41 protein-coding genes and 1 tRNA gene (1 of these 42 cut by a window edge) are annotated in these 43,559 nt (G+C 64.7%); 13 read left to right on the top strand and 29 right to left on the bottom strand.

Translation table 11 applies throughout. The features are described 5' to 3' along the window. Nucleotides 1-609 precede the first annotated feature (609 nt). Complete coding sequence (locus E3T43_RS14875) at nt 610-1,440, bottom strand: 3-hydroxybutyrate dehydrogenase (RefSeq protein WP_134442691.1); 831 nt, start codon at nt 1,438-1,440, stop codon at nt 610-612. 97 nt (nt 1,441-1,537) lie between these two features. Next, nucleotides 1,538-2,944, bottom strand: a complete 1,407-nt coding sequence (locus tag E3T43_RS14870; protein ID WP_134472987.1) for an MFS transporter — start codon at nt 2,942-2,944, stop codon at nt 1,538-1,540. A gap of 159 nt (nt 2,945-3,103) precedes the next feature. On the opposite strand from E3T43_RS14870, the gene E3T43_RS14865 reads away from it, so the two are divergent. From E3T43_RS14865 to E3T43_RS14855, 3 genes are all read left to right on the top strand, one after another. Continuing rightward, nucleotides 3,104-4,057: a LysR family transcriptional regulator gene (locus E3T43_RS14865; RefSeq protein WP_198414377.1), complete on the top strand. Its 954-nt coding sequence runs from the start codon at nt 3,104-3,106 to the stop codon at nt 4,055-4,057. A gap of 15 nt (nt 4,058-4,072) precedes the next feature. Beyond that, nucleotides 4,073-4,154, top strand: a tRNA-Leu gene (locus E3T43_RS14860). A gap of 136 nt (nt 4,155-4,290) precedes the next feature. Next, nucleotides 4,291-5,028, top strand: a complete 738-nt coding sequence (locus tag E3T43_RS14855; protein WP_134442688.1) for a DedA family protein — start codon at nt 4,291-4,293, stop codon at nt 5,026-5,028. 47 nt (nt 5,029-5,075) lie between these two features. Here the strand turns inward: E3T43_RS14855 and E3T43_RS14850 are convergent, their stop codons facing one another. The 4 genes from E3T43_RS14850 to murI are packed head-to-tail and all read right to left on the bottom strand — an operon-like array spanning nt 5,076 to nt 8,239. Next, nucleotides 5,076-5,984 carry a cation diffusion facilitator family transporter gene (locus E3T43_RS14850; protein ID WP_134472985.1) on the bottom strand — a complete coding sequence of 303 codons (909 nt, stop codon included), beginning with the start codon at nt 5,982-5,984 and terminating at the stop codon, nt 5,076-5,078. A gap of 59 nt (nt 5,985-6,043) precedes the next feature. Next, complete coding sequence (rdgB, locus tag E3T43_RS14845; RefSeq protein WP_092449379.1) at nt 6,044-6,634, bottom strand: RdgB/HAM1 family non-canonical purine NTP pyrophosphatase; 591 nt, start codon at nt 6,632-6,634, stop codon at nt 6,044-6,046. A 3-nt stretch (nt 6,635-6,637) separates the two neighbouring features. Continuing rightward, a complete protein-coding gene (gene rph / locus E3T43_RS14840) occupies nt 6,638-7,372 on the bottom strand; it encodes a ribonuclease PH (RefSeq protein ID WP_104132668.1) in 735 nt (244 codons plus the stop codon). Between the two features lie 9 nt (nt 7,373-7,381). Continuing rightward, nucleotides 7,382-8,239 (bottom strand): glutamate racemase, encoded by an 858-nt coding sequence (gene murI / locus E3T43_RS14835; protein WP_104132669.1) that lies wholly within the window; start codon nt 8,237-8,239, stop codon nt 7,382-7,384. A 162-nt stretch (nt 8,240-8,401) separates the two neighbouring features. On the opposite strand from murI, the gene E3T43_RS14830 reads away from it, so the two are divergent. Then, nucleotides 8,402-9,673, top strand: coding sequence for a nicotinate phosphoribosyltransferase (locus tag E3T43_RS14830; RefSeq protein ID WP_241979020.1), 1,272 nt, complete (start codon nt 8,402-8,404; stop codon nt 9,671-9,673). An 18-nt stretch (nt 9,674-9,691) separates the two neighbouring features. On the opposite strand, the gene E3T43_RS14825 is transcribed toward E3T43_RS14830, so the two are convergent. From E3T43_RS14825 to E3T43_RS19790, 3 genes are all read right to left on the bottom strand, one after another. After that, nucleotides 9,692-9,976 carry a DUF3039 domain-containing protein gene (locus E3T43_RS14825; RefSeq protein WP_092449385.1) on the bottom strand — a complete coding sequence of 95 codons (285 nt, stop codon included), beginning with the start codon at nt 9,974-9,976 and terminating at the stop codon, nt 9,692-9,694. 62 nt (nt 9,977-10,038) lie between these two features. After that, entirely contained in the window at nt 10,039-11,613 is a 1,575-nt protein-coding gene (locus tag E3T43_RS14820; RefSeq protein WP_134472984.1) for a hypothetical protein, read from the bottom strand. Beyond that, nucleotides 11,589-13,061, bottom strand: coding sequence for an ATP-binding cassette domain-containing protein (locus E3T43_RS19790; RefSeq protein ID WP_370449981.1), 1,473 nt, complete (start codon nt 13,059-13,061; stop codon nt 11,589-11,591). The genes E3T43_RS14820 and E3T43_RS19790 overlap by 25 nt, the downstream gene beginning before the upstream one ends. Before the next feature lie 260 nt (nt 13,062-13,321). On the opposite strand from E3T43_RS19790, the gene E3T43_RS14810 reads away from it, so the two are divergent. Together E3T43_RS14810 and idi are read left to right on the top strand one after the other, a co-directional pair. Then, nucleotides 13,322-14,044, top strand: a complete 723-nt coding sequence (locus E3T43_RS14810) for an NTP transferase domain-containing protein (protein ID WP_255454004.1) — start codon at nt 13,322-13,324, stop codon at nt 14,042-14,044. 136 nt (nt 14,045-14,180) lie between these two features. Next, nucleotides 14,181-14,723, top strand: a complete 543-nt coding sequence (idi, locus tag E3T43_RS14805) for an isopentenyl-diphosphate Delta-isomerase (RefSeq protein ID WP_134442683.1) — start codon at nt 14,181-14,183, stop codon at nt 14,721-14,723. Between the two features lie 38 nt (nt 14,724-14,761). Here the strand turns inward: idi and E3T43_RS14800 are convergent, their stop codons facing one another. The 11 genes from E3T43_RS14800 to mvaD form a co-directional block, all read right to left on the bottom strand. Further along, nucleotides 14,762-16,111 carry an MFS transporter gene (locus E3T43_RS14800; protein ID WP_241979015.1) on the bottom strand — a complete coding sequence of 450 codons (1,350 nt, stop codon included), beginning with the start codon at nt 16,109-16,111 and terminating at the stop codon, nt 14,762-14,764. A 110-nt stretch (nt 16,112-16,221) separates the two neighbouring features. Further along, entirely contained in the window at nt 16,222-16,785 is a 564-nt protein-coding gene (locus E3T43_RS14795; RefSeq protein WP_198414376.1) for an iron-sulfur cluster assembly protein, read from the bottom strand. Beyond that, on the bottom strand, nt 16,785-17,291 hold the full coding sequence (gene sufU / locus E3T43_RS14790; protein WP_255454215.1) for a Fe-S cluster assembly sulfur transfer protein SufU: 507 nt from the start codon (nt 17,289-17,291) through the stop codon (nt 16,785-16,787). Before sufU ends, E3T43_RS14795 begins: the two co-directional genes overlap by 1 nt. Nucleotides 17,292-17,305: 14 nt before the next feature. Next, nucleotides 17,306-18,631 (bottom strand): Fe-S cluster assembly protein SufD, encoded by a 1,326-nt coding sequence (gene sufD, locus E3T43_RS14785; protein WP_198414375.1) that lies wholly within the window; start codon nt 18,629-18,631, stop codon nt 17,306-17,308. Continuing rightward, on the bottom strand, nt 18,628-19,404 hold the full coding sequence (gene sufC, locus E3T43_RS14780) for a Fe-S cluster assembly ATPase SufC (protein WP_134472982.1): 777 nt from the start codon (nt 19,402-19,404) through the stop codon (nt 18,628-18,630). The genes sufD and sufC overlap by 4 nt, the downstream gene beginning before the upstream one ends. After that, nucleotides 19,404-20,867, bottom strand: a complete 1,464-nt coding sequence (sufB, locus tag E3T43_RS14775) for a Fe-S cluster assembly protein SufB (RefSeq protein ID WP_134442680.1) — start codon at nt 20,865-20,867, stop codon at nt 19,404-19,406. Before sufB ends, sufC begins: the two co-directional genes overlap by 1 nt. A 150-nt stretch (nt 20,868-21,017) precedes the next feature. Then, nucleotides 21,018-21,338 carry a ferredoxin gene (fdxA, locus tag E3T43_RS14770; protein ID WP_134472981.1) on the bottom strand — a complete coding sequence of 107 codons (321 nt, stop codon included), beginning with the start codon at nt 21,336-21,338 and terminating at the stop codon, nt 21,018-21,020. Then, nucleotides 21,335-22,066 (bottom strand): metalloregulator ArsR/SmtB family transcription factor, encoded by a 732-nt coding sequence (locus tag E3T43_RS14765; RefSeq protein WP_134472980.1) that lies wholly within the window; start codon nt 22,064-22,066, stop codon nt 21,335-21,337. The genes fdxA and E3T43_RS14765 overlap by 4 nt, the downstream gene beginning before the upstream one ends. A gap of 53 nt (nt 22,067-22,119) precedes the next feature. After that, nucleotides 22,120-24,453: a hydroxymethylglutaryl-CoA reductase, degradative gene (locus tag E3T43_RS14760; protein ID WP_134472979.1), complete on the bottom strand. Its 2,334-nt coding sequence runs from the start codon at nt 24,451-24,453 to the stop codon at nt 22,120-22,122. Continuing rightward, nucleotides 24,450-25,445, bottom strand: coding sequence for a mevalonate kinase (locus E3T43_RS14755; protein WP_166791341.1), 996 nt, complete (start codon nt 25,443-25,445; stop codon nt 24,450-24,452). Before E3T43_RS14755 ends, E3T43_RS14760 begins: the two co-directional genes overlap by 4 nt. 1 nt (nt 25,446) lies before the next feature. Further along, the gene (gene mvaD / locus E3T43_RS14750) at nt 25,447-26,439 is read right to left on the bottom strand and encodes a diphosphomevalonate decarboxylase (RefSeq protein ID WP_134472977.1); all 993 of its coding nucleotides are present in this window, start codon (nt 26,437-26,439) and stop codon (nt 25,447-25,449) included. A 150-nt stretch (nt 26,440-26,589) separates the two neighbouring features. On the opposite strand from mvaD, the gene E3T43_RS14745 reads away from it, so the two are divergent. Next, a complete protein-coding gene (locus tag E3T43_RS14745; protein ID WP_134472976.1) occupies nt 26,590-28,062 on the top strand; it encodes a hydroxymethylglutaryl-CoA synthase family protein in 1,473 nt (490 codons plus the stop codon). Nucleotides 28,063-28,104: 42 nt separating this feature from the next. Here the strand turns inward: E3T43_RS14745 and E3T43_RS14740 are convergent, their stop codons facing one another. Beyond that, on the bottom strand, nt 28,105-30,093 hold the full coding sequence (locus E3T43_RS14740) for an aconitate hydratase (protein ID WP_134472975.1): 1,989 nt from the start codon (nt 30,091-30,093) through the stop codon (nt 28,105-28,107). Nucleotides 30,094-30,271: 178 nt separating this feature from the next. Here E3T43_RS14740 and E3T43_RS14735 point away from each other — a divergent pair, with 178 nt between their 5' ends. Together E3T43_RS14735 and E3T43_RS14730 are read left to right on the top strand one after the other, a co-directional pair. After that, entirely contained in the window at nt 30,272-31,072 is an 801-nt protein-coding gene (locus E3T43_RS14735) for an ABC transporter permease (protein ID WP_241979014.1), read from the top strand. Then, on the top strand, nt 31,072-31,839 hold the full coding sequence (locus E3T43_RS14730; RefSeq protein WP_370304229.1) for an ABC transporter ATP-binding protein: 768 nt from the start codon (nt 31,072-31,074) through the stop codon (nt 31,837-31,839). The genes E3T43_RS14735 and E3T43_RS14730 overlap by 1 nt, the downstream gene beginning before the upstream one ends. 12 nt (nt 31,840-31,851) lie before the next feature. On the opposite strand, the gene E3T43_RS14725 is transcribed toward E3T43_RS14730, so the two are convergent. Next, on the bottom strand, nt 31,852-32,130 hold the full coding sequence (locus E3T43_RS14725) for a helix-turn-helix domain-containing protein (RefSeq protein WP_092450179.1): 279 nt from the start codon (nt 32,128-32,130) through the stop codon (nt 31,852-31,854). 153 nt (nt 32,131-32,283) lie between these two features. Between E3T43_RS14725 and E3T43_RS14720 the strand changes: the two genes are divergently transcribed. Further along, entirely contained in the window at nt 32,284-33,159 is an 876-nt protein-coding gene (locus E3T43_RS14720) for a hypothetical protein (protein ID WP_370449980.1), read from the top strand. A gap of 147 nt (nt 33,160-33,306) precedes the next feature. Here the strand turns inward: E3T43_RS14720 and E3T43_RS14715 are convergent, their stop codons facing one another. The 5 genes from E3T43_RS14715 to E3T43_RS14695 all read right to left on the bottom strand — a co-directional run bounded on the left by E3T43_RS14715 (nt 33,307) and on the right by E3T43_RS14695 (nt 39,112). Next, nucleotides 33,307-34,584 (bottom strand): CDP-glycerol glycerophosphotransferase family protein, encoded by a 1,278-nt coding sequence (locus tag E3T43_RS14715; protein ID WP_134472974.1) that lies wholly within the window; start codon nt 34,582-34,584, stop codon nt 33,307-33,309. Nucleotides 34,585-34,603: 19 nt separating this feature from the next. After that, nucleotides 34,604-35,497, bottom strand: a complete 894-nt coding sequence (locus E3T43_RS14710) for a glycosyltransferase family 2 protein (protein WP_134472973.1) — start codon at nt 35,495-35,497, stop codon at nt 34,604-34,606. Next, entirely contained in the window at nt 35,484-36,308 is an 825-nt protein-coding gene (locus tag E3T43_RS14705; RefSeq protein WP_134472972.1) for a CDP-alcohol phosphatidyltransferase family protein, read from the bottom strand. Before E3T43_RS14705 ends, E3T43_RS14710 begins: the two co-directional genes overlap by 14 nt. 4 nt (nt 36,309-36,312) lie before the next feature. Then, complete coding sequence (locus tag E3T43_RS14700; protein ID WP_370449982.1) at nt 36,313-37,368, bottom strand: glycosyltransferase family 2 protein; 1,056 nt, start codon at nt 37,366-37,368, stop codon at nt 36,313-36,315. Nucleotides 37,369-37,507: 139 nt separating this feature from the next. After that, nucleotides 37,508-39,112 (bottom strand): S1C family serine protease, encoded by a 1,605-nt coding sequence (locus tag E3T43_RS14695; protein WP_134472971.1) that lies wholly within the window; start codon nt 39,110-39,112, stop codon nt 37,508-37,510. A 117-nt stretch (nt 39,113-39,229) separates the two neighbouring features. On the opposite strand from E3T43_RS14695, the gene E3T43_RS14690 reads away from it, so the two are divergent. Next, nucleotides 39,230-40,459 (top strand): aminotransferase class I/II-fold pyridoxal phosphate-dependent enzyme, encoded by a 1,230-nt coding sequence (locus E3T43_RS14690; RefSeq protein WP_134472970.1) that lies wholly within the window; start codon nt 39,230-39,232, stop codon nt 40,457-40,459. A 71-nt stretch (nt 40,460-40,530) separates the two neighbouring features. Here E3T43_RS14690 and E3T43_RS14685 read toward each other — a convergent pair whose 3' ends face one another. Continuing rightward, the gene (locus E3T43_RS14685) at nt 40,531-41,604 is read right to left on the bottom strand and encodes an alkene reductase (protein ID WP_134442667.1); all 1,074 of its coding nucleotides are present in this window, start codon (nt 41,602-41,604) and stop codon (nt 40,531-40,533) included. A 233-nt stretch (nt 41,605-41,837) separates the two neighbouring features. On the opposite strand from E3T43_RS14685, the gene E3T43_RS14680 reads away from it, so the two are divergent. Both E3T43_RS14680 and E3T43_RS14675 read left to right on the top strand, forming a co-directional pair. Next, the gene (locus tag E3T43_RS14680; protein WP_134472969.1) at nt 41,838-42,947 is read left to right on the top strand and encodes an alpha/beta fold hydrolase; all 1,110 of its coding nucleotides are present in this window, start codon (nt 41,838-41,840) and stop codon (nt 42,945-42,947) included. A 227-nt stretch (nt 42,948-43,174) separates the two neighbouring features. Next, a complete protein-coding gene (locus tag E3T43_RS14675; protein WP_370449979.1) occupies nt 43,175-43,516 on the top strand; it encodes an ATP-dependent DNA ligase in 342 nt (113 codons plus the stop codon). A 20-nt stretch (nt 43,517-43,536) separates the two neighbouring features. On the opposite strand, the gene E3T43_RS14670 is transcribed toward E3T43_RS14675, so the two are convergent. Continuing rightward, nucleotides 43,537-43,559, bottom strand: the end of a protein-coding gene (locus E3T43_RS14670; protein WP_134442665.1) for a carbon-nitrogen hydrolase family protein. It continues 808 nt past the right edge of the window; only the last 23 of its 831 coding nucleotides appear in the window; its start codon lies off the right edge, out of view; its stop codon occupies nt 43,537-43,539.

The following is a 43,559-nucleotide window of genomic DNA, read 5'->3' as shown; positions in this document are numbered from 1 at the left end:
GAAGCAAGCCCTCAGCCAGCTCGTGATGATTTACCCCGACCGAATCAACCCCCACCTCTAACCAATTCCCAACACTTACACAAAAGATTTGACAGGCTCTATCCGCAGCAGCTCAAACACAGCCCGCTGAGCACGCCGGTGTCTGAGCTGAACGGCGTCGCATTGAAACAACGGATTGCCACTATGACGTACCAACTTTTGGCCGAAGGCGAGACAGGTCCCGGCCACCGGGTGATCACTATCTCTGCGCACTCCCCAAATCCAACATGTTGCATGGGAATTGCCTGGCCTGATTCTTACCGCTCTTTCGGCAGGAAACCAGCCACCAACTTGGCAGGAATCCAGCGCCGAACCGGCCCACAAAGAGTTGGTCACACACAAAGACGGATGGACGACACTGTTCACCTGCGTCTGCAGCCCGCCCACCCATAACTACTCGGCCCCACCGGCACAAGCAGAAACTCCAGCGGGACACCCGAGGCAACGAGGCCAGTCCCTCACCGTGCCAAAAACCAGAAACCAGAAACCAGAATCAGAACGAAATCGAACATTGTCGAGAAGCCGACGGGTGAATTGAGAGTAAGTCACATGGCAGCGGCTGGCTCGAAGTCAGCGCGCTGACCAGCCGCCGTCCATCGTGTAGCTCGACCCGGTGACCATGGCAGCATCGTCGGAGGCGAGCCAGGCCACGAGCGACCCGACCTCGGCTGGTTCAACCAGTCGTTTGATCGCGCTCTCGGTGAGCATGATCTTGCTGAGCACCTCGGCCTCCGGAATGCCGTGCACCAGAGCCTGGTCGGTGATCTGCTTCTCGACCAGGGGGGTGCGCACGTAACCGGGGGCCACGCAGTTGCTCGTCACTCCGTGCGCCCCGCCCTCGAGGGCGGTCACCTTGGACAGGCCTTCAAGCCCGTGCTTGGCCGAGACATAGGCACTCTTGAACGGCGAGGCACGAATGCCGTGCACCGAGGACACGTTGATGATGCGCCCAAAGTTCGCCGCGTACATCTGCGGCAGTACGGCCCGAATCAGCAGGAACGGGGCCTCCAGCATAAGCGTGAGAATATTGTGAAAATCGGCCGGATTGAAGTCCTGGATCGGATTGATCCGCTGAATTCCGGCGTTATTGACCAGAATGTCGACGCCGTCGAGAGCCGTGGCAAGAGCGTTATCGGTGAGGGCCTCGGTGGCCATCAGGTTGACGGTCCAGATTGATCCACCGACCTCCTCGGCCAGGGAGGTCGCCTCCGCTGTGTCGATGTCGGCGACGACGACGTGCGCGCCCCGAGCGGCGAGCGTTCGAACGACGGCCGCGCCGATTCCGCTCGCCCCGCCGGTGACGAGGGCGCGACGACCGGCGAGGGGCTGGCTCGGGGTTCGAACGGAGACGCTGCTGGCAACGAAGGTGTTGGCGCTGACGGCGTCGGTGAGATCAGTCATTTGGTTCCTTTTGGTTGCGCGATCGCTGCAGGGTGGGTCGGTCAGAGGCGGGGCACCCCCGGCGCCCCGCCTCTGACGATCGAATGAGTTGAGCCGGTCAGTTGCCGGAGGAGGCGGGCTCGAGCCCATGCTTGCGGGCGTCGACCGCGTCGACCTCGCGCAGCGATGCCCCCTTGGTCTCCTTCAGGGTGACGACGGCGACCACGGTGATCGCGCAGGCGATCATGATGTAGATCGCGACGGGAATCCACGTGTTGTACTGCTGCAGCAGCGCAGCGGCGATGATCGGCGCCATCGAGCCGGCCAGAATCGACGTGACCTGGTAGCCGAGTGATACCCCGGAGTAGCGCATCCGAGTCGGGAACATTTCGCTCATGATCGCGGGCTGACCGGCATACATCAGGGCATGGAAGCAGAGCCCGACCGTGACGGCGAGAATGATGAGCACCGGGTTCAGCGTGTCGAACATGGGGAAGGCGAAGAATGCCCAGCTGGCACCGAGCACGGCACCGGCGAGGTAGACGGGCTTACGGCCGAGGCGGTCCGAAAGGCGCCCGACCTGGGGAATCACGATGAAGTGCACGACGTGGGCGATCAGCAGGGCGATCAACAGCTGGCCCGTGTCGTACTCGTGCACCGTCTTCAAATAGACGATCGAGAAACTCACGATGATGTAGTACAGGATGTTTTCGGCGAAGCGCAGACCCATGGCTCCGAGGATTCCCTTGGGGTACTTCTTCACGACCTCGAGCACGCCATAGTTGACGGCCTTCTCGGCCTCAACCTGGGCACGGGCCTCGAGAAAAATCGGGGCTTCGCTGACGTGGGTGCGAATGTAGTAGCCGATCACGACGATGATCGCGGAGAGCCAGAACGCCACACGCCAGCCCCAGCTGAGGAACTGCTCGGGCGGAAGGAGCCAGGTCATGGTCAGCAGCACGAGGGTGGCGAGCAGGTTGCCCACCGGAACGGCGGCCTGCGGCCAGCTTGACCAGAAGCCACGCGACGCGTTCGGGCTGTGCTCGGCGACGAGCAGAACGGCGCCGCCCCACTCGCCACCGACGGCGAAGCCCTGGATGAAACGGAGGGCCACGAGCAGCGCGGGGGCCCAGTAGCCGATGGTGTCGAAGCCGGGCAGGCAGCCCATGAGGAAGGTGGCGGCACCAACCATGATGATCGTCACCTGCAGGGTGTGCTTCCGACCGAGTTTGTCACCGATCTGGCCGAACACGATGCCGCCCAAAGGCCGCGCAATGAACCCGACGGCGTAGGTGAGGAAGGCGGCGATAATGCCGTCCAGCTCACTGCCGGCGTTCGGGAAGAAGACCGTGCCGAAGACCAGGCTCGCGGCCGTGGCGTAGAGGAAGAACTCATACCATTCCACGACCGTGCCCACCATCGAAGCGGCGACGATCTTCTTGAGGCCGGACTTTTCAGTTTCGCTGCCGGCGGTTGGCGTGGTCTGACCGGAACCGGCAGCCCCAACGCGTTGATTGACACTCATTGTCTGTCTCCTTTGTGTCGTCAATGACACGTACTGTGCGGTGAGAAGTGCGCGGAAGATTTCGGCCGCCTGGCTGAAGCACGACCTGACTGAGTATTCCCGCAGGACGGCCGGGCAACAAGAGTCAAAATGACAGAGCGCGTGTGCATAATTGCAGATATGACCTTTGAACCGGCTGGTACCGACCCGCACCCTGATGATCTGCTGATCTTTCTGGCCGTTGCCCGCACCGGGCGTTTCACGACCGCCGCCGAGGGCCTGGGCCTCAACCACACCACGGTGTCCCGGCGGATCGCCGCTCTGGAGAAGGCGCTCGACGGCCGTCTGTTGGCCCGCGCTGTCGGCGGCTGGGAGTTGACCGAGCTCGGACACCGAGCCCTGACTGCGGCCGAAGGCGTCGAATCGGCGCTCACCCTGCTGCGCAGCTCCGCGACAGATTCCCCGCAGCTGTCCGGAGTGGTGCGCATGTCGGCCACCGACGGGTTCAGCGCCTACATCGCCGCCCCGGCCGTGGCAGCGCTGCAGCGACGGCATCCGCTGCTGCGAGTTGAAATCGTCACCGTGACACGTCGCGCCCTGCAGCACCGCTCCGGCCTGGATATCGAGGTCGTGGTCGGTGAGCCGCAGGTGCACCGGGCCGAATCGATCCTGCTCGGCTATTACCACCTCGGTATGTACGCCTCCCGGCCGTACCTGGCCGAGCACGGCACTCCGACGACGGTGGAGGAGCTGACGCAGCATCCGCTCGTCTATTTTGTGGATTCGATGCTGCAGGTCGACGATCTCGACGCGCCCAGGCGGCTGGTGCCGCAGATGCGGGAGTCGCTCAGCTCGACGAACGTCTTCGTGCATGTGGAGGGCACCAGGGCCGGCGCTGGAATCGGCTTCCTGCCGTGTTTCATGGCCGATCAGCACGCTGATCTGGTGCGGGTGCTGCCGCAAAGTTTTCAGGAGCGACTGCCGTACTGGATGGTATTGCGCACCGAATCGCTGCGGCTGCCCGCCGTGGCGGCACTGGTGGGCGCCCTGCGTGCGCAGATGGAATCGTATGCCGCGGCGTTGCTTGGTCATCACGACGACCAACGAGATCCTGCCGCGCAACTGGCCATCTAGACTAGGAGCACACCGGCGGGAGTGGTGGAATTGGCAGACACGCAGGATTTAGGTTCCTGTGCTTTCGAGCGTGGGGGTTCAAGTCCCCTCTCCCGCACACGGTCATCGGGCGTCACCTCCCCCTAATGCCGGGGCGGAGCGGCCGGGCAATTTCCCACGATTGCGCGATACTCTGGGCTCGGTATCCGCTGCACTCACCCGATAAATGCCCGCCGCCAACTGGAGTTCCCTGCATGAATCCCACCGCACTGATTCCCTGGCTCGACCCGACCCAGATCATCGAATCGGCCGGTCCGTGGGCGCTGCTCGTCGTCTGTGCCATCGTCTTCGCCGAGACCGGATTGCTCGTCGGATTTCTCCTCCCCGGGGACACGCTGTTGATCATCACCGGCCTACTCGCGTTCCCCGCAGCCGGCGTGATTCAGATCGACATCTGGTGGGTCGCACTGGCCATCGGCTTTGCGGCATTTCTCGGCGGCGAGGTCGGCTACCTCATCGGTCATAAGTTCGGCCCGCGCGTCTTCGAACGCAAGGAATCCGGCTTGTTCAGCATTAAAAACGTCGACCGCACCAACGCATTCTTCGTGCGTTTCGGCGGCGTCGCCGTCATCGTGGCCCGGTTTGTGCCGATCGTGCGTACCTTTGCCCCGGTCGCCGCCGGTGTCGGCCACATGGACTACCGCAAGTACACCCTGTACAACCTGATCGGTGCCCTGCTCTGGGGAACCGGGCTGACCCTTGCAGGCTATTTTCTCGGCTACATTCCGCCGGTCGCTGACTTCGTGACGGCCTACATCGACCTGATCCTAATCGGTGCCGTCGTGATCACCTTGATCCCGACGGTGTACCACTACGTGCAGTCGGTCGTGAAGGCCCGTCGCCTGCGCGATCGGCCCAGCGAAGCCACCGGCAGCCACCTGCTCGACCCCGACACGTTCAACACGAACCACTCCGGCCGGCACGAGGTCTGATCAGCTGGTTCTGATCAGCTGGTTCTGATCAGCTGCTTCTGATCAGCTCAGCGGTGCTGCTGGTCTTCGTGCTCGGCGTGCTCGGCCGGTTCCAGCTGAAAGGTGGAGTGGGCGACGTCGAAATGCTTCGCCAGGCACCCCGACAGCTCGTCGAGCAGGGTGCCCGTGCCGGCAGCGAGCACCGTCGGTTCGACGACGACGTGGGCGGTGAACACGTGCGCGCCGCTTGTAATGGCCCAAACGTGCACGTCGTGCACGGCGACGACACCGGCGGTACCGAGCAGGTGGCGCCGAATCTCGGACACGTCCGTGTCGGCCGGTGTTGACTGGCTGAACACCCGCACGACGTCCCGCAGCAAGAAGTAGGCGCGCGGCACGATCATTCCGGCGATGACCAGCGAGGCGACAGCATCCGCCCCCGCAAAACCGGTCAAGAGGATGACGATGGCCGCGACGATCACAGCTACCGACCCGAGAGCGTCACCGAGCACCTCGAGGTAGGCGCCACGCATGTTGATCGACCCGGCGGCGGCTGGACGCAGCAGCACCATAGCCGCCACGTTCGCGGCGAGACCGATGATCGCAACGACGAGCATCGGAGTGCCGAGGACCTCCGTGTCGCTCGGGCGCACCAGCCGCAGCACCGCCGCGACGGAGACGACACCGGCCACCACGAGCAGGATCAGACCATTGATGAGCGCGCCGAATACCTCAGCGCGCTGAAAGCCGAAGGTGGCCCGGTCCGTGGCTGGCCTTGCCGCGACCAGGGTGGCGGTCAACGCGACGATGAGCCCGAACAGGTCGGAGAGCATGTGCCCGGCGTCGGCCAACAGGGCGAGCGAGCCGGTCAGCCAGGCTCCCAGCACCTCGAGCACCAGCACGGAACCCACGATGCCGATGGCGATCGACAAACGCCTCCGGTTCGATCCGGTGCCGTGCGCGTGATCGTGGCCCATGGCACAAGGTTAGGGCCGTGGTGGGCTGCTCGCCAGCCGCCCGGCGAGTTGGCGGCGAATCAGCTGCCGAGCACCTCGCGCAGTACCGGAACGAGACCCTCGAAGGCGATCGCCCGATGGCTAACCTGGTTTTTCACGTGCCCCGAGAGTTCGGCGGCCGAGATGGCATAGCCCTCCGGCAGAAAGATCGGGTCGTACCCGAATCCATTCTCGCCGGCCGGTTCGAACAGAAGCTGCCCCGGCCATTCGCCGGTCACGGCACGTTCGGTGCCGTCGGGCAGTGCGAGGGCTGCCACGCAGGTGAAGTGCGCGTCGCGGTGCTGCTCGGGAACGTCGCTGAGTTGCCAGAGCAACAGGCGCAGATTCTCGCCAGCGTCTTTGGCCGGGCCAGACCAGCGCGCAGAAAAGATGCCGGGCGCTCCGCCGAGAATGTCGACGCAGATACCGGAATCGTCGGCAATGGCCGGCAGCCCGGTGTGGGCCGCGGCAGCACGGGCCTTGATCAGGGCGTTCTCGGTGAAACTGACGCCGTCTTCGACCGGCTCGGGGCCGTCGTAGGCGAGCACCTCAACGCCCGGAAGCTGTGGGGCCAGGATGCGCCGCAGCTCTTCAACCTTGTGGGCGTTGTGCGTGGCGAGAACGATCTGCACGTGTCAGTTCCCCAGCGCGCTGGTCTGAAACTCGGTCAGGGTGACGGCGCCCTTCAGCGCCAGATCGAGCAGCGTGTCCAGTTCACTGCGGTCAAACGGTGCCGCCTCGGCGGTGCCCTGCACCTCGACGAATTTGCCCCGACCGGTCACGACCACGTTCATGTCGGTGTCGGCGCGCACGTCTTCGGTGTAGGCCAGATCGAGCATGGGGACACCGCCGATGATGCCAACTGACACGGCCGAGACGCTGTCGATGAGCGGCTGCGCCTTCTGCGAGATGAACTTCTTGCTGCGACCCCACTCGAGCGCGTCAGCGAGGGCAACGTAGGCGCCCGTGATGGCCGCGGTGCGGGTGCCGCCGTCGGCCTGCAGCACGTCACAGTCAAGCACCAGGGTGTTCTCGCCCAGCGCCTTCATATCGACGACAGCGCGCAGGCTGCGGCCGATCAAGCGGCTGATCTCGTGGGTGCGGCCGCCGATCTTGCCCTTGACCGATTCGCGGTCCATGCGGCTGTTGGTCGAGCGGGGCAGCATCGAGTATTCGGCAGTGACCCAGCCCTTGCCCTTGCCGCTCATCCAGCGCGGAACGCCGTTGGTGAACGATGCCGTGCAGAGCACCTTGGTGCGCCCGTAGGAGATCAGTGCCGACCCTTCGGCCTGGTCGCTCCAGCCGCGCTCGATCGTGATCGGGCGAAGTTCGTCGTTGGTGCGCCCGTCGGCGCGCAGGGTTTCGGTCACGGTGTACTCCTAGTGGTTCGGGTTCAAGACGGAAAAGGGTGGCGATGCGAGTGCGCTCAGATTGATCGCGCCGGTTTCGATCAGTTCGACCCGGTTGATTTCTGGGCCGATCAGGCGATGAGCGAGGGCCAGAAAATCCTCGGCGCTGTCACCGGTGGCCTCGTAGCGATAGGTCGGCGGACTCGTGCGGCCACGTTCGAGCCCCTGGCTGACCAGCACCCGGTAGACGTCGTTGGCGGTTTCGGTGTCGCTGGAGACCAGAGTCACGCCCTCCCCCATGACATATGAGATCGCGCCGCGCAGGAACGGATAGTGAGTACAGCCGAGCACCAGGGTGTCGACCTCGGCCGCGCGCAGCGGTGCGAGGTATTCCTCGGCGACGGCGAGCAGCTCGGCGCCGGTCGTGACACCGGCCTCGACGAACTCCACAAATCGGGGACAGGCCTGGCTGAACAGGGAGATTTGGGGCGCCGCAGCAAAGGCATCGTTGTAGGCGCGGGAGTTGACGGTGCCGACCGTTCCGATCACCCCGACCCGCTGGTTACGCGTGGTCACGACCGCACGCCGAACTGCGGGCTGGATGACTTCAATCACCGGCACGCTGTAGCGTTCGCGGGCATCGCGCAGCATGGCCGCCGACGCCGTGTTGCAGGCAATGACGAGCAGTTTCACGTCCTGGGCGACGAGGTCATCGAGCACGTCGAGTGCGAAACCGCGCACATCGGCGATCTTCTTCGAGCCGTAGGGCGAGTGCGCCGTATCGCCGATATAGAGGATGGATTCGTTCGGCAACTGGTCCTTGATCGCCCGGGCGACGGTCAGGCCGCCCACTCCGGAATCGAAAATACCAATCGGTGCATCCGTCACGAAGATCAAGCCTAGCCCGACCGAGCGGATAAGCTGTGCCGGGTGACCCCGACCCCCACCTTCCCCGTTCCTGCACATGGCGACCCGGCTGCCCGCACGCCGGCACTGCACTCGCCGGCACTGCACTCACCGGCACTGCGAACCGACCGCTACGAACTCACGATGGTCGACGCCGCAATCCAAAGCGGGACCGCCGATCGCGAGTGCATGTTCGAGGCCTTCGCCCGGCGCCTGCCGGCGGGCCGCCGCTATGGCATCGTCGCCGGTACCGGCCGACTGCTGGACCTGATTCGGCAGTTTCGCTTCGAAACCGAAGAACTGACCTGGCTGGAGCAGAACGGGGTCGTGCGCACGCCCACCCTCGACTATCTCGCCAATTACTCCTTCAGTGGCAACGTCTGGGGCTATCAGGAAGGGGAAGCCTACTTTCCCGGGTCGCCGCTTCTGCTAGTGGAAAGCACCTTCGCCGAGGGCGTCATTCTAGAGACACTCATTTTGAGCGTGCTCAACTACGACATCGCGGTCGCGAGCGCGGCCGCGCGCATGGTCTCGGTCAGCCTCGGCCGCCCGATCGCCGAAATGGGCTCACGCCGCACCAATGAGCATTCGGCGGTCGCCGCCGCCCGCGCCGCATTCATCGCCGGCTTCGCCTCGACCAGCAACCTCGAAGCCGGCCGCCAGTGGGGCCTGCCAACGATGGGCACCGCCGCGCACTCATTTATTTTGCTGCACGACAACGAAGAAGAAGCATTCCAGGCGCAAGTGGATGCCTTCGGTGCGGCCACGACGCTGCTCGTGGACACCTACGACGTGCCCGCCGGCATCGCCCGGGCGGTCAAGGTCGCTGGCCCCGACCTCGGTTCAATCCGCATCGACTCCGGAGATCTACCCACCGTCGTGGCCGCCGCGCGCGCGCAGCTTGACGCGCTCGGCGCGGTCAACACGAAGATCACGGTCACGAGCGATCTCGACGAGTTCGCCATCGCTGCCCTGTCCGCCAGCCCGGTCGACGCCTTTGGCGTCGGTACCTCGGTGGTCACCGGTTCTGGCGAGCCGGCCGCCGGCCTGGTCTACAAGCTCGTCGCGCACAAGGGTCACGGCGATGACTGGATTTCCGTTGCCAAGACCTCAACCGCGAAACTGTCCATCGGTGGACGCAAGAGCGCACTGCGCCGAGTGGATGGCGCCGGTATCGCGCAGGAAGAGATCGTCGTGCTCGACCATGGGCCCGCTGCCCAGTTCGATTCCCGCAGCGGACTGGAACGAACACTCCTCGTGCCCCTCATCGAAGGCGGCACCGTCGACGAACGCTACCTCGGATCGGCCGGGACCCTGCGCGCTCGCGCGCATAATGCATCCGTTATGCAGGAATTGCCGATTGAAGCGTTTCGGCTCGGGCGCGGCGAGGCTGTTATTCCGACCTCGTACCGCTAGCTGCGGCCGGACTACCTGCTACTTGGCCTTCATCTTTTCGTAGATGGCCTTGCAGGTCGGGCAGACCGGAAACTTCTCCGGGTCGCGCCCCGGCAACCACTTCTTGCCGCACAGCGCCTTGACCGGCTTGCCGGAAATGGCCGACTCCATGATTTTGTCTTTCGGGACGTAGTGCGAAAACCGTTCGTGGTCGCCCGGTTCAAGCTGCTCCTGCTTGATGAGTTCTTCGAGCTCACGGTCAAGGGTGGACGTTCCGCCGCCGGGCTGGCCGGGTTCTGCAATGCTCGCGCGAAATTCAGTCATGGCACCAGTCTAAGCAATCTCGGGCCGTCTGGGCTGGCACGGGGTGATCAGGTAGGTGGTGATCAGGCGCGCTGCGCGGAGGCGAGCATCTCGGGTCCACGTCGTTCGAAGGTGCGCGAGCCGAGCCAGATTCCCACGATCACGGCGAGCAGACCGAGCCCGATTCCAGCTCCCAGGCTACGCAGATGCCAGACCGGATCCTCGGTAATTCCCAGGTACGCGAACAGGAGCGCGGGCAGCGCGAGAACGATCGAGCCGGTGAAGGTCAACGATTGCACCAGAGCCGCTGCCGTGTCGGAGGCCTGCGGCTGCGCAAACGGGCTGTCGCCGGGTTTCGTGACCGGGTACGGAAACCTCGTCGAGGTGTAGCTCGAAAAACCCAGACCGGCCAGGAGGATGCAGGTGCTCACTCCCAGCATGGACGGCAGCACCGTCCAGTCTCCGTAGAACCAGATACTGATGGCCGACCCGATACCGATAACGGGGATGGCCATGACCAATGCGGGAACGAGCCGACCGATGCGGTCGGCTACCCCGCGCGTACCGGAGGCAACGTGCAGCCAGATGGCCGTGCTGTCGTAGGCGACGTCGTTGTGCATAGTCCAGCCGAGGAAGACGCACATGAGCGGCACCGGGACCAGGGCGAGGTAGTGCAAGGGCACACCGGCGATATTGAGTGGCAAGACCGCGATAATCGGAACGATCGGGATCATGATGAGCGATACCCAGTAGCGCGAGTCACGGGCCCAGTAAGTGAAGGTGCGCGCCGCGATGGCGCCGACGGCGTTGTGCGGCATGCGGTCGAACCAGCCCAGCCCGGAATACTGCTTCGCTGCCGCTTCGCGACCGGGCGACACGAGCATACGCGCCACGACCAGCTGCCAGATCAACCACAGGGTGTAGACCGACGCTGCAGCGATGACGAGCTTGAGAATGGCCGGGCCCCAGGCACCGGTGGAGGCGTCCCCGGGCACTGCCCAGGCTGCACCGAGCGGCGTCCAGCCCAGAATTGAGGCGAGCGTGCCGAGCAGGGTACGGCCGTTCCGGGCCCAGTCCGTACTGATCAGCACCACGACCACCGGGGAAATCATGACCAGCACGACGACTCCGATGAGGCCGGTGAATTCTCGCGAACGCCGGGTGGAGAGCAGAAATGCTGCAAGGGATGCGCTCACTCGCGACAACAGAACGCAGGTGGCCAGGATGAGCCCGGCTGAGACGAGCGCGAGCAGCGTCTGGCCCACGCCACGCGACCAGGTAAACACCGTGCCGAGCAGAACAATGCTCAGCGTGACGGCCGGAACACCGATCAGAGCCGACCCTGCCAGGCCCAGCGACAAGGAACGATTCGGAATGCCCAGGAAGGCGAACTTGCGTGGGTCCATGCTGTCGTCGATTCCGGCGACGATCGGGATGAGCAGAAAGCCCAGCACCACCACCGATCCGGCCACGATGAGCGAATCACGAATCAGAACCGGGTCACCGACGAATCGCATTGAGATCAGGGCGACGAGAAAGGTTATGGCAACGCCGAGCCCGTAGAGCAGGCCGACGACCAGGCCGACGACCTGCCAGGGACTCCGGCGAAATAGGTTAGCGAGCAGCCGGAGTTTCAGGCCGAAAAATTGTGCAACCATTCCATGCCCTCCGCCACCTTGCGCCCACCGGCGAGTTCAACGAACCGGTCTTCGAGCGTCTTCTGACCACGCACCTCGTCAACGGTGCCGGCCGCCAGGACCCGCCCCTGCACGATGATCGCGACGTGATCGCAGACCCGCTGAATCAGATCCATACCGTGGCTGGACAGCACGACGGTGCCGCCGGCAGCAACATACTTCTGCAGAATTTCGGTGACGTTGACCGCGGAAACCGGGTCGACCGACTCGAAGGGTTCATCGAGCACGAGTACGCGGGGGGAATGGATCATGGCACAGGCCAGGGCGATCTTCTTGGTCATGCCGGCGGAGTAGTCGGCGACCAGCCGGTTGAGTGCGTCCTCGAGGCCGAACGCCGCGGCCAAATCCGCCGACCGGGTACGCACAGTGTCGTTGTCGAGCCCGCGGAGCGTGCCAGCGTAATAAAGCAGCTGCGCCCCGGTCAGCCGATCGAACAGCCGAAGCCGATCGGGCAGCACCCCGATGACGCGCTTGGCGTCGTTGGGTCGCTTCCACACGTCGATTCCGTGCACGGTGACGGTTCCGGCTGCCGGCCGAAGCAGCCCGGTGATCATGGACAGGGTCGTGGTCTTCCCGGCACCGTTCGGTCCGACGATGCCATAGAACGACCCGGCACGAACAGTCAGGTTGAGGTCGGAAACCGCGATGGTCTGTCCGAAGCGTTTGATCAGGCCACGCGCCTCGATCACAATCGGGGCCGGCTTGGCCACGGATGCGGGCACGGACTTCGGTTGTGCCTTCAGGCTCGCCTTCGGTCCGGCCTTCGGGGCCGTCCTGGGTGCCGTTTTGGGCGCTGACTGGGGCGCCGTTTGAAGCTCGGCTGGAACCTCGGTCTGTGGCTCTAGCTCGGCGGGAACCTCGGTCTGGGGATCCGGCGCGGCCGGGTCTGTGGGCGCAGCGGTGCGGAGCCGGTCCTGGAGCGCATCGCGCGTCGCATAGGGACGAGTCGTTTCGTCGGTCGCGCTGTTGGCGAGCGACGACGTCGTGGCCGCGGATGGTGCCGGAGCGGTCGTTGACGCGGGGACGGATGCCTTTCGAACCGCCGGCTTGCGCACGGTCGGTTTACGTGCGATCGGCTGGGTCGTTGTGTCCGTTGTGTCAGAGGAGGTTGATGCGTTCGGTCCAGGCGCGGTCGATTTCTTAGCCGTGGCCGCAGCCGATGCCGATGCCGATGCCCCAGCGGCTGGCTTGCGTACAGCTGGTTTACGCGCGGCAGGCTTACGCGCAGCCGGCGTCGGAACGGGAGGTTCCAGCGTGGCCGGTTTGACGAGAGCAGACTCAATTGCCGCCGGACCCGAGGAGTTGAGTTCCACGATCTTTCGTTCCACGGCGTTCGGCGCTTTCGATTCAGCGGAAGTGACAGTTACAGATTCGTCGTCAGGTTCGGAGTCGAGCGGTACAAAAGTCACTCAGCTAACCTACCAAGGACCACCGACCTGCGGGCGCGGAAGGCCGCTTGACAGCCATTTCAACCTGTGAGTACGCTCCATGCCGGGTCACGAAATGGACACGTGCTGCGACGTTTCTGCCCGCGGAACGACCCGACGGGTTATGGTGAGATTGACATAACGGTGTGTCTTTACGTGAACATGTGGGTGAATCCTAAGCAAACTCTTCGCAAGCGAGTGGGTTTTCAGGCGTAACCCCAACCATTCTTGAGGAGATAATCGTGACGACACAGGCAGGTAAGACGCAGTCGGTCAAGACGCAGGTCGTTATTCTGGCCGCCGGCATGGGCAGCCGCCTCGGACGCTCGCTGCCGAAGCCGCTCACCGAACTTAACGATGGCCGCACCATCATGCAGCAGCAGTTCGACAACATCGCCCACGCCTTCGGCAAAGCCGCCAAGGTCACCATCGTCGTCGGCTACAAGCTCGAGCACATCATCGAAGCGTTCCCACAGGCATCCTTCGTTTACAACGAAGAATACGACCAGACCAACACGTCGAAAAGCCTGCTGCGTGCCCTGCAGGCGTCGAAGTCGGGCGGCGTGCTCTGGATGAACGGTGACGTCGTCTTCGACCCGGCCATTCTCGACCGCGCGGCCGCCATGATGGCCCGCGACCAGTCCTTCGTCACCGTGAACACCGACAAGGTGTCCGATGAAGAGGTCAAGTACACGACGAGCGCCGAGGGCTATATCAAGGAGCTGTCCAAGACTGTCAAGGGCGGACTCGGCGAAGCCGTCGGCATCAACTACGTGTCGAGTGCCGACAAGGCGACGCTGATCCGCCAGCTGAGCAAGGTAGCCGACCAGGACTACTTCGAGCGCGGCATTGAGCTTGCGATCGAGCAGAACCGCATGCTGGTGGAGCCGGTGAACATCTCCGACTTCTACGCCGTCGAGGTGGATTTCGCCGAAGACCTCGAGCGCGCGAACTTGTTCGTCTAACCGACATCACATGGCCCGACCGAACCCCCGCGCCTCGGCGTGGGGGTTTTCTGGTGCCTCAACATAGTTTGCGCGCCGCTGGCGTAGATTTGACGTAGGAAAATTCAGAGGATGGACAGACGTGGCGCACAATTCCATGACCGATGATCGGGATGTTCTGGCAGGAGAGACCGTGGTGCTCGTTGCCGAGGACGGAACGCCGATCGGCACGGCCGACAAGGCGCTCGTGCACGACCGTGATACCGCGCTGCACCTGGCATTCTCCTGCCACGTCTTCGATGAGAACGAGCGCATTTTGGTCACCCGCCGTGCGCTGACCAAGAAAGCCTGGCCCGGCGTGTGGACCAATTCTTTCTGCGGTCACCCGGCGCCCGGTGAGACTCTGGCGAATGCGGCGCTGCGCCGGGCCAGCCACGAACTCGGCATCGAACTGACCGAACTCACCCTCGCTTTACCTGATTTTCGCTACCGTGCGATCGATGCGTCCGGAATCGTGGAGAACGAAATCTGCCCGGTGTTCACGGCAGTGACCCAGACGCCCGTTTCGCCGCGAGCCGACGAGGTCATGGAATGGCGGTGGGTGCCTCTCGACGACCTCGTCCTGGCGGTGCGTACCACGCCGTGGGCGTTCAGCCCGTGGCTGACTCTGCAGCTCCCGCTGCTCTTTCCGCAGGTCTAAATCGTTTCGGCACTCGCCAACAGCCCGGCCGAGCAACATCAATCGTTCAGAGCCTGGCCTCGTTTCTCGGGGAGCCCGAAGGTACCGAGCGCGGCGACCACGAAAAATGCCGCGAAAACAGTGAACAGCAACCCGGTTCCGCCGGTCTCGCGCAGTATGGGAACGGTCAGTGGCGCCACGATAGCGGCGATTCGACCGCTGCCAGCAGCCCACCCAGCTCCAGTTGCCCGGATGCGAGTGGGATACACTTCCGGCGTCACCGCGTAGAGCGCACCCCACGCGCCCAGATTGAAGAACGAGAGCAGCATACCGGCCGCGATCACCTGGCTGGCGTCGGTTGCGGTGCCAAACAGGGCAGCCGAAATGGCTGAGCCGATCAGGAACACAGCAAGGGTGCTGCGCCGCCCCCACCGTTCGATCAGATAGGCCGATGCGGCATAGCCAGGAAGCTGCGCCACCGTGATGATCAGCGTATAGCCGAAGGAATGTACCAGAGAAAAGCCGGAGGCGACCAGCAGGGTCGGCAACCAGATGAAAGCACCGTAATAAGAAAAGTTCACGCAGAACCAGACCAACCACAGGGCGGCGGTGCGGCCACGCAGCCCCGGCGACCACAAAGCGGCCAAGCCCCCCGTGCGAGCTCGTCGATCTGGTCTGTCACGATCGGACGGGTTCAACTCTGGGTGTGCCACCGCTACTCCGGCCGAGCGTTCGAATCGGCGAACGGTTGACTCTGCCTGCACAAATCGCCCCCGCGATTCGAGAAAACGAACCGATTCCGGAAGGCCCAGGCGCACGAACATGGCGTACAGTGCCGGTGCAGCGCCGACGGCCAGGGCCCAGCGCCATCCGTTTTCCGACGACGGCACCACGAGATATCCGATCACGGCCGCGATGGTCCAGCCAACTGCCCAGAACGATTCCAGCAGCACGATGATGCGCCCGCGAATTCGTGGCGGCGCAAACTCGCTGACCAGCGTCGAAGCGACCGGAAGCTCGGCTCCGAGACCCAGCCCCACGAGGAATCTCCAGGCGATCAGCACGGCCACCGATCCGGACAGAGCGGATGCTCCCGTCGCCAGGCCGTAGACGAGGAGGGTCAGAGCAAAGACCTGGCGTCGTCCGATGCGATCGGCCAGGAGCCCACCGAGACCGGCGCCTACGGCCATGCCGACGAAACCTGCGGAAGCGATCCAGGACAATTCCACGTCGGTTGTGTTCCATTGCACCGCCAATTGGGCCAAAACGAACGAGATCAGTCCCACGTCCATGGCGTCCAACGCCCAGCCCAGGCCGGAGCCGACCAACAGGCGGCGATGCTCGCGCGTAAACGGCAGGGCGTCTAATCGCGCCGTACGCGTCAATCGTGCCGGGACGTTCGCGGGCACTGCTCGATTCACATTTGCCGGAACTTCGGCCACAGGGTTTCCACTTCGCTTGGACCAGCACAATCAACAAATACTTTACGCGCGTGACGACGGAACCTATTCAGCGTGCGTCAGTACATTCCGAGCTGGAGCTTTGCCGCCTGCGACATCCGGTCCTGGCCCCACGGTGGATCCCAGACCAGTTCAATATCGATTTCGCTGACGCCGGAGACCGATTTGATCGCGGTTCGGGCATCCTCTTTAAGCACATCGCCCATGCCGCAGCCCGGAGCGGTCATGGACATTTTCACCTCGACCCGGTGGGTGCCATCGGGCAACAACTCGTCTTGGCACAGGTAAATCAGGCCCAGGTCGACGACATTGATCGGTATTTCCGGGTCGAACACGTTCTTGAGCGCGTCCAGTACGTGATCCAGCTCGAACGGGCCTTCCTTCACCATCATGGATCCGACGCTGGAGGTGGCGGGCTGGCTCAGGCCCAGCGCTGCGGAATCCTCAGCGCCTATGCGCACGAGGTAACCCATCGCGGTCTGCACGGTCACGCTGTCGCCCAGGGTCTGCGTCACGACCACCTGCTCGCCGGCCTGCAATAACATGGGCGATCCGCCCGGAATCACGGTTGCCTGACAGTTCTGACTGAGTTCCACTATCTGGTAACCGCTGGAGCCCATCATCAGTCTTCCTTCGTTTCCAGCGCGTTGCGCAGCGCCTGCCAGGCCAGGGAGGCACACTTGACCCGCGCCGGATATTCCCAGACACCGGAGAGCACGGCAAGCTTGCCTACCTCGGCCAGGGAATCGTCGCCGGAGGGTTCGGTCGTGAGCATGGCGTGGACGCGATCGAACAGCTCCAAAGCCTCATCTTCGTGCAGCCCCTTGACGGCCATGGTCAGCAGTGAGGCGGATGCTTGCGAGATGGTACATCCGTCGCCCAGAAAGGCCACGTCGGCAAGGACACCATCGCTGATCTGAACGGAGAGCACCACCTGGTCGCCGCAAATCGGATTGACCGCCTCGACCGTGCGGGTCGCGCGCTCGATCGTGCGAAAGTTGCGTGGTCGCCGCCCGTGGTCGATGATCATGTCCTGGTAGAGACCCCTAATACCCGCACTGACCGAAGAGCCCGCTGGCTCGCCCGGGCGTTCCGCCCGTGCCCGCCTCTGACCGGGGCTCGTCGTCACGGCGCGAACGGGCGTCACGATGCAACCAGATGGGCGTCATTTCCGAACCGACCGGCGACCACGCGTTCCAGCTGTGCTCGCAAGGGCAACAGGTCGATCCGGTCGACCATCTCGTGCACAAACGCGTAGATGAGCAGGCCCCGGGCTTCCTCGAGCGGGATAGCCCGCGCCCGCAAGTACATCAAGGCCTCGTCGTCCATCTGACCGACGGCGGCACCGTGTGTGCATTTCACGTCGTCGGTGTAAATCTCCAGTCGGGGACGAGTGTCGACCTCGGCCCGGTCGGAGAGCAGCAAATTCTTGTTCTTCTGGTTCGCATCCGTTCCGTCCGCACCGTGCCGCACCATGATATGACCGTTGAATACCCCGTGGGAACGCCCATCCAACACCCCCTTGTAGAGCTGGTGACTGGTACAGTCGGTCGCTGCGTGGTCGACGAAGATCGTGTTGTCGTGGAGTTGATCGCCCCGCGGCAGGTAGATACCGTCGAGGCTGACCTCGGCCCCGACGCCGTCCAGCAAAACGCGCACCTCGTGCCGGGCGATGGCGCCGCCCAGCATGATCGAGCGGGAGGAGAATCGGCTACCGCGCCCTTGCCGCACGGAGAGCAGCGCCACGTGGAAGGCCGTCACCGGCTCGTTCTGAACCTTGTAGTGCTCGATCTGCGCGTCCTCGGCCAGGACGACTTCGGTGACAGCGTTGGTGCAATACACGTCGGCCTCGATCCCGGCGTAGGTCTCGACGATCGTTGCTCGCGAGCCGGGGTCGGCGATCAGCACCGATCTGGGGCTGGAGATCAATGGCACTCCGCCCGCGTCAGAAAAGAACACGAGTTGGATCGGTTCGTCCACGATGGCGCCGGCCGTGAGGTGGATGAATGCGCCGTCTTCGGCGAGCGCATCGTTGAATGCGGCGAAGGCGTGGCGCGCCCCAGGCGTGTGGGCGAAGAAGGGTTCGAGGCGGTCAGGCCCGGCTGCCAGCACGGCGGCCAGGGTAGTGACGACGGCACCGGCTGGCAGCCCGGTCAGTCGGGAGAATTGCGCCGAATAGTGGCCGTTGATGAAGACCAGGCGTAGTCCACCGAGATCGACCGCTGCAGCGTCGATCATTTCTGCCGTGACCCGACTGCCGGAGGCGACGGTAGCGGCAGCGAACGGCACGGCCAGGAGGGGGGCCAGCCCGGTGTACTTCCAATCCTCGTTCTTGTGGGTCGGGAAGCCGTGTTCGCCCACCCACTGCAGGGCGTCCACCCGAGCGTCATTGAGCCAGGCAGGGTCGCGCGTTCCGAGCCGAGGTTCGAAACCGGCGAGCACCCCGCCGGCCGCCCGCTGCAGGGTCACCGGGACACCCCGACCGGGGTTGAACGCCCAGAATCCACCGGCTGCGTGTCCGTGTAGCCATGCGCTTCGAGCTCCAGCGCCAGGTCTTTGCCGCCGGAACGCACGATGCGGCCGGCGGTCATGACGTGCACTTGATCGGGAATGATGTAGTCGAGCAGCCTCTGGTGATGCGTGATGACGAGCATACTCCGGCCTTCGCTCCGCAGAGCGTTCACCCCGCTGGCGACAACCCGCAGCGCATCGATGTCGAGACCGGAATCCGTCTCATCCAGGATGGCGAGCTTGGGTTCGAGGATCGCCATCTGCAAGATTTCGTTTCGTTTCTTCTCGCCGCCGGAGAAGCCCTCATTCACCGAGCGGTTCATGAACGTCTGGTCCATCTCAACCAGTTTCATTTTCTCCTGGGCCAGCTCAAGAAAATCCACCGGATCGAGTTCGTCCTGCCCGCGCTGACGACGGAGGGAGTTCAGTGCGGTGCGCATGAAGTACATGTTGCCGACGCCCGGGATCTCAACCGGATGCTGAAAGGCCAGGAATACGCCAGCGGCAGCGCGGTCCTCTGGTGACAGAGCCAGTAGGTCCTGCCCCTCATAGCGGACGCTGCCCGAGATCTGGTAACCGTCTCGACCGATCAGCACACTGGCCAGGGTGCTTTTCCCCGACCCGTTGGGACCCATGATCGCGTGAACCTCGCCCGGTTTGAGCTGCAGGTTCACTCCTCGCAGAATTTCTTTGTCCTCGATACTGGCGTGCAGTTCTTCGATTTTCAGCATTATCCAACGCTTCCTTCCAGGCTTACGGTTAACAGTTTTTGCGCCTCGACGGCGAACTCCATCGGCAGCATCTTGAACACTTCCCGGCAGAAACCGTTCACGATCATCGACACCGCTTCTTCTTCGGGGATGCCGCGCTGGCGGCAATACAGGAGTTGTTCCTCGCCGATTTTGGAGGTGGAGGCCTCGTGTTCGACCTGTCCGGTTTTGTTCTTCACCTCGATGTAGGGCAGGGTGTGTGCGCCGCTGTCCTTGCCGATCAACAATGAATCGCACTGCGTGAAGTTGCGCGCACCGACTGCCGAATGTCGCATATTCACCAGCCCCCGGTAGGTGTTCTGGCCGTGTCCGGCCGAAATCGCTTTGGAGATGATGGTGCTCTTGGTGTTCTTACCGATGTGCACCATCTTGCTGCCGGTGTCGGCTTGCTGATGCCGGGCCGTCAGCGCCACTGAGTAGAACTCTCCGACCGAGTTGTCACCCTTCAAGACGACGCCGGGGTACTTCCAGGTGATCGCCGAACCGGTCTCGACCTGAGTCCAGGAAATTCGGGAATTGCGCCCGGCTGCCATGCCTCGTTTGGTGACGAAGTTGTAGACACCGCCGTTTCCGTCAGCGTCCCCCGGGTACCAGTTCTGCACGGTCGAATACTTGATCTGAGCGTCATCGAGGGCCACCAGCTCGACCACGGCGGCGTGCAGTTGGTTCGTGTCCCGCACCGGCGCGGTGCACCCCTCGAGGTAGCTCACGTAGGCGCCCTCCTCGGCAATGATCAGGGTGCGTTCAAACTGACCGGTATCCGCAGCATTGATCCGGAAGTAGGTGGAGAGTTCCATCGGGCAATGCACGCCCTTGGGGATGTAGCAGAACGAGCCGTCGGTAAACACTGCAGCGTTCAGGGACGCGAAGAAGTTGTCGTTGTACGGGACCACCGTGCCGAGGTATTTCCGCACCAGGTCGGGATGATCTTGCACGGCCTCAGAGAAGGAGCAGAAAATGACACCGACCTCGGCCAGCTTGTCCTTGAACGTGGTCGCAACCGAGACCGAATCGACAATGGCATCGACCGCGACTCCGCTGAGTCGTTCTTGCTCCCCCAGCGAAATGCCGAGCTTGTCGAACATCTCCCGCAACTCCGGATCGACTTCGTCGAGACTCGCCAGGTTCTTTTTCGGCTTCGGGGCGGCGTAGTAAATAATGTCCTGATAGTCGACCGGTCCGTAGGAGACATGCTGCCAGGTGGGTGCCGTCAACGTGATCCAATGCCGGTAGGCACGCAGACGCGAATCCAACAACCATTCCGGCTCATTCTTCTTGCTCGATATCAGCCTGATGATGTCTTCGTTCAGGCCTCGGGGTGCCACATCGGTGTCCAGATCGGTGACGAACCCGTACTTGTAATCTTGATTCGCTAATTCACGGACCTCGTCCGAGATACCGGGCGTTATTGTCGGTGCACTCATCTTCGTCTCCAGTTGTTGTGTGGTGTTTTCGGGCACGTTCGATCGAGCCATGCCTGTCGATCAGTCAGTGGCTGTCGATCAGTCAGTGGCTGTCGATCAGTCAGTGGCTGTCGATCAGTCAGTGGCTGTCGATCAGTCAGTGGCTGTCGATCAATGCCCCTGTGGGGGTAGGGCCGCCACCAGCGGATGATCCTTGGCGTATGGACCGACCTTGGCCGCTCCGCCGGGGGAACCAATGTCGTCGAAAAACTCTACGTTTGCCTTGTAGTAGTCGGCCCACTCTTCCGGGACGTCGTCTTCGTAGAAGATCGCTTCCACCGGGCAGACTGGCTCGCAGGCACCGCAGTCGATGCACTCGTCGGGGTGGATGTAGAGCGCCCGGTCACCCTCATAAATGCAATCGACCGGGCATTCATCAATACACGCCCGGTCCTTGACGTCGACGCACGGCAAGGCAATGACGTAGGTCACAGTGCGGTCGGCTTGGTCTGAATGACTTCCAGCGGAATGAAGGTGGTGCACACGTGCTCACCGTCGACTAACCGAGATTGTCGTTCAACGGGCACTCCGAGCAGTCGCGAGAAGACATCGGCCTCGACGTCGCAGAACACCGGAAACTCCGCCGCGACGTGCAGTACCGGGCAATGCCCCTGGCACAGGTGCACGCCGGCGATTGGCGTCTTCGCTTCAATCGGCCGGATCGATGCGGAGAAGCCGTCAGAACTCAGTGCCGTGGCGAGCGCCTCGGCGCGGGAACGAACATCTCCGCCGGTCGAGGGCAGTTGGGTGGCATACCGTCGTTCCAACTGTGCGCCACGTTCGCGCGCGAATTCGGCCACGGCATCCGGCCCGGCCTGTTCTGCGAGAAAGCGCAACGCCGAGGTGGCCACATCGTCATAGGCGGTGCGCATTCCGGCATGACCGGCCGCGGAGAGCACGTACGCGCGGGCCGGCCGACCACGGCCGCCGGCCATCGCGGGCTCGCGCTCCTCGACAGCACCCTCTTCGGCAAGCTGGTCCAGGTGGCGCCGCACGGCCGCCGGCGTCAACTGCAACCGCGAGGCGAGTTCGGCAGCGGTCAGCGGGCCGTCTTCGGCGAGCAGCTCCCGCACTCGGTCCCAGGTGCGGGTTTCCAGAACGTTCGGCCCGGGGCTTGACCCGTCGGCGTCCACGGATCCACGGCGGTGATTTATTAACATTACATAAGCATGTCTTAATTCAGCTTCGACAGCAACGGTAATGCGTCAAACAGTTATCGAATCTCGGTGAGATAGGTGATGTAGCCGGCCTGGTGCAGAGCGGTACGGATCGGTTCGGCGCCAGCGGGCCCGGCCAGGGCGATAATCGCGCCACCGCCGCCCCCGCCGGTGAGCTTGGCCCCGAGCGCACCGGCCCGGCGCGCGATGGCGACCATCTGCTCGAGCTCAGGGCTCGACACCTGCAGGGCATTGAGCAGGCCCTGATTGATGTTCATGAGCTCGCCCAGTTCGGCCGTGTCGCCCCGGCGCAGGGCGTCGGCCCCCTCCCCCACCAGGGAGTCGATCTGATCGAAGATCGCATCGTAACGCGCGCGGTTGTGCAGCCACGCCGCGCGCACCGCGGCCACGGTGTGCGCGGTCAGGGCGTGCACACCGCTGAGACCGATAACGATCGGGATCGGATGCGGTGTGACAATGTCGCTTATTTCGTGACCGCTCGGGGCATCCGTTTTTTTAAACAGGATCGGCCGACCGAAGGTGGCAACGGTGTTGTCGATGCCCGAGGGTGTGCCGTGCACGATCTGTTCGCACTCAAAGGCCAGGCTCGACACCTGTTCGTCGCTGAGCTCGATCGAGAAGCACTCGGCGGTCGCTCGAATCAGTGCGACGGCGAACGCGGCCGACGCTCCCAGGCCGCTCGCGCGCGGAAGCTCGGAAAACACGTCGACCCGCACGCCGGATTCGGGCAGCCCGAGACGCGCCGCGATCAACGCGGCGACCTGATGTGAGACGTCGGGGCTGATCGTTTCCTGCGCCGAACCATCAACGTTCCAGTCGGTGATGACCGGCGCCTGCCCCGGTTCGCCACGAACGACCTCGGCTCGCACGGTGAGGCCGATCGGCGCGGCAATAGCCCGGCGGCCGTAGACCACGGAGTGCTCGCCGAGCAGGATGATTTTTCCGTAGCCGACCTGCGAGTGGGCACCGAGCGGCGCACGCGTCGGCACCGCTGCAGCCGGCATCGCTGCGGTCGGGGGCACTGCGGCCTGGGGCGCTGCAGCCCGCGGCACTGCGGTCGGGGGTGCGCGGACCGGCGACGGCCGGGCTTCGAGTTCGGCCAGAACCTGCCGCGCCTTCCACACCTTGATCTCGCCGTCGACGAGGAGTCGCTCGACGACCTCATCGAACCGCGCCGGGCCGGTACCGGCGGCCACCGCGACCGCTCGGGCGTGCAGGCGCATGTGGCCGTGTTGGATCCCCGTGGTCGAGAGCGCTTTGAGCGCAGCCAGGTTCTGGGCCAGCCCGACGGCCGCCATTACCTCGGCCAGTTCGCGCGCCGAGGCGACATCCAAAATTGTATGGGCGATGCGCACGGCCGGGTTCGATTCCACCTGACCGCCGACCGTGCCGACCTTCAGCGGCATGGTCAGTTCGCCGACCAGGTCGCCGGCGTCGTTGGCGCTCCAGGTCGACAACGGTGCATAACGTGGCCCGCGGGCGGCGTACGCGTGGGCGGCGGCCTCGATGGCGCGCCAGTCGTTGCCGGTGGCGATCGCGACGGCGTCGATGCCGTTCATGATGCCCTTGTTATGGGTGGTGGCCCGATAGGGGTCCATGGCGGCGAATTCGCTGGCCAGAATGATCCCGTCGCGCACCCGGTCGCCGGGATAGTCCCCGGTTGCCAGCAGGGCTTCCGGGATGACCGCCTGGGCACGCACGAGGGCGCGATCGGTCAGGTTTGAAAGGATGCGCAGGAACACCCGACCAGCGCTGATCTGCTCGATCAGGGGTGCGATGCTTTCGCACATGGAGTTGACCAGGTTCGCGCCCATCGCATCGCGGGTGTCAACGAGCAGATGTACCACCAGCAGCTCGCCGTTTTGCGCCGTCGCTCCGCGCAGGTGCACCTCGATACCGCGCGCGCCGCCGCCGCGGGCGACCATGTTCGCGTGGCCGCTGTTGGCCAGCTGCAGAATGTGCTCGAATTGCGCAAGCAGAGCCTGGCGAGCACGCGCCGGGTCGGCAACGTCGACGATCTGCACCTGGCCGATCAGCAGCGGCTCGTCGGAGCTGCTGGCGAACCCACCCGCCTGGCGCACCAGAAGCGCGGTGGAACTGACCGCAGCCACGACGGACGGCTCCTCCACAACCATGGGAACCAGATAGTCCAGGCCGTTGATCTGAAAATTCAGTCCGAGACCGAGTGGCATCGAAAATACGCCGATCACGTTTTCAGTGAGACGATCGGCGGTTTCGGCGTTCAGCAGGCTGACACCGGGCTGCAGCATGGCGTAGTCAGCATCGTTCAACGTTCCGCGTTCGTGTAGCAACTCCAGTCGTTTCTGAACCGACTTCCGATAGAACTTCGCGATGCGTGAGCCGCTCATGACCTTGTCCCCTCTGCGCCAAGGACCAGCGGTACAACGGATGCGCCGGCGTCGGTCAGTGCTGCCGCGAGCCGTTCGGCGGCCAAGCCGCTCGCGCTGAAGGCGAGTCCGACATCGCCGCCGCCAGCTCCGGAAGTCTTGAACACGCCACCAGCCCGCTGGGCCACGACGCGCAGCTCCCGGTGACGCGCGGTAACGATGCCGGCCTCGGCGTGGCTGTCGAGCCGGGCCAGCGCGGTGAAGTAGTCGTCGATCAGGCGCAGAAATTCGGCACGGTCGGCGAGCGCTGATTGTGCCGTGTGCGCGAGCCGGGTCAGCCTCGCCACGTCCTGGGCGTGTTGCAGCGGATGCTCGGCACCAAAGTCGTTCACCCGACCGACCAGGTCGGTTGTCACCGACCCTTCACCGGTGACCACGGCCAGCATGGTGAGATCGTTGGGCCACTGCAACGGCACCGGCGTCGCGCCGACGGCATAGGAGAGCAGACCGCCGTAGACGCTTGCGGCGACATCTCCGCCGCTACCCGTGCCGTTTTGGGCGGCCCGATGGGCCGACTGGGCCAGCGTGAACAGCGCCGCGCGATCGAGGTACAGCCTCGAGGCCCTGGCCAGGGCAGCCGTGAGCGCGCTGGCCACCGCAGCGCTCGACCCGAGCCCCAACTTGTGGCCGTCGCGGGAAAGTTCCGCGCTGTCGATGCTGATCTCGAACGGACCGCCGCCAGCTTGGGCTCGCACTGCCGCTCGCACCGTATCGAACAGGCGCAGGGTCGACCGGGTCTGGGCGTTGAGAGCGGCCGGTAGTTGCCCCTCATCGTCGAGGTCGAGGTGCTGGATACCAATGCTTTGGGCATGCAGCCGCCAGGACCCGGCCGGTACGACCGTGACGGTGACTCGGCGATCGACGGCCACCAGCAGCGCCGGTGCGCCGTGCAAAACCGCGTATTCACCAAGCAGAAAAAGTTTTCCAGGGGCCGATGACGTTATCGCTGTCACGTCAGTCCAGCCGGTAGGCGTCGGGGCCGAGCGCGCTCTGGCGCACCTCGAGCACGCCGCCCACGGTCGACAGTGCGGCGTGCACCCGGGACGCATCGGTCGGCAGGCAGAGCACCTTCACCTGCGGTCCGGCATCAATGGTGAAGTAGGCCGCAATGCCGGACGCGCGCAGGTCGCGAACGGCGTGCATCACGGCGACCGTCGCGGCGTTCCAATAGATCAACGCTGGCCGGGTGGTGAGCATCAGGGCGTGCAGCTTGAGGCAGTTGTACTCGGCGAGTTCGCCGACACGCACGAAGTCGAAAGCGGCGATCGCGGCCCGCATATCGGCGAGATCAGTCGGGGCCGTCGCCAGCCAGGCCGGGTAGAACGGCGAACTGACCGCGGTCGCGCCCATGCCGACGGTCGAATTGATCGACTTCGCCCCGTGCTCGGTGATAGCGACCAAAATGGCGAGCGGCCAGTCCGCGCCGGGCAGCAGCTGCTCAGCGTAGGAATCCAAACCGTCGGCGGCAATGCCGGCGTGCATCTCGGCGAAACCGCCGAAAATGGAACGGGCGGCCGAACCGGAGCCGTGCCTGGCCAGGATGGACAGCTCCCGCGCGGTCGGCGTGAGCCCGGCTGCGCCGGTCGCGGCGACGGCGAGAGCGGCGAAACCGGACGCCGACGAGGCCAGCCCAGCTCCGGTCGGGAAATTATTCGCGGACTCCACGATCGCGCATAGGGTAGCACCTCGGGAATAACGCACCAGGTCGAGAACGCGGCTGGCCTTGGTGGCGTCGTGCCGGCATCCGTTGAGCCATAATTCATCGGTCGCAAGCCCGGCGCGAAAGGTCACTCGGGTGTCGGTGTAGAGGGCGTCGAGGGTGATCGAGATCGACCCGACCGCCGGGGTATTGAGAACGGCATCGTTCTTGCCCCAGTACTTGACCAGTGCAATGTTGCTGTGTGCGCGGGCGCGGGCCGTAGCGCCGGCCTCAAGGGTCTGTGACACAGGACTGCTCCGATCGGTTCTGCCTCCATTTTAGCCGGGCCCCCCGACGTTATCCGTTCGAACCGGCCCGCGCCCCGACTCGCAGCTTGGCCGACTAAAATAGCGTGACCGTCGCGGCCCCGCAATCACCTGAAAGTTAAGTGGACACAGTTGGCTCCTGGAATTAGTGGTTTCTCCCTGTACCTCCCGCCGTATCGCGTTCAGCTCGAATCGTGGTGCGAGTGGAATGACCAACCGTGGGAGAAATTCCGTTCGGTGGTCGGACGCAGTTTTCGCATGCGCGCACCCCGGCAGAGTGTCTATACCTTCGCGGCTACCGCGGTCTGGCGGCTGATTAGGGACTACGACATCGACCCGACCCAGGTCGGACTGCTCGCCCTCGGAACCGAATCAAGCACCGACAATTCGGCCGGTGCTGTCATCGTGAAGGGCATGGTCAATGAGGCCCTCGCCGCCGCCGGCCTGCCATTGTTGGCCAGAGACTGCGAAGTGCCTGAATTCAAGCAGGCCTGCCTCGGCGGCGTGTACGGCATGAAAGCTGCGCTGCGCTATCTGGCAACGGATGGCCGCGGTCGCCAGGCCATCGTCGTCTGCGCCGACATCGCCGAGTACGCGCGCGGTGGCAGCGGCGAGCCCACCCAGGGAGCAGGGGCCGTCGCCATGTTGCTGGAGAGCGACGCCCGGCTACTGGAGGTGGACCTCGCCGGAGCTGGCAGCGACTCCGACTATCGGGTGGCCGACTTTCGCAAGCCGTTTACACGTTTTCGCAATCAGCCCGACCGCGACGACGGCCAGCTGCAGGACCTGCCCATGTTCAACGGGCATTACTCCACCAGCTGCTACATCGATGCCACCCACCACGCGATGACGGCGATGCTCGACAAACGCCCCGGCCGAAATCTCGACTATTTTCACGACATCGACGCGGTGTTCATGCACCGCCCGTACCACCAGATGCCCACCACCGGGTGGGTCATGGCCTACCTGTTCGCTCTCGCGCACGATACTGACGGTCACGACGAGCTGCGCGCACTCGCCGCCGGAGCCGGCGTCGACGCCGATCGGCTGAGCGCTGAGCTGCTGGCCTCAAAACCATTCGGCATCATCGGTGCGCAGCTCGCCGAAAACACCGGCGATGCCTTTCCGCTGGCGCGCCGGGCGCGCAACCAGCTGCGCAAAACCCCGCTCTGGGACACCCTCGTTCGGGAAAAGCTCGGACTCGGCTCGGAAGCCATGCGCGACCTCGGTAATCTCTACACAGCTGCCCTGCCGGCCTGGCTCGCCGCTGGCCTGCACCAGGCCCTGACCGATGGCCTTGATCTGGCCGATCAGGACTGGCTGGCCCTCGGCTATGGCAGTGGCGACGCGGCGGAGGCCCTGCCGCTGCGCGTTGTGGCCGGGTGGCAAGACGCGGCGGCGCGAATCAATTTCGACAGCGCGCTGCTCGGAGCTGTCGATCTGAACGAAACGCAATATATCGACGTGCACGCGGGACGCCTGATCGACGTCACCCCGCCGGCCCACGACGAGTTCGTGGTCGATCATGTCGGAACATCGAACGGACCCGACTTCTTCGATGAGGGCGTCGAGTATTACCGATACGTGGTCGACAGCACCGAATAACCAGAACGGGGCCGGCGGGAGCCGGTCCCGTTCTTTGTACCGCTACTCGGCTGCGCCGATCTCGGGCTCGCCCTGCGCGTGCCGGGCACGCAGCCACGGAATGAGACCGCCGACCAGGAGCATCTCGATCTGGCGGGTGGAGAGTTCGTGCCGTACCGCATAGGTCTCGTTGCGGGTGGTGTTGCGAACGAGAATCTCGGTGCCGTTGGCGAGCGCCTCCCGAATGCCATCGAGCACCAGGACGTCGTCACGCTGGATGCGATCGTGATCGGCGGCATCCGTGAATTGCAGCGCGAGCGCGCCGAAGTTCGCCAGGTTCTGCCAGTGGATGCGCGCGAATGACACCGCCAGCACCACCCGCAGGCCGAGGAATCGGGGCGTGATCGCGGCGTGCTCGCGGGAGGAACCCTGCCCGTAGTTGGCGCCGGCGACAATCATATGACCGGTCGTGTCCCGGCTGAGCGCGGCGCGGGTCGGGTAGGTCGGGTCGACCTGATCAAAGGTGAATTCGGCAAGTTTGGGCACGTTGCTGCGAAACGGCAAGACACGCGCACCGGCCGGAAGAATCTCATCCGTTGAAATATCGTCGCCAACGATCAGCGCAACGGGCGCCTCAATACGCTCGGCGAGCGGGCCGAAGACCGGCAGGGATGAAATATTCTCGCCCTTGACCAGCGCGATGGTGAGCGATTCCGCCGCCGGCAGCGGCGCCTCAAGCATGGTCAGGTTCACACTGGAGAACTCGGGCAGGACGATCTCGGGATAGTCCATGCCGAACAAGTCGGCGAGGTCGCGCGGATCGGTGATTTTTCCGGTCAACGCGGCCGCAGCCCCGGTTTCCGGCGAGCAGAGGTAGACCGAGTCCTCCTGGGTGCCCGAGCGACCCGGAAAGTTGCGCGGCATGGTGCGCAGGCTGATGCTGCCGTTGGCGGGTGCCTGCCCCATGCCGATGCAGCCCATGCAGCCGGACTGGTGCAGCCGCGCGCCGGCCCCGATCAGATCCAGCGTGGCGCCCATTTTGGTCAGGTCCTGCAGAATCTGGCGTGAACTCGGATTGACGTCGAGGCTCAGCCCGGGAAAGGACTGACGTCCCTTGGTGATCGCCGCGACGATCGCGAAGTCACGCAGACCCGGGTTAGCGGATGACCCGATCACCACCTGCTCGACCGGCCGGCCGGCGACCTCGCTCACCGGAACGACATTGCCCGGAGAACTCGGCAGCGCGATCAACGGCACGATCGTCGCGAGATCGATCTCCTCGTTCACGTCATAGGTCGCATCAGCGTCGGCGAGCAGTTCGACGAAGTCGTCCTCACGCGCCTCGGCGCGCAAGAATGTGCGAACCTGATCATCGGCGGGGAACACCGTCGTCGTTGCTCCGAGCTCTGCGCCCATATTGGCAATCACGTGCCGGTCCATCGCGGTCAGCGATGCCAGCCCCGGACCGTAGTACTCGACGATCCGGTTGACTCCGCCCTTCACACCGTGGCGACGGAGCATTTCAAGGATGACGTCCTTGGCGCTCGTCCACGGCGGCAGCTGTCCGGTGAGACGAATCCCCCAGATTTCGGGCATGCGAATGTAGAGCGGTTCGCCGGCGATCGCCAGCGCGACCTCGGTGCCGCCGACGCCGATGGCGAGCATGCCGAGGGAGCCAGCCGCCGGGGTGTGGCTGTCCGAGCCGACCATGGTCTTGCCCGGGATGCCGAAGCGCTGCATATGCGTCGGGTGCGATACCCCGTTGCCAGCCTTGGAAAACCAGATGCCAAAGCGTTGGCAGGCAGAACGCAGAAAGTCATGGTCTTCGGCGTTCTTGCTGTCGGCCTGCAGCAGGTTGTGGTCGACATACTGCACGGAAACCTCTGTGCGTGCGTAATCCAGGCCGAGAGCTTCCAGCTCGAGCATGACCAGGGTGCCCGTTGCATCCTGGGTGAGGGTCTGGTCGATGCGGATGCCAATTTCGGTGCCGGGGATCATCTCTCCGACTATCAGGTGCGAGGAGATTAATTTCTGGGCGACGTTGTAGGCCATGCGGGCTCCCTTGCTTGTGTGCGGGTGGCTGCGTCGACAAGCACCCATCCACGCAACCCGCTGATCCTTAACCTATGCGACTGCGGGGCTGACGACCACTGTTTGGGGGTGTTTGGGCCAGAGCCCAGTAAGTGTGGGCTGGCACGAGACCAAGTCCGGCTCCCATACGATAGACGGCGTGAGTAGTTACGCCCTGGTGCGCCCCGAACAGCGCACGCCGATCGCGCGGTACCGGCATTCCCTTTGGCTGCTGACGCAGCGCGATCTTCGCGTGCGCTACTCCACCTCGGTACTCGGCTACTTCTGGTCCATCCTCGATCCGCTCGTGATGGCCGGAATCTACTGGTTCGTCTTCACCCAGGTATTTGACAAAAACGTCGGCAACGAGCCCTATATCGTGTTCCTGTTGGCCGCCCTGCTGCCCTGGATGTGGTTCAACGGGGCTGTCTCCGATTGCACAAGGGCATTTCTGCGCGAGGCCAAGCTCATCCGCTCCACCCGCATTCCCCGCACCATCTGGGTGAACCGCCTCGTGCTCTCCAAGGGCATCGAGTTTCTCGCTTCGATACCGGTACTGGTTCTCTTCGCCATTGTGTACGGCGCGCAACTGCACATCGACGCGCTGTTCTTTCCCCTCGCCATCGTGATTCAGGCAGCGCTGACCGCGGGCGTCGGCCTGCTCGTCGCACCGCTCGTCGTGTTCTTTCGGGACCTGGAACGGGCCGTCAAGCTCATCCTTCGATTTCTCTTCTACGCCTCCCCCATCATCTACAGCACCACCGATCTTCCGCCTGAACTGCAGTTCTGGGCTACTTTCAACCCACTGACCGGCATCTTCAGCCTCTACCGGGCAGCGTTTTTTCCGGAGCAACTCGACTGGTTCGCCGTTGCGATCAGCGTTGTCATGTCCCTGGTCTTTCTCGGGCTGGGGCTGCTGGTCTTCCGCCGCACCGAGCGCGCCGTTCTGAAGGAGATCTAGTGGTGAACCAGACAGCCGCGGTGCTGCCGGTGATTTCGCTAGTGGATGTCGGCATCCGCTTTCGCAGGAATCGTCGCGGTCGCCGCAATTTCAAGGACCTCTTCGGTGCCAGAAACCGGCGCAGCCGCCCGGGCGAATTCTGGGCCCTGCAGCACGTGAGCTTCACCGTGCAGCCGGGGGAAGCCATCGGTGTCGTCGGCCGCAACGGCCAGGGCAAGTCCACCCTGCTCAAACTCGTCACCGGAGTCGTACTTCCCGATACGGGAACGGTGCACGTGACCGAGGGCGTCGCACCGCTGATCGAGATCACCGGCGGATTCGTCGACGACCTGAGCGTACGCGACAACGTCTATCTCACTGCGGGATTGCACGGCATGACCCGCAAGCAAATTGCCGAACGCTTTGACGAGATCATCGACTTCGCCGAGATCGCCGATTTCATCGATACGCCGTACAAGCATCTGTCCAGCGGCATGAAGGTGCGCATCGCTTTCGCCGTGATCTCCCGGTTGGAAGAACCGATTCTGCTGGTCGACGAGGTACTGGCCGTGGGAGATAAGGCCTTTCGGGAGAAGTGCTATCAGCGCATCGAAGAGCTTCTCGCCGGCGGCCGAACGCTGTTCATCGTGTCGCACAATGAGCGAGACCTGCGTCGGTTCTGCACCCGCGGCCTCTACCTCGACCGGGGCGATCTTGTGCTCGATGCCCCGATCACCGACGTGCTTGAGCGCTACAACGCGGACTACGCCGTCAAGCCCAAGGCCTGACCAGAAGCATCGTCAGCGAAAGTTGATGGCCAGGTAGGCGTCCCGGGTGGGCGGAAGCTGTTCGACCTCCAGGCCGATCACCAGCTCACTGAGTTCGAGTTGCAGTACGGCGGCGAGTCGAATGAGGGTGTACATCGTCGGGTTTCCATACCCCCGATCGATTCGGGCATAATTCGACACGTTGAGTCCGGCGAGCAGGGCCACCGACTCCTGATTGAAGCCAAGAGTCAGGCGCCGTTCGCGCAGACGGCGGCCAAGCAGTCTGGATGCTTCTGATTTCGGCTCGGGCATTCCTCAGTTGTAGCCGCCCGCCCCGGTCTTGACTAGCGGCTGGACAATTGCCCAGACGTGGTATTTGATGTCTTGCCGGAGTCGCCGCGCGGCACAGCGTGTGCCCCGGCGCACCACGTACACTCGACGAGACGGGCGAGGGGAAGGCGATCAATGGCCAGGAAAAGCACACCGATGCTGTCGTCGACCGGCGGGAATCCGCAGGGCGGCGCCCTACCGACCGGGTTTGTGAAGGGAATCGACCGGGTTCTGGCCATTCACCGGCCAGTCGTCCTGGCCCATATCCGCAGCATCCGTCGCCGCAATCCCTACGCCTCCCCGGAGCAGATCGTGCGCATCCTGGAGAAGCGCTATCTCGCGGCGGTCACCGCCGGGGGCGCAGCAGTGGGCGCGACCGCCGTCATTCCCGGGGTCGGCACGGGCGTGACCATCGCCCTGTCTGGCCTGGAGACCGCCGGCTTTCTCGAGGCGACGGCGCTGTTCACGCAGTCAGTCAGCGAGGTACACGGTATCGCCGTGGAGGATCCGGAGCGAGCCCGCGCCCTGGTCATGACCATGATGCTGGGCCGGGAGGGCAGCGATCTGGTGCGCCAGCTCGCTGGCCAGGTCACCGGTTCGGGCACGGCCCGCACCACCTACTGGGGCGAACTCGTCACGAACAGCCTCCCCCGGGCGGTTTTGGGCCCCCTGACCGACCGGCTCAAGAGCGCTTTTCTGCGTCAGTTCGCCACCCGTGGCAGCGCCAGCCTGCTCGGCAAAGTCCTCCCGTTTGGCATCGGAGCGGTCATCGGCGGTGTCGGCAATCACATTCTGGGCAATAAGGTCATGCACGCGTCACGACTCGCGTTCGGCCCGCCGCCCACCGGGTTTCAGCCGGATTTGGACCCACGAGTGCGGGAGATCCGAGTGCGGGAAACGCACCGGGGCAAGCCGGTGGCGGCCGGACCGGCGGAGCCTTTGGCATTCGCTTCGTGGCCGACTGCGCAGCCGCAGCAGCTCGAATCGCCGCCCGACCCCGCACGGGAGTAGCACGTCGGTCGTGCTGGTGCTGCTCGCGCAACCCCAAGCCGCTCGCGCGCGCGGCCTACCCGGCGCGCGAGCCATAATCGGGCGCCCGTGCAGCACAGCAGCGCGCAATGCTCGCGGGGAGGACCAACACCCGGTCAGAACCCGACGCTAGAGCTCGTCGTCGGGGATCGTGGCGGGATCGGGCACGATGGGTGCATCGTGCCCGTGCACGGCCGCGAACCGATCCCATTCGTCCATGAGATGCTGCACGGCCGTGTGCAGGCGCTCCGTTGCGACGCCGGGGGTGGTGTCGCCGAAATAGCGCTGCACCCAGCCCTGCAGTCGTTCGACCGCCGCGCCATCGTGGGTGAGCCGGTCGACGGCGGCCACGATGTCCATGGCCTTCTCTGCGGGCAGCCACTCACAGTCAGAGAGATACCCGCTCGTATCGATCACGGCCGTCGGGTTTACCGGACGGGTGATAATGAGCGGCTTGCCGGTGGCAAGACGGTCGTACACCATCGCCGAAATGTCGACGATGGCGACGTCAGCGGCGGCCAACTGCCAGCCGAGGTCTGGGCCGGAATCGTAGACGTGCTGCGCGCGCGGATCGCGAGCGTTCGCCGCGGCGATGGCGCTGATGATGGTCTTATTGGCGGCACCGTAGAGGTGGTCGACAACGCCGCTGCGCGGGTGCGGACGATAGATGACCCGATGCGTTCCGGTGGCCAGCAAGGCGCCGACCAGCGCGACCCCGTGGGTGGCGACGGAGCCATAGGCGGCGGCGGCCCGATCGCCCTCCCAGGTGGGGGCGTAGAGCACGACCTGGCGTTCGTCGCGCGTGTACGGCAGTTCGCCGCTGAAATAGTCGGCCTGCGGGCGCCCGATTTTGATGGCGCGCTTGTCGAAGTCGTAGTCCCAGAGCACCCGGTCCAGTCGGGCCAGCGCGGCGTCCCCGGCGACGAAGGAGTAGTCGTAGGCCTTGAACTGGTTGGTGATCATATACATCTTGTCGCTCTCACCGTGGTTGATGAAAACGTGCCAGCAGCGCCCGTAGCGCATCATCTGAAAGTTGCGCGGGTTCTGGTTGACATAGAACACGATGCGGATGTCCTGCTCGGCGACGATCCGCTCGAGCTGCGGCACCGTGCGCGCGTAGGCGACCGGGACCGGCGACTCGTCCATGAGCTTGAGGGTGCCGCCGCCGGTGCGGCTGAGCACAAGCACCGGCCAGGTCTTGGCGAGGGTGGCGAGCGGCCGGTACCACTGCCGCATCTGGTACATGTTGACCGGCCCGTCAGCAAAGTAGACGGCGATCTTGAAGTGGTTGTCCTCGCGTATTTCCCGCGATTTCAGCGGGCCGCGCAGCGCGTGTTGCGCCTTGCGGGATGCCACAACATCCTTGACCAGCTTGACGGCACGCCTGACATCTTTCCGAATTACCACCGCATCAGCCTACCGTCCCTCAGATAATCGGCGGTCGCCCGGCGACGGTCATGCGCCAGATCGTGCGTGCTCGAAGCGGATGCCGCGGCCCCGGATCGCTGCGCCAGCCCTCGCGCCAGCCGCCGAACCAGGCGCGCAGGGCCGGCCGGTTGTTCGGGGCCCAGCGCAGCACCTGAATTGCCGTCCAGGCGCCGACATAGAGCGGCACCAACAGGGCTGGCAGGTTGCGACGGGCGAGCCAAACCCGATTGCGGGCATTCAGGCGATAGTAGTCGGCGTGCCGGGTCTGCAGGATCACCGGATGGTTGGCCACGAGGTCGCCGGCATACCAGGCGACCCGGCCCTGGTCCCAGACCCGCCAGGCCAGTTCGATGCCCTCGTGGGCGTAGAAGAACGGCTCGGCCCAGCCGCCGGTCGCGTCGAAGACGGCCCGCGGCAGCACCACGGCGCCCTCCCAGACCGAGAACACCGGTCCGGGCGTGGTGGCCTCGCCCTTGCGGATGCGCGGAATCCACCGCCGGGGCGATTTGACGCCGGTCGGGTCCTCGACCCGCGGCTGCAGCAGGCCGATCGTGGGGTCGGCGCGCAGCTTGCCGATCGCGTTGATCAGAAAGTTCGGGTCGGGAATGCTCGCATCGTCGTCGAGAAAGAACAGGTAGTCCCCGGTGACGAGCGACACCCCGCGATTGCGTCCGGCCGGAATGCCGAGGTTCGTCGGCAGCCCGAGCGATTGCACGCCGGCGGGCAGACCGGTCGGCTGCCAGCCGTTGCCGACACAGATTACGTCGAGGGTAACCCCCTGCTGGGCCAGCACCGAGCGGATTCCGCGGTCGAGGTCCGCCGGCCGGGTGCCCTGGGTGAGCACCACGACACCGACCGTCGGGGTGCCGGAGCCAAAGCTAGGAACGGACACGCTTGGACGCCATAATGGCCACGAAATGGCCGATGAGCGACAGAAATGCGAGCGGAACCAGGATGCTCAGCACAGCCCGGTCGACGATCGGCTGCCCGATCACCAGCCCAACGACGGCCGCGGCGAAGATGACCATGGTCAGTTCGACCGAGTGGTACAGCCGGTGGAAGGGCACGAAGCGCGCGAGACGGCGAACGCGGGCGATCAGGCGGGGCGTCGGGGTCTTCTCGCCGTGGGTGTCGGCGAGCTTGGTCAGGCCGGCGTTGGCGCGGGCGACGTGCACCATGTCGTTGAGCGCTTTGTTCAGCACGATGATCAGGGCGAGCAGCAGCGCGAGGCTGGTCCAGAGAAAATCCTCGGGCGACTCGAACGGGTACGCGGCTGCCCTGAAGCCGAGGGCAATGGGAATGAGCGACTCGGTGGAATAGTGCCCGACCTTGTCGAGAAACACCCCCGCGGGTGAGGACGTGCCGCGCCAGCGTGCGACTTCACCGTCGCAGCAATCGATCAGCATCTGCACCTGGCTGAGGGCGAGGGCCAGCAGCGCGCCCCAGATTCCGGGAATCAGCAGCGCTGCGGCGGTCGACCAGCCAGCCAGGATCATCAGAGCGGTCACGCCGTTGGCGGAGATGCGGGTTTTCAGCAGCATCCAGGTCAGGTACGGCGACAGGTCGCGCAGGTACAGGCTTGCCGTCCAGTGCTCAGCGTTGGCACGCAGGCGCACCTCCGGCGGCTGGGCGACGGCTCGGAGCTGGGCGATCGACTCCGGTCGGGCCGGCCGGTTGGGCGAGATGTGGGGCGAACTGGTCATCTGCTCACCTTCCCGTGTGTGCCGTGATGTTGCTGGTGAGCTTGAGATATCCGAGGACGAAGCCGATTCCCCAGCAGAAGTGAATGCACGGTAAGACTACGAGAAAGTGCAGTCCTGCACGAAATCCGTCTGGTCGGGCCGCCGCGAGAGTCGCGGCGACGACGATGAGCAGGTACCCGGCCGGAATAATCAGGCCGAGGATCAGCCACGGCGTTGCGCCGAGAGCCAGCTGCAGGAGCCCCCCGAGGCCGAGGAGCACTCCGAGAGTCACACCGAGCACCATGGCCGGCGGCACGAAATAACGGATGCCGTTGGCCGCCGGGTAGCGCCGCGCGAGTTCTCCGCGCCACAGCCCGGTCGACAGCATCTGCCGCGCCAATTGGGCCAGGGTCGGCCGGGGCCGGTAGAGCACCCGCAGCTTCGGCGTGAACCAGACCAGGCCACCGGCCTCGCGCAGCCGACGGTTGAGGTCCCAGTCCTGGCCGCGTTTCACACCCTCGTCGAAGAGACCGACGTCGAGGATGCTCTGGGTGCGAAAACAGCCCAGGTAGACCGTTTCGGCGGCCCCTTCCGCTCCGCCCACGTGGTGCGGTGTGCCGCCGAGGCCGATGCGGGTGCCGTAGGCACGGGCTACGGCCCGTTCAAAGGCGCTGATTCCGCGAGCATCCATGATGCCGCCGACGTTGTCGGCGCCGGTGCGTTCGAGCGTTTCAACCGCGACGCGGGCGTACTCGGGGGGCAACACCGAGTGAGCGTCCACGCGAATGACGACCGCATATTGGGACGCGCGAATGGCCGTGTTCAGGCCGGCCGGAGTCGACCCCACTTCGTTGGCCACGACACGAATGCGAGCATCTACGGCGGCCATTTCCTCGACCAGTTCGGTCGTTCCGTCGATGCTCGGTCCGAGTGCCAGGGTGACCTCGAACGGTCCCTGGTAGTCCTGCCCCAGCAGGCTCTCGACTGCAGCTCGCACGTGTGTCGCCTCGTTCAGCACGGGCATCACGTACGAGACCCCGGGCAGAAATCCTGTACTACCTTGGTGCACCTGGCTGGCCAGCTTTCCGATAAGGGGGTAGGACGATCGAGCCTACCAGCCCGGCAATTCGCCACGCACCGACGTTCCGTCACCCGCCTGCCGACGAACACATCGCGTCGCCGGCGAGCCGGCGACGCGATGTGCAGGGAAGGAGCGGGGCTTAGCTGGTGAGCTCGCCGACCGTGACCGTGACGGTGAACGACTTGCCGTCTCGCACATAGGTGAGGTCAGCGGTTCCACCGGCCGGGAGTACCCGCACCTGGGCGGTGAGGTCGATCGCGTCGGTGATCGGCACACCGTTGAAGTTGGTGATCACGTCGTCGGCTTGCAGGCCGGCCTGTTCGGCCGCACCACCGGAGCTGGCTTCGACGATGAGGGCGCCCACCGTGCTGCTGGTCGAGCTCGACGCGTCTCTGACGCTCGCACCGAGCAGGCCGTGCGTGGCCGTTCCATTGGCGATGATCTCATCGGAGATGCGCTGGGCGAAGTTCGACGGGATCGAGAATCCCACGCCGATGCTTCCGGCCGCCGACGACGCGGTCGTGCTGCCGGCACTCGCGATGGCCACGTTGATGCCGATCAGTTCACCGGCGTCATTCAGCAGGGCGCCACCGGAGTTACCGGGGTTGATGGCGGCATCCGTTTGAATCACGGGGAGGGAGATGCTCGCGGTGGCACCCTGGGAGCCCTGCGACTGTTCGCCGTTCTGGTTGGGGAAGTCGAAGAAGAACGGGTTCTGGCTGTCGCCCTCGTCGGGTACCGTCTGGTCGGGCGAGCTCGGTGCGGCCGAGCTTGCGACGGTGATGCTGCGGTTGAGGGCGCTGACGATGCCGTCAGTGACCGTGCCGGACAGGCCGAGGGGGGCGCCGATGGCGATGGCGCTGTCGCCGACGTTGAGCTCGGAGGAGTCACCCCAGGTGATCGGGGTCAGGCCGCTGGCGTCGGTCAGTTTGATGACGGCGAGGTCGGAGATGGGGTCGGTGCCGACGAGCGTAGCGGTGTACAGCTTGCCGTCGTTGCTCTTGACCTCGATCGTGACGTCCGAGGCGGCCCCGTCGAGCGTGACGACATGGGTGTTGGTGAGCACGTAGCCGTCTTCGGTGAGGATGACCCCTGAACCGGTACCGCCCGAGGAGCCATTGGCGACATCGATGGTCACGACGCTCGGCGAGGCCTTCGCGGCGACGGCGGTGATCTGATTGACGCTCGTGGAGTCATTGACCACGACGTTGCTCGGGCCGGAGGCTTCGCTGACCCGGACTCCGTTGCTCTGATTGCTCATCATCAGAGCGGTGATGCCGGCACCGGATGATCCGCCGACCAGGGCGCCGATAGCGAGGGCGGCGATGAGCGCGACGCTGCCCTTGCGGCGACCGGATTCCTTGGTCTTGCCGGCCGTGAACGGCTGCCCGGGGTAGGAATTAGCGGTGGCGTAGTCCTGCGGGGCGACGCTGGGGGCGTAGGCAGAGGCCGTGGCGGTCTCGACGGGGCGACCGAAGGCATCCGTCGGGTAAGTGGAGGTCGGGTTCGCTGCAGGGTAGCCGGTCTCAGTCGCGGCAGGCTGGGTCGGTGCGTTGACGACCGGCACGGCGGGCTCGGAATTCGTCGGCGGGGCGGTCGGGGCCGAGGGTGCGGCCGGCGCTTCGGTGGGTGGCACCGGCGGTACCGTGGGCGGAGTAGCCTCGCCGGACTCATTCACGGCAAAGGCTGCTGCGTCATCAGCCGGATCGGGGGTGGTGCCAGAATCTTTATTGTTGTCGGTCATCGGGTGCTCCTTCCAAGCGTTGCCAGCTTTGCGCCCGGACCTGAACGTTCGGTATGTACGGCCTGAGAGCATTCAATGATCAAGCCGAGACCTTGCCGAGGCGATAGTTTGGAGCCCATGCAGGACTCTTTCCACACAGAACATACCCCGATCGTCTCGGGTGCCTGGCGACGCACAGCCCGCGGGGCCGGGCTCCTCGCGGAAGACGGCAGCGTTGCAGCGAGTATATTCGCCGAGATGAGCGCGCTCGCCACGCGCACCGGTGCCATCAATCTCGGACAGGGCTTTCCGGATGAAGACGGACCGGCCGAGGTTCTCGAGGCCGCCCGCCAGGCGATCAGCGACGGGGTGAACCAATATCCGCCTGGGCGCGGCCATCCGGTCCTCCTCGAGGCGATTGCCCGGCACCAGCAGCGGTTCTACGGGCTGACGCTCGACCCCGGCAGTGAGATTCTGGTCACGGCCGGGGCAACCGAGGCGCTTGCGGCGACCATTCTGGCGCTGATCGAACCGGGTGACGAGGTCGTGACCTTCGAGCCGTTCTACGATGCCTACGGCGGACTGATCGGCCTGGGTGGCGGCATCCATCGAACGGTTCCGCTGCGTGCTCCCGACTTCCAGCCCGACCTCGACGCCCTTCGCGCCGCCGTGACTGATCGCACCCGACTGATCATCGTGAACGATCCGCACAACCCGACCGGCGCGATATTTCCCCGGGAGACTTTGGAGCTGATTGTCGAGCTCGCGCACCAGCACGACGCGTTGATCGTCACGGATGAGGTTTACGAACACCTCACGTTCGGGGCGCCGCATATTCCGATCGCGACGCTGCCGGGGGCGTGGGAGCGCACGGTCACCATTTCATCCGGGGGCAAGACGTTCAGCCTGACCGGCTGGAAGGTGGGGTGGCTGAGTGCGCCCGCCAAAATCGTGACCGCCATTCTCGCGGTCAAGCAGTTTCTCACCTATGTCAACGCGGCGCCGTTTCAGCCGGCCATCGCGGTGGGGCTCGACCTGCCGGACGCGTATTTTGCGCACATCGCCGCCGAGATGAAAGGCAAGCGCGATGTCCTGGCCACGGGGCTTCGCACGGCCGGATTCGCCATCAGCGTGCCGCAGGGCTCGTATTTCATCGTGGCGGACGCCACACCGCTCGGTTTCACCGACGGTGCCGACCTCTGCCGCCGGCTCCCCGAACTCGCCGGGGTGGTAGCGGTGCCGGTTGCGGCGTTCTGCTCCCCCGCGCACCGGGCCGAATATGCGCCGCTCGTGCGGTTCGCCTACTGCAAGAAGGTCGGCCTGCTCGAGCAAGCCTCGGCGCAGTTGGCCGCATTTAACCCACGCTAAGTTTCGCGAGAGCGCAAAAAGTGCCCGATTGAGAGTGTCAATCGGGCACTTTTTGCGCTCTCGCGGGGTAGTTAGGAAGCCAGGGCGGGGTAGTCGGTGTAGCCGCGGGCGCCGTCGGCGTAGTAGGTGAGCGGGTTGGGCTCGTTGACCGGCAGGTCCTCCTGCCAGCGACGCAGCAGGTCAGGGTTCGCGATGGCCGCGCGACCGACCACGACGGCGTCCGCGACGTCGTCACGAACCAGGGCGAGGGCTTCGTCGCGCGAGGTGATCACGCCGAATCCGCTGTTCACCAGGAAGTTGCCACCGAAGCGCGCCCGCAGGTGTTGCACGAACTCTCCGGCCGGGTCGGCGTGCAGCACGCTCAGGTAAGCCAGGCCCAGCGGGGCGATCCCGCCGAGGAGGGCGCCATAGGTGGCCGCGAGGTCGTCGGCATCCGTTTCGAGGGCATCCTGAATGTTGTGCTCGGGCGAGATGCGCAGGCCCACCTTGCCGGCACCGATCGCCGCGGCGACCGCCGTGACAACGTCGATCACGAAACGGGCACGATTCTCGGGCGACCCGCCGAAGGAGTCGCCCCGCACGTTGGAGGCCGGCGAGAGGAATTCGTGCAGCAGGTAGCCGTTGGCGCCGTGCAGCTCCACGCCGTCGAATCCGGCCGCGATGGCGTTCTTCGACGCGCGCACGAAGTCCTCGATAATGCCGGGCAACTCCTCGGCGGTCAGTGCGTGGGGCACGGGAAAGTCCTGCTTGCCGTCGTAGGTGCGGGTACTTCCGGTGATGGCGATCGCGCTGGGCCCAACGACGCGGTAGCCGCCGGTGGTGGCTTCGTGCGTGACCCGACCGGCGTGCATGACCTGGGCGACGATGCGTCCGCCGGCGGCGTGCACGGAGTCGGTCACGGCCTGCCAACCGGCGAGCTGCTCCGGTTCAACCAGACCGGGCTGGCCGGGAAAGCCCTGGCCAGCGTGGCTTGGGTAAGTGCCCTCGCTCACGATCAGGCCGAGTGTGGCTCGCTGCGTGTAGTGCAGGGCCACCAGCTCGCCGGGGACCCCAGACTGGCCAGAACGGATGCGGGTCAGCGGCGCCATCACGAGGCGGTTGGGCAGCTGCAGGTCGCCGAGGGTCAGCGGGGAAAAGAGGTTCACGGGTACTTCTTTCTGAAAATAACGAGTCAGCCGGTCAGTCAGATCGACAGGTTCAGGGAGGACGGGCGAGCGGTCGTCGCTCTTCGCCCGTAGGCGGCAACGGCCGCGGCGCACTCGATATTCCTGCCTGTTAATTGGCTCAACGCGTGCGCTTCCTGCGCGTTGAGATTTCGTGCCCCATCTTTGTCAGGGCTGGGAGCAATCCGGCGCGGTCTGCGCACCGAACTATGCACATGAGCATCTTGATGACCCGACCAACGAGCAGAAGCCTCTCCGTCGCGACCGCCCTTGATACTCCGGGGCCGCGGCCGAAGCCCGGCCCGCGCCCAGCGCAACCCGTGCCGGCACCGATCCCCGAGCCGGCCGCCCAGCCCCGACCGGCACCCCCGGCGACCGTGCTGGGCTACAGCCCCTTCGCGCTCGACCCGGATGCGCGTCATTTTGGGCTGACGACCAGTTCGATGCGGCTGCGCGGCGGCACCGTCGTCGTGCGGCATGGGCGCCGCACAACCAGCCAGACCGCGACCATTCTGCTGCACGGTGCTGCCGGATCCTGGACGACCTGGACGCCCCTGCTGCAGGCGGCCCACGCCACCGAACGTGATCTGCCCGATCTGATCATTCCCGACCTGCCAGGATGGGGCGACTCGCCGCTTCCCGCGGATGAAGCAAGCCTGACCGTCGAGTCGATGGCCGAGACAGTCGCCGAGGTGGCGCGCGCCCTCGGCTATGAGCGCTGGAACGTCGTGGGTCATTCCATGGGAGGGTTCATCGCGTTGCAGCTGGCGGCGAGCGAGACGCGGGCGACAGCATCCGTCGGTCTGGTCTCGGCCACGTCGTTTTCAATCCAGGACAGCGTGCGCCACCCGATTCGCCACTTCTTCGTGTTGCCGGCGTTCACCACGCTGCTGCTGACGATGCGGATACTGCGGCTGGGCGGCAGCGCCAGCCGTAGCCTGATCACGGCCCTCGCCCGACTGAATCTACTGCGCGGCCTCGTTGCGCCGCTGTTTCGCCGCCCCGGAATCATCGACGGGGCCGTGGTCGCCGCGATCGGAACCGAACTGCGTCCAGCCGGGTTCGTGCTGGCCGCTGTCCGCGCCGGCGCCTACGACGCAACCCGGCGGTGGGCTCAGATCGTGTGCCCGGTGCGCGCCGTGCACGGTGACGACGACGTGTTCGTCACTGCGGCCGACGACGCGAAGCTGCGCGAGGTTGTGCCCCAGTGTGTGATCAGCACGATTGCGGGAGCCGGGCATTTCGGTCAGATCGAACGCCCGCTCGAAGTGCTGCTCCGGCTCGAATTCGCCGCTCCGCTGCCGGTCGACCCAGCAACAACGTGACAATGCGCTGGGCACTTGCTGAACTGCTTGTATTTGTCCCCCCAACGGAGGACAGTGAGGAGCATTACCCGGTTCCACGTAAAAGTGCAGGCCTCGCTTTCAATCGTTCCGGCTCCAGTGTTTCAACACCCTTCGCTTCTCGCTGAGGGCAGCACGACCGACCGAAAGTAGCACTCATGGGCTCGCTTACATATGATCGAGTCGTCGTAGAATTCGAAGACCGAATATTGGCACATCTGCAACTCGTGATCGTTCAGAAGCTGCGCCACGGGGAGAGTTTTCTGCTCTCCTGGCGCGATACCCCCGTGATCGGCGACGGGCGGAGTTCGGCCTGGCTGAACCCGGCAATTCCGCTCTATTTCAAGTTCGCCGGTGACCACGCCCCGACCATCAATCCGAACTGGGTCGCTCAACTCACGCGTTCGGCGAACAGTTCCCAGGGGCTCGTCGTGACCGCCGAAGAGAGTGCGGCCGTCGACGCCACCCACACACCCAGGATTGAACCGGCCATCGGCATTCGGGCGGCCGCCCAGACCCGCGCGACCAAGGCGAGCGTCAGCGAACGCTAGCCGGGTCAGCGCCGTCAGAATCAGCGCGGCACGACGGCGAACC

Source organism: Cryobacterium sp. Hh7 (assembly GCF_004403155.1).
Classification (GTDB): Bacteria; Actinomycetota; Actinomycetes; order Actinomycetales; family Microbacteriaceae; genus Cryobacterium; species Cryobacterium levicorallinum.
Note: the sequence above shows the minus strand (reverse complement) of the source record. Positions and strands in the feature narration are given on the sequence as shown.

Excerpts from the sequence above, each read along its gene's own strand:
- E3T43_RS14765 (WP_134472980.1), bottom strand. The coding sequence starts at position 22,066 with ATGTTAATAAATCACCGCCGTGGATCCGTGGACGCCGACGGGTCAAGC.
- E3T43_RS14855 (WP_134442688.1), top strand. The coding sequence starts at position 4,291 with ATGAATCCCACCGCACTGATTCCCTGGCTCGACCCGACCCAGATCATC.
- E3T43_RS14875 (WP_134442691.1), bottom strand. The coding sequence starts at position 1,440 with ATGACTGATCTCACCGACGCCGTCAGCGCCAACACCTTCGTTGCCAGC.
- E3T43_RS14705 (WP_134472972.1), bottom strand. The coding sequence starts at position 36,308 with ATGACCAGTTCGCCCCACATCTCGCCCAACCGGCCGGCCCGACCGGAG.
- E3T43_RS14690 (WP_134472970.1), top strand. The coding sequence starts at position 39,230 with ATGCAGGACTCTTTCCACACAGAACATACCCCGATCGTCTCGGGTGCC.
- E3T43_RS14850 (WP_134472985.1), bottom strand. The coding sequence starts at position 5,984 with ATGGGCCACGATCACGCGCACGGCACCGGATCGAACCGGAGGCGTTTG.
- E3T43_RS14680 (WP_134472969.1), top strand. The coding sequence starts at position 41,838 with ATGAGCATCTTGATGACCCGACCAACGAGCAGAAGCCTCTCCGTCGCG.
- E3T43_RS14870 (WP_134472987.1), bottom strand. The coding sequence starts at position 2,944 with ATGAGTGTCAATCAACGCGTTGGGGCTGCCGGTTCCGGTCAGACCACG.
- E3T43_RS14825 (WP_092449385.1), bottom strand. The coding sequence starts at position 9,976 with ATGACTGAATTTCGCGCGAGCATTGCAGAACCCGGCCAGCCCGGCGGC.
- E3T43_RS14740 (WP_134472975.1), bottom strand. The coding sequence starts at position 30,093 with ATGGCCTACAACGTCGCCCAGAAATTAATCTCCTCGCACCTGATAGTC.
- E3T43_RS14795 (WP_198414376.1), bottom strand. The coding sequence starts at position 16,785 with ATGATGGGCTCCAGCGGTTACCAGATAGTGGAACTCAGTCAGAACTGT.
- E3T43_RS14725 (WP_092450179.1), bottom strand. The coding sequence starts at position 32,130 with ATGCCCGAGCCGAAATCAGAAGCATCCAGACTGCTTGGCCGCCGTCTG.
- E3T43_RS14820 (WP_134472984.1), bottom strand. The coding sequence starts at position 11,613 with ATGGTTGCACAATTTTTCGGCCTGAAACTCCGGCTGCTCGCTAACCTA.
- E3T43_RS14865 (WP_198414377.1), top strand. The coding sequence starts at position 3,104 with ATGACCTTTGAACCGGCTGGTACCGACCCGCACCCTGATGATCTGCTG.
- E3T43_RS14695 (WP_134472971.1), bottom strand. The coding sequence starts at position 39,112 with ATGACCGACAACAATAAAGATTCTGGCACCACCCCCGATCCGGCTGAT.
- sufC (WP_134472982.1), bottom strand. The coding sequence starts at position 19,404 with ATGCTGAAAATCGAAGAACTGCACGCCAGTATCGAGGACAAAGAAATT.
- E3T43_RS14760 (WP_134472979.1), bottom strand. The coding sequence starts at position 24,453 with ATGAGCGGCTCACGCATCGCGAAGTTCTATCGGAAGTCGGTTCAGAAA.
- E3T43_RS14720 (WP_370449980.1), top strand. The coding sequence starts at position 32,284 with ATGGCCAGGAAAAGCACACCGATGCTGTCGTCGACCGGCGGGAATCCG.
- idi (WP_134442683.1), top strand. The coding sequence starts at position 14,181 with ATGACCGATGATCGGGATGTTCTGGCAGGAGAGACCGTGGTGCTCGTT.
- E3T43_RS14830 (WP_241979020.1), top strand. The coding sequence starts at position 8,402 with ATGGTCGACGCCGCAATCCAAAGCGGGACCGCCGATCGCGAGTGCATG.
- sufB (WP_134442680.1), bottom strand. The coding sequence starts at position 20,867 with ATGAGTGCACCGACAATAACGCCCGGTATCTCGGACGAGGTCCGTGAA.